Here is a 55479-nt window from a genome sequence, read left to right on the forward strand (position 1 = left end):
TCCCTGGAGGAGCACGGACAGGGCGCCGAGAGCCTGCTCGCCACCTTCGAGCAGCTGCGCCCCGCGGACCTCGCCAACGTGCTGCACCATCTGTCGGCCAAGCGCCGTGCCGAGGTCGCCGCGGCGCTGGACGACGACCGCCTGGCCGACGTGCTCGAAGAGCTGCCCGAGGACGACCAGATCGAGATCCTCGGCAAGCTGAAGGAGGAGCGCGCCGCCGACGTCCTGGAGGCCATGGACCCCGACGACGCGGCCGACCTGCTCGCCGAACTGCCCGAGGAGGACAAGGAGCGGCTGCTGAGCCTGATGCAGCCCTCAGACGCGGCCGACATGCGGCGTCTGATGGCGTACGAGGAGCACACGGCGGGCGGTCTGATGACCACCGAGCCGATCGTGCTGCGGCCGGACGCCACGGTCGCCGACGCGCTCGCCCGGGTCCGCAACCGCGACCTCTCCCCCGCCCTGGCCGCCCAGGTCTACGTGTGCCGCCCGCCGGACGAGACGCCGACCGGCAAGTACCTCGGCACGGTCCACTTCCAGCGGCTGCTGCGCGACCCGCCGTACACCCTGGTCAGCTCGATCATCGACGACGACCTGCAGACCCTGTCCCCCGATTCCGCACTGCCCGTCGTCGCCGGGTTCTTCGCGGCCTACGACATGGTGGCGGCGCCCGTGGTCGACGAGGCCGGGGCGCTGCTGGGCGCGGTGACCGTGGACGACGTACTGGACCACATGCTGCCCGACGACTGGCGGGAGACGGAGTTCCATCTGGAGGAGGGCGAGGGGGTGGGTGCTCATGACGCCTGAGCGGGAGGGCACGCGCGAGCGCACGCCCGCGGGGGCGACGGCCACCACGCGCCCGCGGGCCCGGCTCGACCAGCCGCGGGCGCCGCGCCGCCGGCTCATCCCCGAGTGGGACCCGGAGGCCTTCGGGCGGCTGTCGGAGCGCATCGCGCGCTTCCTCGGCACGGGGCGGTTCATTGTCTGGATGACGGTCGTCATCGTGATGTGGGTGGTGTGGAACGTCTTCGCGCCGAGCGTCCTGCGCTTCGACAACTACCCGTTCATCTTCCTGACCCTGATGCTGTCGCTGCAGGCCTCCTACGCGGCCCCGCTGATCCTGCTCGCGCAGAACCGGCAGGACGACCGCGACCGGGTCAACCTCGAACAGGACCGCAAGCAGAACGAGCGCTCCATCGCCGACACCGAGTATCTGACCCGCGAGATCGCCGCCCTGCGCATCGGCCTGGGCGAGGTCGCCACCCGTGACTGGATCCGCTCGGAGCTGCAGGATCTGGTGAAGGAGCTGGAGGAGCGGCAGGACGGTCACCACGGGCATGTCGTATTCCCGGCAGAACGGTCCCGCGGACGTGACGTAGACGACCGGTGACGGGCATGCCGGGGTCCCCGCCCGGCGCCGTACCATCGACCCTATGGCTAGCGAAGACGCGGTGCGCGAGGCACTGGCGACGGTGAACGACCCCGAGATCAACCGGCCCATCACCGAGCTGGGGATGGTCAAGTCGGTGGACATCGGCGCGGACGGGACGGTCGCGGTCACCGTGTACCTGACGGTCTCCGGCTGCCCGATGCGCGAGACGATCACGCAACGCGTGACGGACGCGGTCTCGGCGGTCGAGGGCGTCACCCGCGTCGACGTCACGCTCGACGTGATGAGCGACGAGCAGCGCAAGGAGCTGGCAACCGCCCTGCGCGGCGGCCAGACCGAGCGCGAGGTGCCCTTCGCCAAGCCCGGCTCGCTGACCCGGGTCTACGCGGTCGCGTCCGGCAAGGGCGGCGTCGGCAAGTCCTCGGTGACGGTGAACCTGGCGGCGGCGATGGCGGCCGACGGTCTGAAGGTCGGTGTCGTCGACGCCGACATCTACGGCCACTCCGTGCCGCGCATGCTGGGCGCCGACGGCCGTCCCACGCAGGTCGAGAACATGATCATGCCGCCTTCGGCCAACGGCGTGAAGGTCATCTCCATCGGCATGTTCACGCCGGGCAACGCCCCGGTGGTCTGGCGCGGCCCGATGCTCCACCGCGCCCTGCAGCAGTTCCTGGCGGACGTGTACTGGGGCGACCTGGACGTCCTGCTGCTCGACCTGCCGCCCGGCACCGGCGACATCGCCATCTCCGTCGCCCAGCTGGTCCCGAACGCCGAGATCCTGGTCGTCACCACCCCGCAGCAGGCGGCGGCCGAGGTCGCCGAGCGGGCCGGGTCCATCGCCGTGCAGACCCACCAGAAGATCGTGGGCGTCGTCGAGAACATGTCCGGCCTGCCCTGCCCGCACTGCGGCGAGATGGTCGACGTCTTCGGCACCGGCGGCGGCCAGTCCGTCGCCGACGGCCTGACCCGTACGACGGGTACGACGGTCCCCGTCCTCGGCTCCATCCCGATCGACGTCCGCCTCCGCGAGGGCGGCGACGAGGGCAAGCCGGTCGTGCTGAGCGACCCGGACTCCCCGGCGGGCGCGGCCCTGCGGGGCATCGCGGGCAAGCTCGGCGGACGCCAGCGCGGCCTGTCGGGCCTGTCCCTGGGGATCACGCCGAAGAACAAGTTCTGACCCGCCACACACCACGCAGCACGCATTACGCAGCTCCGCAGAGAAGGGGCGCCGCATCCGCGCGGCGCCCCTTCGTCATGCGTGTGCCGTGGCTTGTCTACGCGTACGCCTTGATCTCCTTGATCATGGCGAAGCCCAGCCCGTACGCGCTCATGCCTCTGCCGTACGCGCCCACGTGGACCCCCTCGGAGGTGGACCCGGCGAGCACCCAGCCGAACTCCGACTCCCGGTAGTGGAAGGGCGTGGGAACGCCGTCCACGGGCAGGGAGAGCGTCGACCACTCGGGGCCCGACAGGTCGTCCGCCAGCGCCCACGCGGTCTCCGTCTGCTGCTCCAGCCAGTCGTCGCGCAGGGAGTGGTCCATCTGTCCGGGCCAGGTGAAGGACAGCAGCCCCACACCGGCCAGCCAGGCCGCCGAGGAGACCGACGTGGCCTCCAGCAGCCCCGTGCCGTCGGCGCTGCGCCGTACGGGGCTCGCGGCGACGGTCACCACGACCGCGAACTTCTCCCGCGGCTCGTCGTTCGAGCCGACCGCGTACTCGTTCTTCACGGAGGGCTCGTCGCCGTGCCCGAGGGAACCGTGCTCGACGGCTCCGTCGGCCGCCGTCCCGACCTGCATCAGCCAGCGCGGCCCCGTGAAGGCCTCGTCGAGGCCGTACCACGGGAAGGGCGCCAGCAGGTAGCCGTCGACCGTGCGCCGGGCCGAGGGGAGCGGTCCGCCGCCCTCCGTGCCCGGCGCCTGCGCGACTGCCTGACTCGTCGTCTCCATGTGCCCGGACGCCTCCTCGTTCTCGTCGGACCGCAGCGGCCCGCCCCCCATCGGGCGGCGTTACTTTTTCGCATGCGGCCCGCACAACAACTCGGCAGCATAGCCACCCCGCTCCGGAGGGCAGGGAAATCGCCCGGCGCGTGGGTCGCGATGGAGGGCGGGATCAGGCCGTGCCTGAGCCTCCCGCCGTATGAAACGCGTCACGCCCGGCGCACGGAGGCGAGGCGGACGTACGACTCGGGTGGGATCGGCTCAGGTGATGTCGCTCACGTGATGTCGCTCAGGTGGCGTCCGCGTCGAAGGGCGGGCGGTCGTCCTCTTCCGGCTTCTTGGTCATGTCGACGCGGCCGCCGGAGGACGACGAGCCGGACGAGGACGACGGCGGATCGCTCTCGCGGCTGTGCACCGCGTCCGTGACCTCGGCCATCTCCTTCTTCAGGTCGAAGCCGTTGCGGATCTCCTTGAGCCCCAGGTCGTCGTTGTCCAGCTGCTTGCGGATGAACGTCCTGGGGTTGAGGTCCTCGAAGTCGAAGTCCTTGAACTCCGGGCCCAGCTCCTGCCGGATGTCGTCCTTGGCGCTCTCCGAGAACTCCCGGATCTTGCGGATGGTCCGCGTCACGTCCTGGATGACCTTCGGGAGCTTGTCCGGACCGAAGACGAGCACCGCAAGGACAACGAGCGTCACCAGCTCGAGCGGTCCTATGTCATTGAACACCTGAAGCTCCTCGCGAGTCCCTCGGTCCTCGGCCCTCGGTGGTCTGTGCGCGTCGTCCGTGGTCCGGGCCGGATCCACGGTACCCGCCCACCCCGTACGACCGGTACTGTCCCGGGCGTTCCGAGTGCGCTCGCGTGGGCGGTTTTGGTGGATGTTTGCCTGTGAGAGCGCCCACGGTCCTCAGCTTCCGTCCGCGGAGCCGAGCACGAGTGAGATACGCCGCTCCTTGCCGTCGCGCCGGACGGTCAGCTCCAGACGGTCGCCTGGGCGGTGGGCGCGGGTCCTGACGATCAGTTCCTCGCCGGAGTGCACGCGCCGGCCGTCCACCGCGGTGATGACGTCGCCCGACTTGAGCCCGGCCTTCGCGCCGGGACCGCCCACGGCGACCGCGGGGCCGCCGCCCTGGGCCTTGGTGCCCACACGGGCGCCGTCGCCGGTGTAGTCCATGTCGAGGGTGACGCCGATGACCGGGTGGGTCGCCTTACCGGTGTTGATCAGTTCCTCGGCGACGCGCTTGGCCTGGTTGACCGGGATGGCGAAGCCGAGCCCGATGGAGCCCGCCTGTCCGCCGGCGGAGTCCGAGCCGTCGTCGGCGGAACGGATGGCGGAGTTGATGCCGATGACCCGGGCCGCCGTGTCGAGCAGGGGGCCGCCGGAGTTGCCGGGGTTGATCGGCGCGTCGGTCTGCAGGGCGTCGACGTACGACACGTCGCTGCCGTCGGCACCGTCGCCGCCGGCCGTGATGGGCCGTTCCTTGGCGCTGATGATGCCGGAGGTGACGGTGCCCTCCAGGTCGAAGGGGGCGCCGATGGCGACGACGGGGTCGCCGACCTGGACGTTGTCGGAGTTGCCGAGCGGCATCGGCTTGAGGCCGCGGACATTGCCGACCTTCACCACGGCGAGGTCGTAGCCGCTGTCCCGGCCGACGACGCTCGCCTTCGCCGTGTCCCCGCTGTTGAAGGTCACCGATATCCGGCCCGTGGAGTCGGCGGCCGGTTCGACGACGTGGTTGTTGGTCAGGATGTGGCCCTGGGCGTCGAGGACGAAGCCCGTGCCGGTGCCGGACTCCTCCGCGCCGCTGACATGCAGCGTCACCACACTGGGCAGGGCCCGCGCGGCGATCCCGGCGACACTGTCCGGCGCCCGTCCCTTCGGCTCCCTGCCGGCCTGCGGAAGCGTTACGGCTCCCACGCCGCCGTTGCGCTCCAGATGGGCGCCGATGATCCCGCCGGCCCCACCGGACACCAGCGCCAGCGCCACGGCTCCCCCGACGAGGGCCCGCCGCACCCACCGTCGCCGCTTGTCCTTGCTCTCGACCGCGGCGCCGTTCTGCTGGAGGGGGGTGTGGAGCGGGGTGGAGGACCAGGGGTCGTAGTTCTGCCAGGGGGTGGTTGGGGGTGTGGTGGCGGGGCTGCCGGGCACGGGGGCCGGGGCTTGTGGGGCTGGGGCCTGAGGGGCTGGGGCTGGAGCTGGAGCCGGCATGGCCTGCGCCTGCGCCTGCGTCTGCGTCTGCGCGTTCGCCTGTTGCTGGACCGGAGCCGGGACCGGAGCCGACGCCGGGGCCGGTGGCTGCGTCGGTATCGCTGTGCCGTCGGGCGGTGTGGTCGCCGGGTGCTGTACGGGCGGGGCGGGTGCCCAGGGGCCGGGCTCGCCGTACGGCGGGGTGCTGTAGGGGTCGGGGTCGTGCAGGGGCTTGGGGCGCTCCGCGGTGGACTGCGGCGCGGGGGCCTCGTCGGAGTGCGTCACGGGCGCCGGCGCGGGGCGGTCCAGCACGAAGTCGCCCTCGCTGCCGTCCGGGTCCGGCTGGTCCGACTGGTCCGGCACCTCGGAGACCTCCGGAGCGGCGACGTCGTGCGGGCTGCGCAGCTCGAAGTCGCCGTCGGAGTCACCGTCGGAGCCGGGCTCACCGGAGTCGCCCTCACCGGAGCTCACGGGCCGCTCCAGTTCATAGTCCCCGTCCCCCGCCGAGCCCGGCCGATGTGGACGGTTCCACCACTTCGGCTTCGTGGGCTTCCCCTCGTTCATGCGCTCCCCACAGCTGGCCACGGCGCGCCACGGCCCGGCACGGCACGTCGGCGATGGCCTCAGTTGTCGACTCCGCGCGCGGCGTGCTGCCGTGGGCGCGGTCCCACCCCGGATTCAACCAGGTTCACCGGCCGTGGCGCAGAGGCGGTCAGCGGGTGGAGCCGGGTGAGGAGGATGCGGCGGTCGGGTCGGGGACGGGCGCGGCGAGCAGGCCCACGGACGGGGCCTCGGGGGCTGTGGACCACGAGGTCAGGGTGAACGGAGGGGTGGCGTCGAGCGGGCGTATCAACGGGGACATCGCTGCGGCGCCCGCCATCACGGGGGTGGTCAGCGTGTGCATGTTCTGCTGGCGGGCCTGCGCCGCGGTGGCCGGGCTCGGCACTCCGTGGAGTAGGGGCGCGGACACCGTGGTCGGGGCGACCGGGGCGTTGCCACCCAGCTGCTGCCGGCCCTGGGCGAGCAGGGGGCCCACGCCTCGGCGGCGCTGGGAGTCGGGGGCCGTGGCGGCACCCGTCCCCTGCGTACGCGCGGGGGTCACGTTGCTGCCCGCTCCGGAACCGCCGCGGGCGTCCGCGGTGTCGGTCGCCGTGCCCGCCGTGACACCGCCCAGCGCGATCGCGGCGATGGAGACCGCACCGGCGGCGGCGAACGCGAACCGCATCCCGCGCGAGGCCGACCGCTCGGACTCATGGCGGCTGACGTCATGGATACGGAAGCCGCGGTCCGCGGACGGCGACAGGACCGGCGCGTGCGAGGACGAGGCGGGGACGTAGCCGAACTCGAAGGACTCGTCGCGCTTCACGCCGAAGACTCCGGTGAGGGCATGCCTCCCGGGGAATCCGCCGGACAGTCCTCCCCCACCGAACGGCGAGCCACCGCCGTCCGGGTCACCTCCCCCGGGGAGCCCCTGGAGCCGTGCCAGGAAGCTTTCGGAGGGCGGCGGCGGAGCCACCTCCGCGAACACGTTCTTCAGCTCTCGCTGCGCGTCGGCCTCCGCCTTGCACTTGGCACAGGTGGCCAAATGGGCGAGGACCCGCTCGCGCGTCTCATGACCGAGCTCTCCGTCCACCAGGGCGGAGAGTCGGTCTCCCAGGTGCTGCTCGGCCAGCCGCCGCTCGGCGGGGGTGGGTCGGGATCCACTCACGCGGTCGCGCCCCCTCCCCCCAGAGCGGGCACACGGGCCGCGAGGGAGCGGCGCTCGGTCCGGGCCGGCGCACGGTGCGCAAGGGCCTTGCGCAGCTGCGAACGGCCGCGGTGGATCCGGGAGCGGACCGTGCCCAGCTTGACGCCGAGGGTCGCGGCGATCTCCTCGTACGACAGTCCTTCGATGTCGCACAGGACGACCGCGGCGCGGAACTCGGGCGCGAGGGTGTCGAGGGCCTGCTGGACGTCCGCGTCGAAGTGCGCGTCGTTGAAGACCTGCTGCGGTGACGGCTCGCGGCTGGGCAGCCGCTCGGCGGCGTCCTCGCCCAGCGCGTCGAAGCGGATGCGCTGCTTGCGGCGGACCATGTCCAGGAAGAGGTTGGTGGTGATGCGGTGCAGCCAGCCCTCGAAGGTGCCGGGCGTATAGGTCGACAGGGAGCGGAAGACGCGGACGAAGACCTCCTGTGTGAGGTCCTCGGCGTCGTGCTGGTTACCGGTCAGGCGATAGGCCAGGCGGTACACACGGCCGCTGTGGGTGCTGACGATCTCCTCCCAGGTGGGCGGAGTCCACGCCTGCCCGTCCGCGTCGGTGGAGAAAGTCGCGGTCTGGGCCTGGTCAGCGGCGTGGCTGTGGTCAGCAGCGGTGTCGTTCACGGATTTCGGCCTGCCCGCCGATCCGAGGAAGCGCCTGAGCGCTCCTCCCCGATCCCCGTTGGGCGCGGCCGCACCTCCCCTATCAACTCTGGTGGTGTCCAGTGGAGCCCCTACCATAGCCACCTCGCCCGTTAGGACCGGATAAGCGGTTTTACGAGAATTTGATCTGGGCTGATACCCCTCGGACCCCTGCGTCTGCAGTTGCTCGGGCACCTGCCCCACATCGTGATCCAACCGTGTCCCCCCGCCGTCGTTCCCACCCCTCTAAACGTCCGGTCCCATCTGCGGGTTCCCGGGCCCAACGGATACAGTCACGCCGAGGCAACCACGGGGACAGGAGAGGGCCATTACCGGCAACCGGCAGACGAGCTGGGCGTTCGCCGACGCCTACGTCGCCGAGGACGAGGTGCTGCTGTGGGCCCGCGACCGGGCCCGTGAGGCAGGGCTGCGCTCGGTGTCGTCCGGCACGGGCTCCGCGCTGCGGTTGCTGGCGGCCTCGGTGGATGCCAAGGCGGTCGCCGAGATCGGCACCGGCACCGGCGTCTCCGGTATCCATCTGCTGCACGGCATGCGCCCGGACGGCGTACTGACCACGGTGGACCCCGAACCCGAGCACCAGCAGTTCGCCCGGCAGGCCTTCCGCGCCTGCGGATTCGCCAGCAACCGCGCCCGTTTCATCCCCGGCCGCGCCCTGGACGTACTGCCCCGGCTCGCGGACGCCGGCTACGACCTCGTCTTCTGCGACGGCGACCGGCAGGAGGTCATGGAGTACCTCGCTGAATCGTTGCGCCTGTTGCGCCCGGGGGGCCTCGTCGTCTTCGAAGGGGTCTTCGCCAACGGCCGCACGGTGGGCTCGGGACCCCAGCCCACGGAGGTCCTGCGCCAGCGCGAGCTGCTGCGCACGGTGCGCGAGAGCCACGAGCTGGTGCCCTCGCTGCTGCCGGTGGGCGACGGCCTGCTGTGCGCGGTCAAACGCTGAGAAGAGGCCCGGGTCAAACGCTGAGAAGAAGCCCGCAAACAGCTGCCCCGGCACCGCTTGGATGCCGGGGCAGCTGAAAGGGTATGGTCGCGTTCCGCGTCAGCCGACGACCTTCTTGAGGGCGTCGCCGAGCGCGTCGGCCTCGTCAGGGGTCAGCTCGACGACGAGCCGACCGCCGCCTTCGAGCGGAACGCGCATGACGATGCCCCGCCCCTCCTTGGTCACCTCGAGCGGGCCATCGCCCGTCCGCGGCTTCATGGCCGCCATGCTCGTTCCCCTTCCTGAAACCAGCTCATCGTCAAAGCCGACGGCCCGGGAGGGCACGCGCGGGCCACAGCGTGGGACTGGGACACGCGACACCGGCATCGAACACATTGCTTCCAAGCCATTATCCCGCATCTCAGGACCCGATGACCAACATCAGTCGGCATCGCTTGGGCAACGCGCGCGAGCAAAACCACTCAATTCGCCGATGTGACTGCGATACTGCGCCACCGCCCCGACTTCCGGAGACCGGAAATCGCCGGGAATTCTTTGACGCAGGTCACACGTCCGCTCCGGTCCCTGCGCGGTGATCTCCGCCATGCTGTCCTACGGACAGGGGCGTACCGGCCGGTACGCCTGAACCGCGACAGCGGAGGGGACACACCATGGCCGACACCGTGCTCTACGAGGTGAGCGACGGACTCGCGACGATCACGCTGAACCGCCCCGAGGCGATGAACGCGCTGAACGTCGCGACGAAGGTCGCCCTGCGGGAGGCGGTCAGCTCCGCGGCCGGGGACGACGCGGTACGTGCGGTGCTGCTGACCGCCGCCGGTGACCGCGCGTTCTGTGTCGGCCAGGACCTCAAGGAGCACATCGGGCTGCTGATGCAGGACCGGGAGACGGGGTCCGGGCAGACGATGAGCACGGTGAAGGAGCACTACAACCCCATCGTGCGGGCGATCGCCGGAATGCCGAAGCCCGTGGTGGCCGGGGTGAACGGCGTCGCGGCGGGCGCCGGCTTCGGCTTCGCGCTGGCCGCGGACTACCGGGTCGTGGCAGACACCGCCGCGTTCAACACCTCGTTCGCGGGCGTCGCGCTGACCGCGGACTCCGGAATCTCCTGGACGCTGCCGCGTGTCGTGGGCCCCGGGCGCGCCACCGACCTGCTGCTCTTCCCGCGCAGCATCAAGGCCCAGGAGGCGTACGACCTGGGCATCGCGAGTCGTCTGGTGCCGGCCGGTGAGCTGCGCGCCGAGGCGGAGAAGGTGGCGCGCGCGCTCGCCGAGGGGCCGACGGTCGCCTACGCGGCGATCAAGGAGGCCGTCGCCCACGGGCTCTCGCACTCCCTGTCCGAGACGCTGGACAAGGAGGACGAGCTGCAGACGCGGGCGGGCTCGTCCGAGGACCACGCGATCGCGGTGCAGGCCTTCGTCAACAAGGAGAAGCCGAAGTACCTGGGCCGGTGACCCGCGCCGCGGCGCTCAGGACCGGCGTGCCACGCACGCTTCCAGGTGGTCGTCGACCAGGCCGCACGCCTGCATCAGGGCGTACGCCGTGGTCGGGCCGACGAAGCGCAGGCCCCGCTTCTTCAGGGCCTTGGACAGGGCCGTCGACTCCGGGGTGACCGCGGGGACGTCGCCGAGGGCCTTCGGGGCGGGGCGGCCGGGCGCGGGGGCATGGGACCAGATCAGCTCGTCCAGCTCGCCCGGCGCCCACTCGGCGAGCACGCGCGCGTTGGCCAGCGTCGCGTCGATCTTGGCGCGATTGCGGATGATGCCGGCGTCGAGGAGGAGGCGCTCGCGGTCCTCGTCGGTGAAGGCGGCCACCTTGGCGATCCTGAACTCGGCGAAGGCTGCACGGAATCCGGGGCGGCGGCGCAGGATCGTGATCCAGGACAGGCCGGACTGGAAGGCCTCCAGGCTCAGCCGCTCGAAGAGCGCGTCGTCGCCGTGGACCGGGCGGCCCCACTCCTCGTCGTGGTAGGCCACGTAGTCCTCGGTGGACAGGGCCCAGGGGCAGCGCAGGCCGCCGTCCGGGCCCGCGATGGCGGTGCCGTCGCTCACTGCCGGCCCTCCTCGCGGTGCTGCGACTTGTCCATGGAGACGTGGTGGGCGGCGGCCCGGGCGCCGGCCAGCGCCGACTCCAGGTCCGCGATCCGGGCGTCCCGCTCGTCCAGTTCGGCACCGAGGCGGTTGAGGGCGTCGTCGACGTCCGCCATGCGGTAGCCGCGGGCGGCCAGCGGGAAGCGCAGGGCGTTGACGTCGGCGCTGCCCACCGGGCGGTCCGGCGGCAGCGGGTCCCGCAGCCGCTCTGGGGCCGCCTCGGGCAGCGGGCCCCGGCCCTCGCCGCCGCCCACCACGGCGAGAGTCACCGCGGCGACCACGACGGCGAGTGCGACGACCAGGAACAAGAACATAACCATCGCTGTGGTCCCCACGCTCATGCTCGGAAGCGGAAAGTGTCAGGGTCCGATCGTGCCATGCGGCTACGACAGTTAGGGTCGCAGGCGGCCGAAAGGCCAGGACACCCAGGACGTACCAGGAGAGGTCACAGGGGATGCTCAGGCTGGGCAGGCGCGAGTTCGGGCCTCATGAACCGGTGATCATGGCGATTGTGAACCGGACCCCGGACTCCTTCTACGACCAGGGGGCGACCTTCCGCGACGAGCCCGCCCTCGCGCGCGTGGAACAGGCCGTCACCGAGGGTGCGGCGATCATCGACGTCGGCGGGGTCAAGGCCGGGCCGGGCGACGAGGTGAGTGCCGAGGAGGAGGCGCGGCGGACCGTCGGGTTCGTGGCGGAGGTGCGGCGGCGCTTCCCGGACGTCGTCATCAGCGTGGACACCTGGCGGGCCGAGGTCGGCGAGGCGGTGTGCGAGGCGGGGGCGGATCTGCTCAACGACGCGTGGGGCGGGGTCGACCCGCGCCTGGCGGAGGTCGCGGCGCGTCACGGCGCCGGACTGGTGTGCACGCACGCGGGCGGCGCCGAACCGCGCACCCGGCCGCACCGGGTGACGTACGACGACGTCGTGGCGGACATATTGAGGGTGACCCTGGGGCTGGCCGAGCGGGCGGTCGCGCTGGGGGTGCCGCGGGAGTCCGTGCTGATCGACCCGGGGCACGACTTCGGCAAGAACACCCGGCACAGCCTGGAGGCGACGCGGCGGCTCGGTGAGCTGGTCGGGACCGGGTGGCCCGTCCTCGTCTCGCTGTCCAACAAGGACTTCGTGGGCGAGACGCTGGACAAGCCCGTGAAGGAGCGGCTGCTGGGCACGCTCGCGACCACCGCCGTCTCGGCGTGGCTCGGGGCGCAGGTGTACCGCGTGCACGAGGTCGCCGAGACCCGGCAGGTGCTGGACATGGTGGCGACGATCGCGGGTCACCGGCCCCCGGCGGTCGCGCGCCGGGGGCTCGCATAGCCGCGCGCTAGCGGGCGGCCTCCTTGGACACCAGGGCGACCGCCTCGTCCACGTCGTCCGTGACGTGGAACAGCAGCAGGTCCTTCTCCGCCGCCTTGCCCTGGGCGATCAGCGTGTTCTTCAGCCAGTCGACCAGTCCGCCCCAGTACGCGCTGCCGAACAGGACGATCGGGAAGCGGGTGACCTTCTGGGTCTGGACGAGGGTCAGCGCCTCGAAGAGTTCGTCCAGGGTGCCGAGGCCGCCGGGCAGGACCACGAAGCCCTGCGCGTACTTGACGAACATCATCTTGCGGACGAAGAAGTAGCGGAAGTTCAGGCCGATGTCGACGTAGGGGTTCAGGCCCTGCTCGAAGGGCAGCTCGATGCCCAGGCCGACCGAGATCCCCTTGGCCTCCACGGCGCCCTTGTTGGCGGCCTCCATTGCGCCGGGGCCGCCGCCGGTGATCACCGCCCAGCCGGCCTCCACCAGGCCGCGGCCGAGCCGTACGCCCGCCTCGTACTCCGGCGAGTCCGCCTTGGTGCGCGCCGAGCCGAACACGCTGATGGCGGGCGGGAGTTCGGCGAGTGTGCCGAAGCCCTCGATGAACTCCGACTGGATGCGCAGCACCCGCCAGGGGTCGGTGTGCACCCAGTCCGACGGGCCGCCGGCGTCCAGCAGGCGCTGGTCCGTGGTGCTCGGCGTGACCTGTTCCCGCCTTCGGAGGACCGGTCCAAGGCGCTGCTCATCCGGCGGCTGCTTCTTGCCCTCGGGGTTTCCGGTGGCCATGCGCGCTCCCTCCGCTTGCGGGGTGTTTCCACCTCAGCGTAGATCCACGCGGGTTACGGACGAGGGACGTCAGCGTGTCAGCCAGCTGCGCAGCCGCTCCTCGGCCGCGAGGATCTTCGCGGTTTCGACCCGTTCGTCCCGCTTGTGTGCCAAATGCGGGTTTCCGGGGCCGTAGTTGACCGCCGGAATGCCGAGGGAGGAGAAGCGCGAGACGTCCGTCCAGCCGTACTTGGGCTGCGGGGTTCCGCCCACCGCCTCGATGAAGGCCGCGGCGGCGGGGTGGCTCAGGCCAGGCAGTGCCGCGCCGCTGTGGTCGTCCACCACGAACTCCGCCACCTGGCAGTCGGCGAAGACCTCGCGGACGTGGGCGAGCGCCTCCTCCTCGGTGCGGTCGGGCGCGTAGCGGAAGTTGACGGTCACGACGCACTCGTCGGGGATGACGTTGCCGGCCACGCCGCCCGTGATGCCCACCGCGTTCAGGCCCTCGCGGTACTCCAGGCCGTCGATCACCGGACAGCGGGGCTCGTAGGCCGCGAGGCGGGCCAGGATCGGCGCGGCCGCGTGGATCGCGTTCGAGCCCATCCAGCTGCGCGCGGAGTGGGCCCGCTCCCCCGTGGTCCGCAGCAGGACCCGCAGGGTGCCCTGGCAGCCGCCCTCGACCTCGCCGTCCGACGGTTCGAGCAGCACGGCGAAGTCGCCCCGGAGCCAGTCGGGGCGGGCCTCGGCGACGTGCTTGAGGCCGTTGAGCTCCGCCGCCACCTCCTCGTTGTCGTAGAAGACGAAGGTCAGGTCGCGGTTGGGGGCTACGACCGTGGCCGCGATGCGCAGCTGCACCGCCACGCCCGACTTCATGTCGCAGGTGCCGCAGCCCCACAGGACGCCGTCCTCGTCCAGGCGGGAGGGAACGTTGTCCGCGATCGGCACCGTGTCGATGTGACCGGCCAGGATCACCCGCTCCGGCCTGCCCAGTTCCGTCCGGGCGACCACGTTGTTGCCCAGCCGCTCGACCCTCAGGTGCGGCAGGGCCCGCAGGGCGGCCTCGATCGCGTCGGCGAGGGGCTTCTCGGTGCCGCTCTCGGAGGGGAAGTCGACGAGCCGGGCGGTGAGTTCCGCGGCGTCCAGGGTGAGGTCAAGCGGGGTGTCGGCCATGGCGTCGACCCTAACCCGCCGGCCCTCGCTCGCTCTGTCCACATCCGGCGCATGGGCCTCAGCGGCCTCCGCTACCTTGTACGGCGTGCCAGAGCCGTCTCCCACTCCCAAACGCCGTGGCCGCCTCTTCCGCTTCGGGGCGGCCCTCGTGGTCCTCCTCGCCCTCGCGGGCTATCTCGCGGTGCAGTACGTCACCGGCGGCAGAGGTGCTCCGGGCTGCAAGGTGGTCTCGGGCGAGGACGACAGGACGACGTACCAGTTCACCCCCGAGCAGGCGGTGAACGCGGCGACCATCGCCGCCGTGGGCACCGACCGTGGCATGCCCGAGCGGGCGGTGACCATCGCGCTGGCGACCTCGCTGCAGGAGTCGGGGCTGCGCAACATCGAGCACGGGGACCTGGACTCGCTCGGCCTGTTCCAGCAGCGGCCCTCGCAGGGCTGGGGCACCGCCAAGGAGATCCTGGACCCGACGTACGCGGCGGGCGTCTTCTACGAGCACCTGGCCAAGGTGCCCGACTACACGAAGCTCCCCCTCACCGTCGCCGCGCAGCGCGTGCAGCGCAGCGGCTATCCGGAGGCGTACGCCAAGCACGAGCCGGACGCCGCCCTGCTCTCCGCCGCCCTGACGGGGCACGCGGCCGCCACACTGACCTGCGACGGCCGCCCCGGCACGGCGCTGGCGGCCGGACCGGCCGGCGTCCGGGCCGCGCTGGTACGGGACTTCGGGCGCGACGTGCTGCAGCCGGCCGGCGCGGAGGTGGGCGCCGCCTCGACGCCGAAGCCGTCCGCGAGCCCCGGCGCGCGAACCGTCACCCTCCCCGTCGGCTCCGGCGACGGCCGCGCGGGGGGCCGCACCGCCGGGCAGCGCGGCTGGCAGCTGGCGCACTGGGCGGTCGCCAACTCCACGGCGCTGCACATCGAACGGGTCTCCTACGGCGGCCGGGAGTGGACCGCGGGGAACACCGACAGCGAGTGGCGCACGGCCGCCTCGACGGGGGCCGGCGGGGCGCAGCGGACGGCTGACGCGGTACGGATCGTCACTGCGCAGTAGTACGGCCGATCACTCGCACGGGTTACCCGGGGCATGCGCCGGGCGCCGTGGGCGCAGGTTTTCGCGCCGTCACCCTCGAATCCGTAAAAGCCCTTGGAAGCAAAGGGGTGTAAGGATTCCGCAGGCTTTCGGCCCCTGCACTTTTTGCCCGTTTTTATCCGCAGCCGATAATGCGACGCATTGCCAACTCTTTACCTCGGCGCGCCGCAACCTTCGGGGACTTCGAGCGGTAGTTACTGCGTCCGAGCCCGGACGATCAACCTCCATCGAAGGAGCATCATGTCCCTCCCCCTGACCCGTCGCATCGCCCAGGCCGCCCTGCTCGTCGCAGGCGCAGCGGCCGCCGGTGTCGGCGTGGCCGGCGCGGCGAGCGCGGCCCCCGAACTGCCCGCGACCCCGAACGTCGGCGGCCTGACCGCCCTGGACGGGGCCAGCGTCGGCAACACCGTCGACGGTGCCGCGCAGAACGTCACCGGGCTCGCGGGCGACGCCGGTGCCAACGCGGTCAAGAAGGCGGTTCCGAACGCGGGCAAGACCGGCGGCAGCGTGGCGAAGAAGGCGGCGCCCGCGGCGCAGAAGGCTGCGGGCACCGCGGCCGGCTCCGTCGGGGAGATCGTCGGCGTCACCACGCAGTCCGCGGCCAAGGGCGGCGGCCTGCCGACCGACTCCCTGACCAAGGGCGGCCTGCCGGCCACCGGCAACCTGCCGGTGAAGGGCCTGCCGATCGGCTGAACGATCCGCATGGCGAAGGGGCCCGGGGAGACTCTCCCGGGCCCCTTCGCCGTACGTACGGCCGTTTACAGGCGCTCGACGGCCGCCCGCACCCGTTCGTCCGTCGCCGTCAGCGCGACCCGGACGAAGCGGTCGCCCGCGGGGCCGTAGAAGTCGCCCGGCGCGACCAGGATGCCGAGCCCGGCGAGGTGGGCGACCGTGTCCCAGCAGGACTCGTCCCGTGTCGCCCACAGATAGAGGCTGGCCTCGCTGTGCTCGATGCGGAAGCCGTGCCTCTCCAGCGCCGCGCGCAGGGCCGTACGGCGGGCCGCGTACCGCTCACGCTGCTCGCGGACATGGCCGTCGTCGCTCAGGGCCGCCACGACGGCCGCCTGCGTGGGCGCCGGCGTCATCATGCCGCCGTGCTTGCGGATCTCCAGCAGGGGGCCGAGGACGGCCGGGTCGCCCGCGAGGAAGGCGGCGCGGTAGCCGGCCAGGTTGGAGCGCTTGGACAGGGAGTGCACCGCCACGATGCCCTCGTAGGAGCCGCCGTTGACGTCCGGGTGCAGCACCGAGACGGGGTCGGCCTCCCAGCCGAGTTCCAGGTAGCACTCGTCGGAGAAGACCAGGACGCCGTGCTCGCGCGCCCACGCGACGATCCGGGTCAGCTCCTGCTTCGGCAGGACCTCGCCGGTGGGGTTGGAGGGCGAGTTGAGCCAGAGGAGCTTCAGGCCCTCGGGGTCCAGTTCGGTCGGGTCGTCGTAGGCCTCGTACTCCGCGCGGGCCAGGCGGGCGCCGACCTCGTACGTCGGGTAGGCCAGGCGCGGGTAGGCGACCCGGTCGCCGGGGCCGAGGCCCAGCTGGGTGGGGAGCCAGGCGACCAGTTCCTTGGAGCCGACGACGGGCAGCACGTGCTTGTGGGTGACCTCGCGGGCGCCGAGCCTGCGCTCGACCCAGCCCGCGATCGCGTCGCGCAGCGCCGGGGTGCCCCAGACGGTCGGGTAGCCCGGGGAGTCCGCCGCGTCGATCAGGGCCTTCTGGACCAGCTCGGGGACCGGGTCGACCGGGGTGCCGACGGAGAGGTCGACGATGCCGTCCGGGTGCGCGGCGGCCGTCTTCTTGTACGGCTCCAGCTTGTCCCAGGGGAAGGTGGGCAGGCGGTCTGAGACTGCGGACACGGTTACTGGCTCACTTTCTGGTACGGCAAAGGCCCTGGCGCGGGGGGCAGGCCCCGGCACGGATGGGCCCTGACACGGCAACGCCTCGGCCCCGTACGGCGATCATGGTGATCCGGCCGTACGGGACCGAGGCGGCACGTCGGTGCGGGCCGCTCTTACTGGTTCTGCGGCGGCAGCGCGGCGACGAAGGGGTGGTCGCGCTCGATCAGGCCCAGCTTGCTGGCGCCGCCGGGGGAGCCGAGCTCGTCGAAGAACTCGACGTTCGCCTTGTAGTAGTCCTTCCACTCCTCCGGAGTGTCGTCCTCGTAGAAGATCGCCTCGACCGGGCAGACCGGCTCACAGGCACCGCAGTCGACGCATTCGTCCGGGTGGATGTACAAGGACCGCTGGCCCTCGTAGATGCAGTCGACCGGGCACTCCTCGATGCACGCCTTGTCCTTGACGTCGACACAAGGCTGCGCGATGACGTAGGTCACGCTGTCGTTCCTCCTCGATTGGGCGCTGGCGGGCCTCCTCAGGCTCCGCCGCCTGGCGCGCGGGAGCGCGGCGTCGTCGATGCCCGCCCCTAGTATCTCCGTTCCTGGGCATGATCCGAACAGGAGGGGTGAACTGACCTGTGGAAATCTCGGCAGGAGGCCGTCTCGAGGTCCGTGTCACCGCTGCTGACGTGGGTAAACGAGTCTCCGTACGGCGCTTGATCCAATCTGGAGTCCCGGAGGAGAAGTTCACCGACACGGTGGGCGTTCTCACATCATGGGACGACGGTGTGCTGCTGATCACACGGAAAGACGGCGAAACCGTCCGCATCCCGGAATCCTCGCTGGTGGCGGCGAAGGTCGTGCCCGCGGCCCCGGCCCGGCGCCGCGGCCCTGCCGCCTCCTACGAGGAACTCGCGCTCGTCTCCTCGCGCGCCTGGCGGCCGGTGGAGAGCGAGCGGCTCGGCGAGTGGGAGCTGCGTGCCGCCGCCGGGTTCACCCGGCGCGCCAACTCCGTGCTGCCGCTGGGCGACCCCGGCCTGCCGCTCGACGAGGCGCTGGCCGCCGTACGGCGCTGGTACGGCGCCCGGGGGCTTCCCGCGTACGTCCAGACCGCGACCGGCGCCGAGGGCACGCAGGAGCTGCTGTGCGCGGAGCTGGAGCGGCGCGGTTGGGTGCGCGAGGTGAGCGCCGAGTTGTGGACGGGCGCGCTCGCGCCGGTCGCCGACCGGGCGGAGGGCGCTGGCGTCGAGCTGTCCCGTACGGCCGACGAGGCGTGGCTCTCGCGCTATCAGCGCAAGGGCGTGAGCGAGGTGGCGCTGAAGGTGCTGGGGAGCGGTCCCTCGGTCTGGTTCGCGACCGTCCCCGGCGAGGGGTCGCCGGCCGCGATCGGGCGGTGCGTGGTGGACGGGCGGTGGGCGTCCTTCGCCGCCGTCGAAGTCGACCCGGCGCTGCGGCGGCGGGGCCTGGCCACCACCGTGATGGCGGCGCTGGCCCGGCGGGCCCTGGACGAGGGCGCCTCGGCGGCCTGGCTGCAGGTCGAGCAGGACAACACCGGAGCGCGCGGGCTGTACACCGGGATGGGCTTCGCCGCGCACCACGCGTACCACCACTACCGGGAACCGGCGGCTCCCGGCAGCGGACAGTAGTACCGATCGCCAGTAGTACCGATCGCCGTGAAAGGGCACGAGCCTGCTATGCGTCCCCCCTATCCCCCTCCTCCCGAACGGTCCGCCGAGCTGCGGCGGCGGTTCGCCGAGGAGGCGCGGTCCGAGCGGCCCGACCTGGCCGTGCTGTGCCTGCTGCTGGGCGCGGAAGCGGACGGGACGCTGGACGAGGCGGGCATGGACGCCGCGCAGATCGAGCTGGACCGGCTGGCCGGGCAGCTGCCGTTCCGGCCGGGCGGCCCGCAGTCCTGGGCGACGGCGCTGCACCATCTGCTGGGCGCACGAGAGGGTTTCGGCGGCTCCCCCGCCGACTACCAGCGCCTGGAGTCCTCACTGCTGCACGAGGTGCTGCGGCGGCGGCGCGGGCTGCCCATCCTGCTGTCCGTGGTGTGGATGGAGGTCGCGCGGCGGGCGGGGGCGCCGGTGTACGGGGTCGCCCTGCCGGGGCACTTCGTCGTCGGGTTCGGGCCCGAGGAGCAGCAGGTGCTCGTCGATCCGTTCGACGGGGGGCGGGTGCTCGACGGGGGCGACGCGGAGCTGCTGGTGGCGGGGGCGACGGGGGCGCCGTTGGACCCGTCGATGCTGGTGCCTGCGGCGCCTTTGGAGGTGGTGGTGCGGATTTTGAACAATGTGCGGGCGTGGGCTGCTGCTCGGCCTGAGCGGTCGGATGTGGCGTTGTGGGCGGTGGAGTTGTCGTTGTTGCTGCCTTCGCATCCGGCGCGGTTGCGGTATGAGCGGGCGCAGTTGTTGGTGCAGAGGGGGGAGTTTTCGCGGGGGGCTGTGGAGTTGGAGACGTATGCCGATGTGGTGGGGGAGGTTGACTCGGCGGCGGGGGAGCGGGTGCGGGGGCAGGCTCGGGCTGCGCGGGCGCGGCTCAACTGAGGGCGCCTTCTCGCCGTAGGGGTTCTGTGGGTGTGCGGCTTGCGGTGCGTTGTGGTTGATCGCGCAGTTCCCCGCGCCCCTAAAAGATAAAAACGCTTACAGCCAGCCCTTCTCCCGGGCGATCCGTACCGCTTCCGCTCTGTTGCGTACCGCCAGCTTTTGGATGGCCGTCGAGAGGTAGTTGCGGACCGTGCCCTGGGAGAGGTGGAGGGTCTTGGCGAGTTCTGCGTTGGTGGAGCCGTCGGAGGCGGCGCGGAGGATTTCGCGTTCGCGGTCGGTGAGGGGGTTGGCGCCCTCGGCGAGGGCGGCGGCGGCGAGGGTGGGGTCGATGACCCGTTCGCCTGCCAGCACCTTGCGTACGGCCTCGGCGAGTTGGGCGGCCGGGGCGTCCTTGACCAGGAAGGCGTCGGCGCCCGCCTCCATGGCGCTGCGCAGGTAGCCGGGGCGGCCGAAGGTGGTGAGGACGACCAGTTTCACCGCGGGCAGCGAGCGGTGGACCTGGGCGGCCGCCTCGATGCCGGTGCACCCCGGCATCTCGATGTCGAGCAGGGCCACGTCCACGGCGTGCTCGCGCACCGCCGCCAGTACCTCGTCGCCGCGCGCCACCTGGGCCACGACCTCGATGTCGTCCTCCAGCCCGAGCAGGGCCGCCAGGGCCTCACGGACCATCGACTGGTCCTCGGCGAGGAGGACCTTGATCGTAGGGCTCATGCCCCGGATCCTACGGCCGGCGGTGCACCCGCGGGCACGCGGGCGACCAGCCGGAATCCGCGCCTGGTACGGCCCGCCTCCAGGGTGCCGCCCGCCTTCTCCAGGCGCTCGCACAGCCCCGTCAGACCGTTGCCGGGGCCGTCGCCGGAGCCGCCGGAGCCGTTGTCCTCGACGGAGAGTTCGAGCATCTGCCCGTCCAGGGTCTGCCGTCTGAGCACCTCCACCGTGCAGCGTTCGGCGCCGCTGTGCCGTACGACGTTGGTGACCGCCTCGCGCAGCGCCCACGCGAGGGCCTCCTCGCTCTCCTCCGGGACGGCGGCCAGGTCCGGTTCGTGCGGCACCTCGGCGGTGATGCCGGCCGCCGTCAGGGCCACCTGCACGCCCGCGAGCTCCGCGCACAGCCGCGCGCGGCGGTAGCCGGTGACGGCCTCGCGGACGTCCACCAGGGCCTGGCGGCTGACCTGTTCGATGTCGGCGACCTGCTGGGCCGCCTTGTCGGGGTGGCCGGGGAGCATACGGCCCGCCAGCTCGCTCTTCAGCGTGATCAGCGACAGGGAGTGGCCGAGCAGGTCGTGCAGGTCGCGGGCGAGGCGCAACCGCTCCTCGTTGGCGGCCAGTTGCGCGACGGTGGCGCGGGCGCGCTGCAACTCGACGGTGGTGCGGACCAGTTGGCGTACGCCGGTCATGGAGTAGCCGACCAGCAGCACGATCAGGACCAGGTTCCAGGCGGTGTCCGGGTCCTCGTGCAGCCCGATGGCCAGGAAGGCCGCGGTGGTCAGCGGGACGGTCCAGTACGCGGCCCGCAGCGGGAGGGTCACGCCGCAGCTGACCGAGAGATACACGAACAGTCCGAGCCAGTGGCTGCCGAGGGTCAGGCACAGGGTGACCGCGAGGACGCCGAGCACGGCGAGCAGGACGGAGACGATGCGCAGGGGGAACGCCCGGCCCATATTGCGGAAGACCAGCGTCATGTACACCCCGACGAAGGTGAGCAGGCCCGCCCAGCCGGCGACGGTGGCACCGGTGGAGTGGTGGCCGCCGGTCAGGTCGCTCACCGGGGCGCCGAGGAACACCAGCCAGGGCAGGATCCACACCAGTTTGCGCATGGCCTCGCGCGCGTTGCGGGGCGGCTCTCCCATGCGGACCAGCCGCTCCGCCCTGGCCGCGTCCGCACGCGGGTCTTCGGTCATGACGCTCACGCCTTCAGCGTGTCCTTCCGGTACAGCCAGGCCGCGCCGCCCGCGAAGAGCAGGAAGAAGACGACGAGGTTGCCGACGTCCTGGGCGTGCGGGGCCTGGCTCTGTTCGATGGCCCGTCCCACCGCAGCGTACGCGTGCGTGGGCAGCCACTTCGCGATGTCCTGCAGCCACTGCGGGAAGCCGTCGGAGGGGAACCACAGGCCGCCGAGGATCGACAGGCCGAAGTAGATGATCATCGTGATCGGGCGGACCGCGTCGCCGGAGGCGAGGTAGCCGATGGCGACCCCGAGCGCGGCGAAGACCAGGCTGCCGGCCCAGATCGCGCCGGTGAGGGCGAGCCACTGCCAGGCGTCCAGGCGTACGTCCTTCACGGCGGCGGCGACCAGGAAGACGACCACGATGGACGGCAGGCTGACCACGGCGGCGCTGGCGGTCTTGGCGAGGACGTAGCCGCGTCCGGGCAGCGTGGTCAGCCGCAGCTGCCGTACCCAGCCGCTCTCGCGCTCCTTGGCGATGCGCTCGCTGTTGCCCATCAGCACGGCGGTCAGGGCGCCGAAGGAAGCCATGGAGACCATGACGTACGCCGCCACGCTCAGGCCGGTGCCGTCGACCGTGCCCGTCTGGCTGGAGGCGAGCAGGAAGATGACCGAGGGGTAGATCACGGAGAAGAAGAGGAACTTGCGGTTGCGCAGGGCGCGGGCGAGTTCCAGCTTGATCAGGCTGTTCATGACTGCTTGGCCTCCTCGGCGGCGGTGATGGCGACGAAGGCCTGCTCCAGGCCGAGCCCGGCGACTTCGAGGTTGCGGGGGTAGAGGCCGAGGCCGTAGACGGCGTGCACGGTCGCGTCGGCGTCGGAGGACTGCAGGCGCACGGTGTGCACGGAGTCCACGGCGGAGCCGCTGTTCGACACGGTGATCGAGGTCAGGAAGGGCAGCTCGCGCAGGGACGCCTCGTCGACCTGGCCCTCCAGGTCGAACGAGACCCGCCGGGCCCCGGCCTTCGCCTTGATCTCGGCGGCGGTGCCGTCGGCGAGGAGGCGGCCCCGGTGCAGGACGAGCACCCGGTCGGCGATGGCGTCGGCCTCCTCCAGGTAGTGCGTGGCGAACAGGACCGTACGGCCCTGGTCGGCCTGCTCGCGCATGGTGGCCCAGAAGGCCTGGCGGGCGGTGACGTCCATGCCGGTGGTGGGCTCGTCCAGGACGATCAGGTCGCTGTCGCCGGCCGTGGCGAGGGCGAAGCGGACGCGCTGGGCCTGGCCGCCGGAGAGCTTGTTGACCTTGCGGTCGGCGATCTGGCTGATGCCGGCCCGGGCGAGGACGTCATCGACCTTGTACGCCTTCGGGTGCAGCGCGCAGCCGAGCCCGACCAGCTCGGCGACGGTGACCTCGTCCATCAGCCCGCCGCTCTGCAGCATCGCGCCCACCCTCCCGGCGACGATCGCCTCGCGCGGGCTGGTGCCGAAGACGCGGACCGTGCCGCTGTCGGCGTGCTTCAGCCCGAGCAGCAGGTCGAGCGTGGTCGACTTCCCGGCCCCGTTGGGCCCGAGCAGGGCCACGGTCTCCCCCGGGTGCAGCGCGAGCGTCAGCCCGTCCACGGCCCGGACGTCCCCGTACACCTTGCTCACCTGGTCGAGGCCGACCACCGGGGCGGTGGTCTGTGTCGCTGTCGTCGTCATGTGAACCATCGTGGCCGCCGGGGGCCCCGGCCCGGCAGTGTCGGCGGTCCTGACTGCCGTATGACAGATGTCATGGCGACGGGCTCAGCAGTCCGGCCCGCCAGTCCGGCTCAGCGGAGGACTTCGTGCGCCTTTCGCAGGGCGTTCCGCCACACCTGCCGGACGGCTTCGAGCTCCTTCTTGTTGGCCGCGATGATCTTGTGCTGGTAGGTGGTCTCGACGGACTGCCAGACGGTCACGTAGTCCACCTGCCGCTTGCACCTCACATCGGCCACCGCGGTGGCGATCTCGCGCGCTCCGGCCTTGTTCCGGGCGCCGGGGTCCGCGCCCTTCGTCCACCAGGCCGGGTCGGCCGCGGCGAGGTGCGGGTTCGCGTAGCGGTAGCCGGCCTTCTTCATACAGGCACTCCACTGAGCGTTCGCGGCCTTGGCCCTGCTGTCGGCCTCCGTGCGCTTCCAGCTCTGCTGCTGGGCCAGGTCGACGGCGGTGAGCGCCTCGCCGCCCTGGGGCAGGCCGAGTTGCTTCAGAGCCTGTCCGCGGCAGCCGCCCGTGCGGCTCGTCGAGGCCGTCTTGCCGCTGCGGCCGGTGTAGGCCTCGGTGAGCGCGTCCGTCATGAGGGCCTTGCGCTTCTTCTCCTGCCGCGCCTCCTCGGCCAGTTGCGCCGGGGTCACGCCGACCGGCGGGGCCAGCTGATAGCCGTAGACCTTCACCGCTTCGGGGTCGGTGACGCCGTAGCGCCGCTCATTGGCCGAGCGCGGTACGCCGAGCTGCTTGAGGCGGGCGGGCCAGGTGTAACCCTTCGCCTTCATGCATGTCTCCGCCAGCTCGTCGACAGCCCGGTCGAGCACTTCCTGCTGCTGGGCGTCGACGGCGTAGGCGTCGAGAGGGAGGACCGGCACCCGGACGCCGGCAACGGTCTTGGTGGCCGGGGAGGCGGAGATCTCGGGCTCACTCGGCGTCCCGCCACCCGACGACTGGCATCCCGACAGCAGTACGGCACACAGGGCGGCGACGCCGATCGCCGGGCTCTTGCGCATCAGGTCAGACGCTTCCTTCGAGAAGGGCGGCCCGAACGGGATGCGCCCCGGTGAAGGGGCGCATCGTCGCGTTCAGTTCGGGCAGGCGGAGTTCGAGCCGAAGCAGTGCGAACTCGCCGTGTTGTCGTTGGGCACCTGATTGATCTGCTCGCCCGGGGGGATGCCGACGAGGGCGCCGGTGTAGCCGGAGTACTGGTAGAAGTACACCAGCGTGTCGGGGTCCATGTTCTTCACCGAGGACATGGTGTTGTCGATGGCCGTGCTGGTGCCGTAGTAGGTGCTGCCGCTGTAGGTGGTCTTGCTGTAGAGCGTGTCGTAGAGACCACCGCCGTAGTTGGCGAGCCGGTAGATACACACCTCGCCGCCGCCCGCGGACTCACACTTGCCGTTGTAGCTGCCCGCGGACGCGGTACCGGTGAAGCCGAGAACCAGTGCCGCACTCGCGAGGCCCACGAGGGCTTTCTTCCTTGCGCTCATCCACTCACCCATCCTGCACTCGGACCCTCCGGAGCCGGCAGGGGTGCCTGAACGAGCGCACGACGAACCCCCGACTCCATGGGGTGAACTTGGTTCGGCCCATGCGCCGCAGTGATCCTAGGTGGCCCGGGAGTGCGGAAAAAATGATTTTGTTCGACGGCGGCGGGAAGCCGCCACCACGCCGGAGGGGGCGCCCCGGCCGAAGCCAGGGCGCCCCCTCGAACGTCAACCGGCCTGCGGCTAGCCCGCGTTGGTCTCGATCACGCCGACGCGGTCCGCCGGTGTCTTGCCGAGGAGCGGCTTGCGCATGGCGCTGATGACGTCCTGGGGTGTCACGGGGGTCTTCTTGCCGTTGCCCCGGGTGATCAGCACGCCGTCCCAGGCGCCGCCGTACAGGTTCTTCAGCGCGGTCGTGTCGTAGTGCTCGACCAGCTTGCCGTCGACCGCCCGGACGCCGAGGAACTTCCACAGCGAGTTCTGGGGGCTGAACTTGACCTGCACCCCGCCCGCCTCGATGGTGACGATGCCCGACATCGCCGGCTTGGCGAACTCGTTCATCATCCGGTCGACCTCGGCGTCGGAGACCGTCGGCTTCTGGGTCGTCGTGGGGACGGCGACCGCGGGGGCCGAGCCGGTCTGCACCTGGGTGCGGTACGCCGACTCGACGGCCTCCGTGGACTTGGCGACGTCGATGCCCTTGCCCGCCTTGCCGTAGACGGCGACTGCCTTGCCCGACTTGAACTGGATCGTGCCCTCGGTCATCGAACCGGAGCCGCCGGAGGCGGAGGTGGACTTCAGGGCGGCGGTCAGTTTCTCCTCGTCGACGGGCATGACCGGGTCGACGACGCGGTGGTTGCCGAAGAGGGAACCGATCACGGAGACCGGGTTGTAGTCGCTCTTCGCGGCCGCGCCGACGGTGGCCTGCTCGTCCAGCTGGAGTCCGGCCTGGTCGGGCTTGAGCGTGACCGTCTTGCCGCCCACAGAGAGCTTCAGCGGCTTGTTCACGTTGCCGCCGAAGGCCTCGTCGAGCTTCTTGACGGCGTCGTCGCGGGTGCCGCCGCCGATGTCGACGCCGAGCACGGTGGTGCCCTTGGGCACGTCGGAGTGGTTCATCAGCAGCCCGGCGCCGTAGGCGAGAGCGGCCACGACGACCACGCCGGTGCCGAGGAGCACCAGCTTGTTGCTCCCCTTCTTCTGCTTCTTCTTGGAGGAGGAGGACGGCACGTTCTGCGCGACCGGCTCGGGGAGCCTCGGGGGCGTGTGCGGTACCGGGGCCTCGCCCGTGCCGCCGGGCCCGAACGGCGAGTTCGTGCCCGGGGTCACGACCGGGATGCCACTGGTGACGGTGTGCCCGGAGATGTTGTCGGGCGCGGGGTAGCCCTGCGCGCCCGGTTCGGGGGCGGGCTTCTGCGGGGTGAGGATCGCGGTGTCGTCGCTGAGGCCGCCGCCGGGTCCGAGGCCCGCGCCGTTCGGGCCGCCCATGCCGCCGGGGCCGCCGGGTCCACCGGGGCCGCCGTTGCCGGGGGGCGGGGCCAGCGGTCCTTCGCCGGTGATGCCGACCGTCGGGCCCGAGGGGCCGGGGCTCCCCGGACCGCCGGGCGCGTTGAAGTCGCTCACGCCGACGGGAGCGCCGTAGCCGCCCTGGCCGTTCGTGCCGTTCTGCGTGCCGGTGTCGGTCTCCGAGAAGTACGGCAGCTCGTCGCGGCGCGGTTCGTCGCCGGAGCGCGGGCCGTTGCCGAGCGGTCCCGCATTCAGCGCCTCGGTGACGTCGAAGGAACCGGTGCCGCCGCCGTGCCCGGGGGCCACGGGCCCGCCGGTCGCTCCGGGCAGTCCGGCGCCGTTGGTCCCGCCGGGACGGGATCCGGCGCCGTTCGCACCGCCGGGACGCGAGCCGCCCGGCACGCTCATGGAGCCGACCACGCCGCCGGGGCGTCCGGCGCCCGGACGCGGAGCGCCGGGAGCGGCGCCCGGGCCGGGAGCCCCGGCGCCCGTGCCGGGTGCGCCCGAACCGTTCGGAGCGGGCGAACCGCCCGGCGTACCGGCACCGTTGGTGGCGCCGCCGGTCTGACCGCCCTTGGGCGCGGCCGACTTGCGGGGCGCGAACCAGTCGCTGGTCTTCTCCTCGGCGGCGGGCTGGGCGGGCTCGGCCGGCGTCTCGACGGTGCTCATCGCCTGGGTCGCCGCGGGTGCGGGAGCCTCGGTCCGAGGAGTCTCGTCGGAGCGCTCGGTGTCCGCGACCGGCGTGCGCACGACGACCGGCGGGATGGGCCGCGACCCGGGGATGTTGATCCGGATCCGGGTCGTCAGCGTGGTCTCGGTCTTGCGGTCCTCCGGCTGCGCGGCCGAACGGCCCGCTTCCGCACCGGCGTCGGAAGCCGTGGGCGTCCCGTACGGCGGCGTACCCGACGGGTATGCGGCTCCGCCGTGCCCGTTGGGCCCGGAGGACGGAGTGTCAGTTTCACGACTCAAGGCAGGTTCTCCCGGTTGGCTCCGCCGCCCGACACAACCTCACGGGCGGCTCGGCGGCGCGCACCACCATACTGGCCACTTCTGGCGTGTATCCCATGACCGCCGGGGAAACCCACACGGGACTCGCACGCGCCTATACCGGCGAAGTGGTACGTCACTTGCCAAGTCGGACGCCACGGCCGCCCGGTTGCCGCCCCTGCCCGAGCGTGGCGCAGATCACAGCGACAGCCATGCCGCCGAGGAGGAAGAGGTAGGAGCCGGCTCCCGCGCCGAAGAGGAAGTCTCCTTCGGGCCTGGTGGCGGTGAGCAGGATGACGGCGATGATCCAGCCGGCGGCGGGCGCGATCGCACCGCCCCGGCCGCCGGTGGCGCGTCCGCCGCCCAGGCAGAGCCCCGCCTCGCCGGCCAGGGCGAGCAGCAGGCCGCCGGGGAACCAGGCGCCCTGCAGCAGCGCACCGGCCGCGCCGACGACCAGGCCGAGCACGAAGAGCCCCAGGTACAGGGCCGCGCGCCCGGCGGAGGGCGGCCGCAGGGGCTGGGTGAGCAGGGAGCCTTGCTCGTTCATGACGCCTCCCCGGCGGTGGTGCCGACACCGGACGCCGCCGGCCCGGCGAACAGGTCGTTCTCCGGCGACCCGTCGGCCTCCCCCTGCACCAACTCGTAGTACTCGGTGGTGAAGAGGGGTTGTGCGAGTTCATTGGAGAGCGCGAAGAAGCCTTCGCCTTCGGCGACCTCGATCTGCGTGGCGTGCGCCCGCATCGCTGCGGCCTTGGCGGCGGCGTACGCGGTGCCGTCGATGGTGGCGGTGATCCGCTCGTCCGCCACGACACCCGGTACGTCGTCGACGACGGCGGCCTTGGAGAAGGGCAGACGGGGCAGATCCTCCGCAAGCCGGGCGAAGGCCCTCTCGGCGACGGATCTGGGGACCCGGTTCCAGTAGACCTTGGGGATCCGCCAGCCGGCCTCGGCGGCGAGTTCGGCGGCGCGCATCGCGACGCGGTGGGCCTGGATGTGGTCCGGGTGGCCGTATCCGCCGTTCTCGTCATAGGTGACGAGGACCTGCGGGCGCACCTCCAGGATCACCTCGACGAGATACCGGGCCGCCTCGTCGACGTCCGCCTGCCAGAAGCAGTTGGGGTCGTCGTTGTCGGCCAGCCCCATCATCCCGGAGTCGCTGTACCGGCCCGGCCCGCCGAGCAGCCGGAAGTCCTCGACGCCGAGCGCGTCCATGGCGGCGGTCAGCTCACGCAACCGGTACTCGCCGAGCGCGGCACCGCTCAGATGCCGAAGCTCCGACGGAATCACCTCACCGCGCTCACCGAGCGTGCAGGTGACCAGAGTCACCCGCGCACCCCCAGCGACATACGCGGCCATGGTCGCGCCGTTGTTGATCGACTCGTCGTCCGGATGCGCGTGCACCAGCAGCAGACGCCGGGAGGGCTCTTCGGTCATGGGGCAACCCTACGAGGGTCGCGGGAGGAAGCGTGCGCGGGCTCGGGCGGGGATCTGCGCCCGGTGAAGGTGTCCGGTTCCGGTCCCTCGGTTTCCGGATCGTGCTTCTACCGGCCGCAAGGCCCTCAGCACCCTAGATACGTGATGTGGACGACGTAGACGCGCTCGCTACGCACGACGACTTGATAGCCAAACCAGCCACCCCGGACGATGATTTCGCCACCTTTCGGGTCGAATCCTTCATAGGCGCGGCCGTGAATGTGCAGCGCTTCGGCCGCTCTGACGAGTTCATCAGCTTTGTGTTCCACGGCTGCGAGAAAATCGGCGGGCACAGTTCGAGCGGCATCTTCGGCGCCGAAGGCGTACTCCCACTTCCAGCTCACTCGCGCACTGCTTTCAGGGCCTCGTCCATGACAGCGCTCAGTTCACGCAGGGCTTCTCGTGCGATGTCCGCATCCTCATGTTCGAGATCGCGCCGCGCTCGGGCGAGGCGAGTGGAGAGGTCTGGACGGCGAGCGATCTCGATCTCCTTGGCCCAGATCAGGACCCAGCTCTGCACAGGGCTGAGCGACTGCCACTCGACGGCCTTGGCGAAGGCATCCTCCTTCATGGCCTGCATCTCGGCCAGGCGCCCAGGAGCAACGACGGCGAGGGCGGCACGCAAGGCATCCGGCGTCAGCTCGGGTCGCGGGATCAGCTCGTGCCCGTGATCTGCCTGACTGCTCATGGTGTCCTCCAGGGGGTGCCCTGGCCAGGTTATCGGGACACCGAGCCGGGGGCGCGGTTCAGGCGGCAAGGGGTGTACGGCAGTCATAACAGCGTCCTGGGATGGGTGCGCGGAAAGCGCGGTCGCAGCCTTCGCAGTTTTGGAGGGGGTGCCGGGTGGGCGGGGGCGGGGTGGGGGCGCGGAATGGGGGCGGAGGGGGCAGCTGGGCGGTGAGGCGGTGTGCCAGGAGGGCGGCTGGGCGGCGGAGGGGCTCGTCCGGCAGGTCTGCTGTCAGGGCAAGGCGTACGGCGGTTGGGGTGACGTCTCGCTCCAGCCAGGCGGCGACGCCGGAGGCCAGGTGGGCCGTGTCGCAGGTCGACAGGAGCAGGCGGGGGTCGTGGCGGCGCAGGTCGGCGAGGAGGTCAACGGCCTGCTGGAGGAGGGCGGGGGCGGTGCACGCGGGCTGCGGGACGGCAGGGAGGGCCTTCCTGCGGGGCGCCGGCTTCGTCGTCGGCGTCTTGCTCGGGTGCGGCGGCCGTGCGGGCTCGCGGTCGGCGTGGCGGGCTCGCCCCGGCTGGTTGCAGGAGACGGTGCGGGTCACGATGCGGCCGCCGGCGCAGCGGATGCGCTCGCGGCGCAGGTAGCCGTGCGCCTCCAGTTCGCGCAGGGCTGCGGCGATGCGGGTGGCGCCCTCCGGGAAGCGGGCGGTCAGGGACTTGATGTCGACGCGGGCGCCCTTGGGCAGCGACTGGATGTGGCAGGCCAGACCGATCGCCAGGAGGGAGAGTTCCGCGTGCTGGGTGAGGTGGTTGCCGATCACCGTGAAGCGCGCGGTGTGGCGGGTGTTGTCGTGCCGGAGGCCGCCGCCCGTGTGGGGCTGCCCCTGGTTCGGGTGGTTGTTGGCGGCAAGCCGGGACCGGGTGCGCGAGGGCGCGCTAGGGTTCTGCGTATCCATCAGGAAGGGCCTAACTTCCTCGGTGGTCAGGCCCTCGCACTGGGATTGCAGTCCCGGCGAGGGCCGTCGCATGTCTGCGGTTGTGTTGCGGTGAGCGTAGAGCCCGCAAGGGGCCGAAGATCCAGCCGAGTTGGCAATGTTCACCCGGGCGAGTGAGCCCCGGCCGCGGGCGGGAGGGGTGGGGCTTGGCCGGGTTCTTTCACCATCGTGGTCCTTGAAAAAGATCCCCCCTGGCACCGGAGCGTGAGCAGTCGGGTTCCGGTGGCGATGCGCGCCGCCGCGTTCGGAGAGGCGGTGGAGGCCGGGGGGCTGCTCGCGTCCGCGACTCCCAGCACACCGCCGACCCACGCCTCCAGCTCACGCCGGAGGCATGGTCCGACTTCGTGTCGTACGCGTCCGAGGGCTGACGGCGCGGTCGACCGGTCGGCGCGGATCAGAACTTGATGCTTCCGATCATCCCCGCGATGTTCGTCGTCAGCTCGTTGATGGTCGGAGCGACGGTCGAGGAGGCGAGGTAGAAGCCGAGCAGGGCGCAGACGATCGCATGCCCGGCCTTCAGTCCTGACTTCCTGATGAGCAGGACGACGATGATCGCCAGCAGCACAACCGCCGAAATCGAGAGTGCCACGGCGGCTCACCTCCAAAGGTCCCAGGGGCGCGGGGGTCGGACTCAGGGGCCAGATAAATCCATGCAATAACCAGCAGGTTCATACCCACTATGCGGTAGTGATCATAACTATCCGGATGCGCGCATCGCTCGGCGCACGGCCGCACAAGGGGGCGCATGGCCAATATGGTCGGGGCATGACGACGAGGCCCGACTCCTTCCCCCGCAGGCACGCCCGCACCCAGCGGTTCACGCTCGGCGCGCCGCGTGCCTTCACCGTGGCGCCCGACGGCACGCGTGTCGTGTTCCTGCGCTCCACCTCCGGCACGGACAGGGCGAGTTCCCTGTGGGTTCTCGATACGGCGCAGGGCGAGGAGCGGGTCGCGGCCGATCCGCACGCCCTGCTGGGCGGCGCCGCCGAGAACCTCCCGCCCGAGGAGCGCGCACGCCGCGAGCGCAGCCGGGAGGGCGGCGGCGGCATCGTCGGCTACGCCACCGACGCGGCCGTCGAGTTGGCGTCCTTCGCCTTGTCGGGGCGGCTTTTCGCGGCCGAGCTGCGGGCCGGCACGGCACGTGAACTGCCCGCCGCCGGACCGGTGATCGACCCGCGCCCCTCCCCCGACGGACGGCACGTCGCCTATGTCGCGCACCGCGCGCTGCGCGTCGTGGACTGCGAGGGCAAGGACGAACGGGCCCTGGCGGAGCCGGAGTCCGACAACGTCACCTACGGCCTGGCCGAGTTCATCGCGGCCGAGGAGATGCAGCGTTCGCGGGGCTTTTGGTGGTCGCCGGACTCGCAGCAACTGCTGGTCGCGCGCGTGGACGACACGCCCGTGCGGCGCTGGTGGATCTCCGACCCGGCCCAACCCGGACGTGATCCACTGCACGTCCCGTACCCGGCGGCGGGCACCGACAACGCGGACGTACGGCTGTTCGTGATCGGCCTGGACGGGACGCGCACGGAGGTCGTCTGGGACCGGGCGCGCTATCCGTACCTGGCACATGTGCACTGGTCACAAGCGGGTGCGCCGCTGCTGCTCGTACAGGCGCGCGACCAGCGCAGCCAGCTGTTCCTGGCCGTGTCCCCGGAGACCGGGGCGACCCGGCTCGTGCACGTGGACGAAGATCCAGTTTGGCTTGATCTTTTCCCAGGGGTGCCCTGCTGGAGCCCGTCCGGGCAGCTCGTGCGGATCGTCGACGAGGGCGGTGCCCGGGTCCTCGCGGTCGGTGAACGCCCGCTGACCGGACCGCAGTTGCATCTGCGCGCGGTGCTGGACGTCGGACCGGACGACGTGCTGGTGGCAGCGTCCGCGGGTGCGGAGGCGGACGCCCCCGAGACCGGCGAGGTGCATGTCTACCGCGTCAACGAGCTCGGCGTGGAGCGCGTTTCGCAGGAGCCCGGCGTGCACTCGGCGGTGCGCGCCGGGGGCGTGACCGTGCTGGTGTCCGCCACTCCCGACCGGCCCGGCGCCCGTGCGCAGGTTCTTCGCGACGGCCGGCCCCTGACGACCATCACGTCGTATGCGGAAGATCCCGGTATGTCCCCGCGCGTGACCCTCACCGAGGGGAGCACGCGTCGCATCCCGTGCGCCGTCCTGCTCCCCCGCGATCACGACGGCGTGACTCCGCTCCCCGTACTCATGGATCCCTACGGCGGTCCGCACGGCCAGCGGGTGCTGGCCGCGCACAACCCGCATCTGACCTCGCAGTGGTTCGCCGACCAGGGGTTCGCGGTCGTGGTCGCCGACGGCCGCGGCACCCCCGGACGCTCCCCGGCCTGGGAGAAGGCGGTGCGCGACGACCTCGCGGCGGTCGTCCTCCAGGACCAGGTGGACGCGCTGCAGTCGCTCGCCGCCGACTTCCCGCTCGACCTGAACCGGGTCGCCATCAGGGGCTGGTCCTTCGGCGGCTACCTGGCCGCCCTCGCGGCCCTGCGCCGCCCGGACGTCTTCCACGCGGCCGTGGTGGGCGCCCCGGTCACCGACCTGCGCCTGTACGACACCCACTACCAGGAGCGCTACCTCGGGCACCCCGGCGAGCAGCCCGAGGTCTACCGGCGCAACTCGCTGATCGACGACGCGGGTCTGGTCGATCCCGCCGAGCAGCACCGCCCGATGATGATCATTCATGGCTTCGCCGACGACAATGTGGTGGTCGCCCACTCCCTGCGGCTGTCCTCGGCCCTGCTGGCCGCGGGCCGCCCGCACGAGGTGCTGCCGCTGTCCGGCGTCACGCACATGACCCCGCAGGAGTCGGTCGCCGAGAATCTGCTGCGGCTCCAACTGGACTTCCTGCGACGGTCGTTGGGCCTGGCCTAGCACGGCAGCGGGCCGGGACGACATCGCGCACCCCGGCCCGCTCACGGCACCCGCACGGCCGTACGCTCCAGAGCCTGACGCGTCCGTATCTCGGATGCGGGTCGGCGGAGTTGCCTGCGTGTTACTCCTCTTGCTCCGACGGCTCCTTCGGGGCCTCCTCCGGCGTCTCCTCGGGCGGCACCACCTGCTTCTCCTCCGCGAAGTGGCAGGCCGAGTCGTGCGCGGCGGGGCCGGTCGCGAACCGGAACTCGGCGGGCACCGCGAGCGCAGGCACCTCCAGCGCGCACCGCTCCTGCGCCTTCCAGCAGCGGGTGCGGAAGCGGCAGCCGGAGGGGATGTTCGTCGGGGACGGCACGTCGCCCGCCAGGATGATCCGCTCCCGGTGCTCGCGCGCCTCCGGATCGGGCACGGGGACGGCGGAGAGCAGCGCCTGGGTGTACGGATGCGTCGGATGCTCGTAGATCTCGCTGTCGCGGCCGGTCTCCACGATCCGCCCGAGGTACATCACCCCGACCCGGTCCGAGATGTGCCGGACGATCGACAGGTCGTGCGCGATGAAGATGTACGACAGCTCGAACTCGCTCTGCAGCCGGTCGAGAAGGTTGATCACCTGGGCCTGGACGGAGACGTCGAGCGCGGAGACCGGTTCGTCGGCGACGATGATCTCCGGGCGCAGCGCGAGCCCCCGCGCGATGCCGATGCGCTGGCGCTGGCCGCCGGAGAACTGGTGCGGATAGCGGTTGATGTACTCGGGGTTGAGCCCCACCACGTCCAGCAGTTCCTGGACCTTGGTGCGCCGGTCGCCCTTGGGGGCCACTTCTGGGTGGATCTCGTAGGGCTCCCCGATGATGTCGCCCACGGTCATCCGGGGGTTGAGGGAGGTGTACGGGTCCTGGAAGACCATCTGGATGTTGCGCCGCACCGAGCGCAGGGCCTTGCCGGACAGGCGCGCGATGTCCTCGCCCTTGTAGCGGATCTCGCCGGCCGTCGGCTTCTCCAGGTTGACCAGCATCTTGGCGACCGTCGACTTGCCGCAGCCGGACTCGCCGACGATGCCGAGGGTTTCGCCGCGGCCCAGCTCGAAGTCCACGCCGTCGACGGCCTTCACGGCGCCGACCTGTTTCCTGAAGACGATGCCCTGGGTCAGCGGGTAGTGCTTGACCAGCCCGCTGACCTGCAGAATCGGCTCAGCCATGCAGGCACTCCCTCCAGAAGTGGCAGGCGCTGCGCCGCACTTCGTCCACCTCGAACAGGGGTGGCACATCGGTGCGGCACACGTCCTGGGCCATCGGGCAGCGGGGGTTGAAGGCGCAGCCGGGCGGGATGTTCATGAGGTTGGGCGGCAGGCCCTTGATGGCGTAGAGCTCCTGGCCCTTCTGGTCCAGGCGCGGGATCGACTCCAGCAGGCCCCTGGTGTACGGGTGCGCGGGGGCCTTGTAGATGTCGTGCACCGGGGCCGACTCCACGATCCGGCCCGCGTACATGACGGCGATCTTGTCGGCGACGTCCGCGACCACGCCGAGGTCGTGAGTGATGAGGATGAGCCCCATGTTGTACTCGCGCTGCAACTCGGCGAGCAGATCCATCACCTGGGCCTGGACGGTGACGTCGAGGGCGGTGGTGGGCTCGTCGGCGATGATGAGCGCCGGTTCCAGGGCGAGCGCCATCGCGATCATGATGCGCTGGCGCATGCCGCCGGAGAACTGGTGCGGATAGTCCTTGACCCGCTCCTTGGCGGCCGGGATGCGCACCCGGTCCATCAGCTCGACGGCCTTGGCCCGTGCGTCCTTCTTCGACATCCCCCGGTGCACGAGGAACATCTCGCCGAGCTGGTCGCCCACGGAGAGCACGGGGTTGAGGGAGGACAGCGCGTCCTGGAAGATCATCGCCATCTCGGCCCCGCGCACCTTGCGCCGCTCGTCCTCCTTGAACTTCAGCAGGTCCTGGCCGCGGAAGAGGATCTCGCCGCCGGTGATCTTCCCCGGCGGAATGTCGAGGATGCCCATGACCGCCTGCGCGGTGACGGACTTGCCGGACCCGGACTCCCCGAGCACGGCGAGCGTCTCCCCCGCGTCCACGCTGTACGAGACCCCGTTGACGGCCTTGGCGATTCCGTCCCGGGTCCGGAACTCCACCTGCAGATCCCGCACTTCGAGCAGCATCGCGTCATGACCTCAGCTTCGGATCGAGGGCGTCGCGCACCGCGTCGCCGAGCATGATGAAGGCCAGCACCGTGACGGCCAGGGCGCCGGCCGGCCACAGCAGCATGTGGGGGGCGTTGCGGATGTAGGGGGAGGCGGCCGAGATGTCGATGCCCCAGCTGACCGTGGGGGGTTTGAGGCCCACGCCGAGGTACGACAGGGTCGCCTCCAGGGCGATGTACGTGCCGAGCGCGATGGTCGCCACCACGATCACCGGCGCGATCGCGTTGGGCGCGATGTGCCGCAGCAGGATGCGGGAGTTGGAGGCGCCGAGGGCGCGCGCGGCCTGCACGTAGTCGTTCTGCTTCGCGGTGATCACCGAGCCGCGGGCGATGCGCGAGATCTGCGGCCAGCCCAGCAGCACCATGAAGCCGATCACCGGCCAGACGGTGTTGCTGGTGACGACGGAGAGCAGGACCAGACCGCCGAGGACGACCGGGATCGCGAAGAAGATGTCGGTGATGCGGGACAGCAGCGAGTCCCAGAACCCGCCGAAGAAGCCCGCGAGCCCGCCCAGCACCGAGCCGAGGAGCGCGACGCCGAGCGTGGCGCAGACGCCGACCGTGACGGACTTGCGGGCCCCGTACACGGTCCGCGTGTAGACGTCGCAGCCCTGGCCGTCGTAGCCGAAGGGATGGCCCGGCTGGGAGCCCTCCTGGGCCTTGGCGAGGTCGCACTTGAGCGGGTTGCCGGAGGCGATCAGCGAGGGCCACAGGGAGATGACGACCAGGAAGAGGATCACCAGGGCCGAGATGATGAAGACGGGGTTGCGGCGCAGGTCCCGCCAGGCGTCCGACCACAGGGAGCGGGGTCTGCCCGCCGGGCCGGTGCCGTCCGGCCCGCCGGGTGCCGTCTCCAGCGTCTGCCCCTCGGCCACCGCGAGGTCCATCGCCCCGCCCATGCCCGCGCCGGAGATGGCGCCCTCGGACTCGAACGGCTCAGGCATAGCGGATCCTCGGGTCGAGTACGGCGTACAGGAGGTCGACGAGGAGGTTGGCGACCAGGAAGACCAGCACCAGCACGGTCACGAAGCCGACCACGGTCTGGGTGTTCTGGCGCAGGATGCCCTGGTAGAGCTGAAAGCCGACGCCGTGGATGTTGAAGATCCGCTCGGTGACGATCGCGCCGCCCATCAGGGCCCCGATGTCCGTGCCGATGAAGGTGATCACGGGGATCAGCGAGTTGCGCAGCAGATGCCGGACGATCACTCGCCGGCGGGGCAGCCCCTTGGCGATGGCCGTGCGGACGTAGTCGGAGCGCCGGTTCTCCGCGATGGAGGTGCGGGTCAGCCGGGTGACGTAGGCGAGGGAGACGGAGGCCAGGACCAGGCCCGGCACGATCAGTTCGCCGAAGTTCGCGTCCGGCGAGACGGACGGTTTGATCCAGCCCCACTCGACACCGAGCAGCAGTTGCAGCAGCAGGCCGGTGACGAAGGTGGGGACGGAGATGACGACGAGGGTGAGCAGCAGGACCGAGGTGTCGACCGGGCGCCCGCGCTTGAGTCCCGTGATCACGCCGAGGGTGATGCCGATGACGATCTCGAAGATGATCGCGACGATCGTGAGCCGGATGGTCACCGGGAACGCCGTCGACATCAGCTCGGTGACCTTCTGGCCGTTGAAGGCGGTGCCGAAGTCGCCGGTGAAGACGTTGCCCATGTAGGTCAGGTATTGCTGCCACACGGGCTTGTCGAGGCCGAACTCCTTCTTCAGCTGGGCGGCCGTGGCCGGGTCGCACTGCCGCTCGCCGCACAGTCCCGCGATGGGGTCGCCCATCACGTTCACCATCAGGAAGATCAGCAGCGTGGCCCCGATGAACACGGGGATCATCTGGAGCAGACGCCGGACCACGTATCTGCCCATGGGCGCTCAACCCACCTTGATCTCGTCGTAGACCGGGACGCTGAACGGGTTGAGGGCGACGTTGGAGAGCCGCTCGGACCAGCCGGCGCTGCCGTTCTGGTACCAGAGCGGGATGGCGGCCATGTTGTCCCGTACGACCTTCTCGGCGTCCTGGAAGAGCGAGATCGCCTTGGCGGTGTCGGTCTCGCTGTTGGCCTGGTTCACCAGCTTGTCGAAGTCCTTGTTGGACCAGTGGCCGTCGTTGGAGGAGGCGTTGGTGTAGTAGAGCGGCTGCAGGAAGTTCTGGATGAGCGGGTAGTCCATCTGCCAGCCGGCCCGGAACGGACCCGACATCTTCTTCGCGGTGATCTTGTTGCGGAAGTCGGCGAAGGTGCCGACCGGGTTGCCGACGCAGGCCTTGTCGTTGCCGAGCGAGTTGTTGATGGAGTTGCAGACGGCGTCGACCCACTCCTTGTGCGAGCCGGTGTCCGCGTTGTAGCTGATCTTGACCTGGCCGCCGGGCAGCCCGCCGCCCTCCTTGACCAGCTTCTTGGCCTCGGAGGGGTTGTACTCGCAGGCGCCCCCGCACAGCCCGTCCTGGAAGCCGCCCTTCTCGCCGAGGACCGGGGAGGTCCAGTCGGTGGCCGGGGTACGGGTCTTCTGGAAGATCGTGTCGGTGATCTGCTTGCGGTTGATCGCCATGGACAGGCCCTTGCGGACCTTCTCCGAGCCGCTCTTGTTCCAGTTCTTGTCGTAGAAGGGGAACGCGAGCGTCTGGATGATGCCGGCCGGGGTGTTCAGATACCGGCCCTGGAGGTCGGCCTTGACGTTCTTGAGCTGGGCGGCGGGGACGTCGTCGACGAGGTCGAGGTTGCCGGCCATCAGGTCGGTGTAGGCGGTGTTGTTGTCCGTGTAGACCTTGAGGTCCACACCGCCGTTCTTGGCCTTGTCGGTGCCGGGGTAGGCGTCCCACTTGCGCAGGGACATCTTCGAACCCTTGGTGTACGACTGGATCTCGTACGGCCCGTTGCCGACCGGCTTCTTGATCCACCCGGCGTGGTCGCTGAAGAAGACCTTGGGCAGCGGCGCGAACGCCGGGTAGCCGAGGGTGTCGGGGAAGGTCGAGAACTTCTGGGACAGCTTGACGGTGAAGGTGCGGTCGCCGGTGACCTTCAGGCCGGAGAGCGTGTCGGCGGTCTGCTTGCCGCTGTCGGGGTGGACCTTGTCGTAGCCCTCGATGTAGCCGAAGAAGTACGCGTTCTTCTGGTTGTTCTTCAGGCTGGCGCCGTAGTTCCAGGCGTCCACGAAGGACTTGGCGGTGACCGGCTCGCCGTTGCTGAACTTCCAGCCGCTCTTGACGGTGACGGTGAAGTTCTTCGAGTCCGAGGTGTCGATCTTCTCGGCGAGCATGTCCTTGGCGGCACCGGTCTTCGGGTCGTACCGCTTCAGCCCCCGGAAGATCATGTCGAGGACCTTGCCGCCCTGCACCTCGTTGGTGTTGGCCGGCTCCAACGGGTTCTGCGGGTCCCCCCAGGAGGAGCTGAGCACCGCACCGCTGTCACCACTGCCACCGCCGTTGTCGCTGCCGCCGCCCCCGCAGGCCGTCGCGGCGAGTGCGACCGCCGCCGCGCCTGCGGCCCATTTGGCGTGCGTGGCTCCACGCATGGAGTGCCTCCTCATGACTGCCAGTCCATTACCGGCAAATATCAACTCAGAGGCGACATAGCGCACACGGACCGAGGCCATTGGGGGATCTTGAACGGGGTATGCCATCCGGATGGGCGCACGACGGCGGCGCAGCGCTCGTGGATCTTCGGTGAAGAGCGCAATGGATCTTCGCGATCCGATGCCGAACCGTTGGATTGTTACGCCAAGATGTACGGATTCCGATACGGAGGCATCCGCATATCGAACTCGTTGCCCGTTTCGCGTAGTTGGCCCGAATCCGGACACGGGTTGATTACGGCGCGCTACACGCGTAGCTACAGATCGACCAAGTAAAGGCAAAGAAGGTAAATAGAACGCCAAGCCGAGTGAGAATTTATTGACCTTGAACGAATTGCGTTGAAAAAGTCCGGCGTAGCCCGTAGGGAGCGCCCTGCGGAGTCACCAGACCTCCTTGGGCCAGGAGCACCATGACCCCCCCTACTCCATCGGCGGCTGCCCCGCTCGAGGTGACCGACGCAAGCGTCGAGACGTCACCTCTGCCCTCCACCCCCAAGGGCAGCGACAGCCGTTCACCCGGGCGACTGGCCTGGACTCGCTTCAAACGCGACCGCACAGGCGTTATATCCGCCTACATCGTGATCTTCTTCATCGTGATCGCGGTCGCCGCGCCGCTGATCGCCAAGCTGTACGGCAAGGACCCGTACACGACGTACGCCAGCCAGAACCCGGACCTGCTGAACGCGTTCTCGTACCCGGCGGGCCCCAACGGCGGCATGAGTTCGCAGTTCTGGTTCGGCATCGAGCCCCAGCTCGGGCGGGACGTCTTCACGTTCCTGCTGTACGCGATCCGCAACTCCCTGGGCATCGCGGCGGCCGCCGCCATCCTCACCACCGTCCTGGGCGTCCTCATCGGCGTCACGGCGGGCTATCTGGGCGGCAAGGTCGACTACCTCGTCGGCCGGGTCATCGACATCCTGCTGTCGTTCCCCTCGACGCTGTTCTTCATCGCTTTCATGCCCGTCGTCTTCGGGTTCTTCGTCGCCCCCGACGACGACATCCCGACCTCGTTGCGGGCCATCTCGCTGATCATCGTCCTGTCCTTCTTCGGCTGGTCGAGCATCGCCCGGCTGCTGCGCGGTCAGGTTCTCGGCCTGCGCGAGCGGGAGTTCATCGAGGCGGCGAAGATCACGGGCGCATCCCCCATGCGCATCGTGTTCAAGGAGCTGCTCCCCAACCTGTGGACGCCGATCATCATCCAGTTCACGCTGCTCCTTCCCCTCTTCGTGACCTCGGAGGCGGGTCTGTCCTTCCTCGGCGTCGGCATGATCGACCCGACGCCGGACTGGGGCGTCATGATCGCTCGTGGCGCCCAGTTCTACACCGAGGACTTCACCTTCATGCTCTTCCCGGGCCTGTCGATGGTGATCTTCGTCCTCGCCTTCAACCTGCTCGGTGACTCGGTGCGAGACGCGCTCGACCCGAAATCCAAGCGGTAACCAAAGCTCCCCGTCCCGGCCGGATCGCCGCCCGGCCGGTCCCGTTCGTCACGACTCACACAAAGAGGCAGGCTCAGCATGTCCTTTTCCCGCAGAAACTTCCTGATAGCCACCGGTGTGGCCGCGGCCGGCACCACCGTGCTGAGCGCCTGCGGCGGCAGCGGCGGAGGCGGCGGCTCGTCGAAGGACAACGTCCCCTCGGTCTCCGGCGCCAAGACCATGAACATCCCGGTCGGCTCCAAGTCCGACTCCACCGGCCCCGCGCCGGAGGTCCCGGGTGCGGTCAAGGGCGGCACGATCTACTCCCTCGACCAGTTCGACATGGACCACCTGGACCCGGCCCAGATCTACGTCTCCACCGAGGGCGCCATCACCCGCCCGATCCTGCGCGGCCTGACCGGCTACAAGATCGACAACAAGGGTGGCGCCACGCTGGTCGGCGACGTCGCCACCGACGCCGGCACCATGAAGGACGGCGGCAAGACCTGGTCGTTCACGATCAAGGACGGCATCAAGTGGGAGGACGGCTCCGAGCTGTCCATGGACGACGTCCGCCACACCTTCGAGCGCCTCTTCGCCTCCTGGGTCACCGAGGGCCCCCGCTACGTCCAGCAGTGGATGGTCGGCGGCGACAAGTACAAGGGCCCCTACGAGGGCAAGAGCCTCGACTCCATCGAGATCGACGGCAAGACCATCACCTTCCGCCTCACCGAGGCCCGCGCCGACTTCAACTACACGCTCGCCATGCCGGGCTACAACCTGGTGTCGAAGAAGAAGGACACCAAGCAGAAGTACGACAAGCGTCCGTTCGCCCTCGGCCCGTACAAGATCTCCGACCGCCAGATCGGCAAGTCGCTGACGTACGTGCGCAACGAGCACTGGGACCCGAAGACGGACTCGATCCGCAACGCGTACCCGGACAAGTTCGTCTTCCAGTTCGGCTTCGAGTCGGTGGCCTCCACGGACCGCTACATCGCGGACCGCGGCAACGACCAGTACACGATGTCGATCTTCAACGAGGTGGCCCCGGAGCGCACCGCCCAGGTCCTCACCAACGCCAAGCTGAAGAAGCGCGTCCTCACCCAGGTCGACACGGTCACCTACTACTGGCCGATCAACACCACCCGGATCAAGGACGTCAAGGTCCGTCAGGCCATCAACTGGGCCTGGCCGCACCAGCAGCTGCAGACCATCCGCGGCGGCAAGGCCACCAGCGAGCTGGCCAGCACCATCCTCAGCCCGGTCACGCCCGGCTACCAGCACTTCGACCTCTACGGCGTCGAGAAGAAGCCCGGTGGCGACCCGGCGAAGGCCAAGGCCCTGCTGAAGGAGGCCGGCAAGGTCGGCCAGAAGGTGGTCATCGCCTACCAGCAGTCGGACAACGCGGTGAAGCAGGCCGTCGCCATCAAGAACGCCCTGGAGGCGGCCGGCTTCAAGGTCGTCAACAAGCAGGTGGACAAGTCGACCTTCTACACCCAGATCGGCAAGATCGACAACGGCTACGACCTGTTCGCGGCCGGCTGGAGCCCGGACTGGCCGAACGGCTACTCGGTCTTCTACCCCTGCTGGAGCGGCAAGAACATCGGCGACGGCCGCAGCAACTACGCCCAGCTGAACGACCCGAGCGTGAACAAGGCCATCGACCAGGCCTCCACGATTGCGGACACGGACCAGGCCAACAAGGCCTGGGGTGCCATCGACCGGCAGATCATGGAGCTCGCCCCGGTCGTCCCGGACTACCACTCCATCCGTAACTGGATGTACGGGTCCAAGGTCGGCAACGTCATCTACGACGCCGGCAACACCTGCGTCGCGCTCTGCAAGCTGTACGCCAAGAAGTAAGCCGACCGGGGGGCGGCCGTTGCGACGGCCGCCCCCCGCGGCGGCCCCACCCCCCTCCTTTCAACTCCCCGGCGACGGCGCCCCGTCCGGAAAGTCACGCCCTCATGCCCCGCTTCCTCGTCCGCCGAGTGCTCGGCGCGCTGGTCATCCTGCTGATCATCAGCGCTGTCACCTTCTGGCTCTTCTACGCCGTTCCGCGTGACCCCGCCACAATGTCCTGCGGCAAGAACTGCACGCCCGACATGCTCGCGAAGATCCGGCACAACCTGGGCATCGACCATCCGATCCCGGTCCAGTACTGGGACTGGCTCAAGGGCATCTTCGTCGGTCGGGACTACTCCGGCTTCGGGCACTGCAACGCCCCGTGCCTGGGCTACTCCTTCGCCAACAACCAGCCCGTGCTCGGCACCATCCTGGACCGGCTGCCGCTGACCCTCTCGCTCGCCTTCGGCTCGGCCGTTGTCTTCCTGATCTTCGGCATCGGCACGGGCATGATGGCCGCCGTCAAGCAGGGCAAGTGGCAGGACAAGGTGGCCAGTTCGGCCTCGCTGGTGGCGTCCTCCATGCAGATCTACTTCGTCGGCTACCTCGCGATGTACCTGCTGGTCGCCAAGTTGAACATCCTGGACAACCCGTCCTACACGCCGCTGACGGAGAACCCGGTCTCCTGGGCCTCCGGCCTGCTGCTGCCCTGGCTGGTGCTCTCCCTGATCTGGACCGCGAACTACACCCGTATGACGCGCTCCCAGCTGGTCGAGACGCTCAGCGAGGACTACGTGCGCACGGCCCGGGCCAAGGGCCTCTCCAGCCGCAACGTCTTCTTCCGGTTCGCCTGGCGCGGCGCCATGGGTCCGATCGTCACCATCTTCGGCATCGACCTCGCCACCCTCATCGGTGGCGCGATCATCACGGAGTCCGTCTTCAGCCTCCAGGGCGTCGGCCGCCTCGCGCTGTCGTCCGTGAACCGCAGCGACCTGCCGATGCTGCTCGGCGTCACCGTGCTGTCGGCCGGCGCGATCGTGTTCTTCAACATCATCGTCGACGCCGTCTACGCCCTCATCGACCCGCGGATCCGGCTCTCCTGACCTCCGCCGCCCTGCCCCCGACTCCCCCGCATCACCCCTGGAGCGTCCCCGTGACGAGCACCGATCAGCAGACCTTCCTCTCCGTCAGGGACCTGAAGGTCCACTTCTCCACCGAGGACGGCGTCGTCAAGGCCGTCGACGGCCTCTCCTTCGACCTGGCCAAGGGCAAGACCCTCGGCATCGTGGGCGAGTCGGGGTCCGGCAAGTCCGTCACCAACCTGACGATCCTGGGCCTGCACGACCGCGACCGCACGGCGATCGACGGCGAGATCCTGCTCGACGGCAAGGACCTGCTCACGTCCACCGAGCGGGAACTCGAGCGGCTGCGCGGCAACAAGATGTCGATGATCTTCCAGGACGCGCTGGCGTCGCTGTCGCCGTACCACACCATCGGCACGCAGATCGGTGAGACGTACCGCAAGCACACCGGCGCCTCCAAGAAGGAGGCCCGGGCGCGGGCGATCGAGATGCTCCGGCGCGTCGGGATCCCCCAGCCGGACATGCGGGTGGACGACTACCCGCACCAGTTCTCGGGCGGTATGCGCCAGCGCGCGATGATCGCCATGGCGCTGGTCTGCGACCCCGAACTGCTGATCGCCGACGAGCCCACGACGGCCCTCGACGTGACCGTGCAGGCCCAGATCATGGACCTGCTCAAGGATCTCCAGCAGGAGTTCGGCACCGCGATCATCTTCATCACCCACGACCTCGGTGTCATCGCCGACATCGCGGACGACGTGCTGGTGATGTACGGCGGCCGGTGCGTGGAGCGCGGGACGAAGGAGGAGGTGCTGCGCACCCCGCAGCACCCCTACACGCTCGGCCTGCTGAGTTCGATGCCGAGCCTGGAGGGCCCGGTCGACGTACCGCTGAACCCGATCCCGGGTTCGCCGCCCTCGCTGCTCAACCCTCCGTCCGGCTGCCGCTTCCACCCGCGCTGCACGTTCACCGAGAAGGTCGCGGGCGGGCTGTGCTCCACCGAGCAACCGCTGCTCGACCTGATCGACGGGCGGGGTTCGGCCTGCCACCTCTCGCTCGAACAGCGCGCGGAGTTCTTCGCCGACGTGGCCGCGTCGCGGCACAACTGACGGACACGAGACGGGATTTCACCATCATGAGCGACACCACCCCCCTCCTGGACGTCTCCGGGCTGACCAAGCACTTCCCGATCAGGGGCGGCTTCCCGTTCCCGCGCACCATCGGCGCCGTGCAGGCCGTCGACGGCCTGGACTTCCAGGTGGCCACGGGCGAGAGCCTGGGCCTGGTCGGTGAGTCCGGCTGCGGCAAGTCGACGACGGGCCGGCTGATCACGCGCCTCCTTGAGCCGACGGCGGGCAAGATCTCCTACCGCGGCCAGGACATCACCCACGCAGGGCGCAAGCGCCTGGCGCCGATCCGCTCCGAGATCCAGATGATCTTCCAGGACCCGTACGCGTCGTTGAACCCGCGCCAGACGGTCGGCAAGATCATCGCCGGTCCGATGGAGATCAACGACATCAACCCGGCGGGCGGCCGCGAGAAGCGCGTGCGCGAGCTGCTGGAGATCGTCGGTCTCAACCCCGAGCACTACAACCGCTTCCCGCACGAGTTCTCCGGCGGCCAGCGTCAACGTATCGGTGTGGCACGGGCGTTGGCCCTCGAGCCGAAGCTGATCGTGGCGGACGAGCCGGTCTCGGCCCTCGACGTCTCCATCCAGGCACAGGTCGTCAACCTGCTCCAGAAGGTGCAGCAGGAGCTGGGCATCGCCTTCGTCTTCATCGCCCACGACCTGGCGGTGGTACGCCACTTCTCGCAGCGCGTCGCCGTGATGTACCTCGGCAAGATCGTCGAGATCGCCGACCGCGACGACCTGTACGGCAACCCGCGCCACCCCTACACCCGCGCCCTGCTGTCGGCCGTACCGGAGGCCACGGCGGACGAGACACCGGCCCGCGAGCGCATCCGCCTCGTCGGCGACGTCCCGTCCCCCATCTCCCCGCCCTCCGGCTGCCGCTTCCGTACCCGCTGCTGGAAGGCGACGGACAAGTGCGCGAGCGAGGCACCGCCGCTGGTCCAGGTCGAGGGCAACAAGCCCGGCCACCTGACGGCCTGCCACTACCCGGAGACGGCGGAGACCGTACCGTCCCCCCGTCTCGCCAAGGACCCCGAGGCAGCGGCCTGACACACCCCTTTCCGTCGGCCGCCCCCTCGGCGGAGCGGACCTCCTCGGCCCGTTGACCCGAGCCCGCGAAGGTCTTGCCTCCAGAAAGGGAGGCCCGTGTTGCGCATCGCGCGGCACGGGCCTTCTTCGCTTGTCGCGCCTCAGTAGGCTGGTGCACCGATCAAGGGAGCGTGGCGCATGAGCCTTCGCCTGGCGGCGATCACTCGCGAGCAGCATCTGGCCTTCGTCCAGGACCGGCCCTCGGTGAGCCATATGCAGGTTCCCTCGTGGGGAGATGTGAAGCCGGACTGGCGGGCGGAGAGTCTGGGCTGGTTCGACGAGGGCGACCGGCTCGTCGGTGTGGGGCTGGTGCTGTTCAGGCCGCTGCCGAAGATGAAGCGGTATCTCGCGTATCTGCCCGACGGGCCCGTCATCGACTGGGCGGCGCCCGATCTGGACCGCTGGCTCCGGCCGATGCTCACTCATCTGAAGGAGCGGGGGGCTTTCTCGGTCAAGATGGGGCCGCCCGTCGCCGCCCGGCGCTGGAGTGCCGAAGCGGTCAAGGCCGCGATCGCGGACCCGCGGGCCGCACGGCTGCGCGACGTGGAGGCCACCGCACACGAACCCGCGGCCTTCGACATCGCCGACCGGCTGCGCCGGGCGGGGTGGCAGCAGACGGAGCCGTCCGGTGAAGAGGGATTCGCGGCGGGACAGCCGCGTTACGTGTTCCAGGTTCCCTTTGCCGGCAGGTCCCTCGAAGAGGTGCAGCGGGGCTTCAACCAGCAGTGGCGGCGCAACATCAAGAAGGCGGAGAAAGCCGGCGTCAAGGTCGTCCAGGGCGGCTACGAGGACCTGCCCGCCTTCTACGGGATCTACCTCGAGACGGCCGAGCGGGACCGCTTCATTCCGCGCCCACTCGCCTACTTCCAGCAGATGTGGAACGCCCTCCGGGCGGAGGACCCGGACCGTATGCGCCTCTACCTGGCCCACCACGAGGGCGACGTCCTCGCCGCCGCCACGATGCTGACGGTGGGCGAGCACGTCTGGTACTCCTACGGCGCCTCCACCAGCCGTAAGCGCGAGACCCAGCCGAACAACGCCATCCAGTGGCGGATGATGTCCGACGCCCACCGGCTCGGGGCGCGCGTCTACGACCTGCGCGGCATCACCGACACCCTGGAGGAGAGCAACCATCTGCTCGGCCTGCTCCGGTTCAAGGTCGGCACCGGCGGTGAGGCGATCGAATACCTCGGCGAGTGGGACTATCCGCTCAACAAGGTGCTGCACAAGGCCCTGGGCATCTACATGTCCCGCCGCTGAGGCGGTTGCGGGTCGTACGAGCCCTCAAGTGGCCGTCGTCGGTGACGGCACGTCAAGGGACGGTGGGACTTCCGAGGTGCGCAGAGAGCGCACCTGTGGCGAGAACAGGGTCAGCGTGGTCGCGAGGACGATCAGGGCCGCGCAGGCGGCCAGGGCGCGGCTCGTGCCGACGGCTGCTGCGACGGGGCCGGCCACCAGCAGGCCGAGCGGGGCGAACGCCAGGGAGCCGAACCAGTCGTAGGAACTGACGCGGGACAGGGCCTGTTCGGGGACGCGCCGTTGGATGGTGGTGGCCCAGAGAACTCCGAAGACGTCGCTCGCGATGCCGCCGCCGAACATGACGATTGCGATGAGCCATACCGGGGCGTGCACACTGAGCAGGGCGACCGGCACGGCGGCCGGGAACGTACAGAGCACGGCGACCAGAATGGGGCGGCTCACCCGTACTCGGGCGGCCAGTCCCGCGCCGACGATGGTGCCGAGGGCCTGCGCGGCCACGATGACCGACCACGCCCGTGACCCACCGAGGAACTGGTCGGCCGCCAGCGGCCCCAGGACGCCGACGTAGGCGTTGTTCGCGGCGACGACGACCGCGTACTGGGCCACCACGGCCCACAGCCACTGCCGGGAGGCGAACTCCTGCCAGCCCTCGCGCAGGTCCGCCCAGCCCGACGCCTTCCCGCGGGCCGGCGTCAGCACCCGCAACCGGGCCGTCAGCACCGCGCTGACGACGAACGACGCGGCGTTGAGGGCGAGAGCCCATCCGGCACCGACCAGCGCCACGGTCACCCCCGAGAGGGCGAGGCCCAGCAGCATCGAGCCGTTTCTCCCCACCCGCAGCAGCCCGTTGGCCCGCTGCAGGCGGTCGGTGGGCACGATCAGAGGCACCAGACCGTCCATCGCGGGGGCGAACAGGGCCGTGGCCGTACCGGCCGCCATCGCGAACAGGCACATGGCCACCACCGGGGCGTGACCGCTCAGCACCATGACGGCCAGAGCGGTGTACGCGCCGGCTCCCAGTGCGTCCGAAAGGGCCATCAGCCTCGACCGGGACATCCGGTCCGCGACGACCCCGCCCACCAGGATCAGGACGAGCTGCGGAAGCGCCTGACAGGCCAGCACCAACGAGAGCAGGCCCCCGTTCCCTTGGGGCAGCGCCAGCACGGCGAACGCCAACGCCACACGCGCGAAGCCGTTGCCCAGCACGGAAATCACCCGCGCACTCAGAAGCAGCACGAACTGCCGGTCACGCCACAGCGGCAACCCAAAGCCGTTCGGAGAACTCGTCACGGCGAGGCACCCTACGGCCCGCTGCCGGCCACAGGCTCGGATCCAGCCGCCCCGGAATCCGTCTCAGGACCGGGAACCCGGCCGTCCCCCACCACCAGCTCCACCTCAAAGCCGTCCACGTCCTCCAGATACGCGGCACAGTGCTCCGGGCCGCCCGCATAGGGATGCCGGTCCGGAAAGAGCACCACCCACCCGTGCGCGGGCGCCTCCGCAACGAGGCCGTCCAACTCGCCGCGCCCACCGGGAACATGGAACGCCAGATGGTTCAGCCCCGGCCGCATCCGATCGTGCTCCGCACCGCCACGGAGCGCCGGAGACTGTTCCACGACGATGTACGTCGCCCCGCACCGCCAACTGCGCCCCTCGGCCCAACTCTGGTACGTCGTATACCCGAGCCTCGTCAGCAGCCAGCCCCACGCCCCGGCCGCCCGCTCCAGATCGGGCACCCACAGCTCGACATGATGCAGCAACTCCCGCTCCTGTTCCGCCCCAAGAACCAGGGCCGCGCCGCCCCCGGCGGCCCCTCGCTGCATCCTCCCGTACGAACGGCAAAGGCCCACACGGCACACGAGGTGCCGCATGAGCCTTTGCTGTTTCTGGCCGGGCGGAGCCCTACGGCTGCAGCACGATCGAGTTGATCGGGGTCAGGTTCTTGTCCATGTAGTCGCCCGCCGGCAGGTAGCCGGAGTCGCACTGGGTGCCGCCGGAGCCCTTGCAGGTGTGCATCTTCGCGCCGCCGGTCTGGTTGTTGAAGATGCGGTGGACGCCGTACTGGTTGCTGAGGTTGTGCGCGCCGTACGTGTAGTACTTCAGCGACGGGTGGCCGCCGTTCCAGCCCGCGTCCTGCGGGTAGATGCACACGTACCCCGACGGACACCCCTCGACGGTACCGGCGGCGGTCGCGGCGGAGGCCGTGCCGGTGGCGCCGAGGACGGAGACGGTCACGAGCGCGCCCGCACCGAGCATCGACGCGGCCAGCTTGCGAATCGACATCAGGTTTCCCCCTGAACTTGCGGTTGGATCGGTCCTGTTCAGAGTGACGCCAGGGGGTCACGGGGGCCCACGACTTTCACAGCTGCCTGAAAACCTCAGCTCAGGCGGTCAGTTGAGGCCGCCGCCGAGCAGCAGCGCCTCGCCGAGCCGGGTGAGGACGTGCAGGACCTGGTTGCCGGTGCGGCAGCTGATCACCAGGTGTGCGGCGACCAGTGCGTGCACGTGCTGGCTGGCGCAGGACGGGGAGACGCCGAGGCGCCGGGCCAGTTCCCCGGTGGTGGAGGCGTCCCGCAGGGCGGCGAGGACCGCGGCCCGGGTACGGCCCAGCAGCGCGGCCAGCGGCTGCGGCGCAGCGGTCGCCGTGCCGCAGCGCTCCACGGGGTGCACCAGGACCGGTGCGAGTGCCTCGTCGGCCAGCGTGACCGGAGTGCGCCAGCAGAAGGCCGACGGGACCAGACGCAGGCCGCGCCCCGCGAGACGTACGTCCTTCTCGACCGGGTAGTCGGCGTACAGCACCGGCGGCTCCCACCGGATGCCGGGACCGAGCGCGCCGAGCAGCCCGTGCACACCGCCGTCGCGCAGGGCCCGGGTGTGCAGGGCGCGTGCGCCCTCGACGGCCGCCGCGGTACCGGTCCAGTCCGGCCCGATGACCGTGTCGTGCACGACCCGCAGCGCCGCCGTCAGATCGGCCATGCGCTCCTCGTCCCCGCGCGCGAGGTCCCGCAGCCAGGGCAGTACGGTCCGCTCGACCGCCCTGCTGCACGCCAGCTCCTTCACGTCGCGCGCGAGTCGCCCGCGCGCCGTGGCCCGTACGGCGTCCAGCCCGGCGCGCAGCCCGCCGGCCGCCTCGGCGGGCGTCAGGAAGTCCGGGAAGTAGGCGCTGTTCGGGGCGATGGTGCCGAGCAGCCGCGCGGGTCCGGTCAGCCGGCGCTCGACCAGCACCTGCCGGGCGCGCTGCCGCCAGCCCCGGAAGACGGCGGGACCCCTGCTGCCCATGAGCAGTTGCTGAGCGCCGAGAACCGTCTCCCACAGGGGATCGGGTTCCCTGGCGACCCGGACCCGTGCGAGGTCGTCGGCGGTGAAGTGGATACGCAGCACAGCGGTGCCCCCCGAGAATGTGCGATGTCCGTCCCTTCGCGCGACGCCCCGGGGGCAGGGGCATACGACGCCACTCCCCCGAGGACGGTCCGACGATAGGGACGGGGGCGGGGCGTGCGGTACCTCGGACGTAACAGGGTCGGCCGGACCGAAGGCCCGCGTCTGGCTGGACGGGGGCCCTTGCCTACTGGGTCACTCGGTCACTCGTCGACGAACAGCTCCGCCGCGTCAGCCGCATGCACGGCCCGCTGCGCCCACTCCTCCAACTTGTCCAGGTCGGTGCAGGCCTCCACCCGCTCGCGAACGTCATCGGGCACAGGGATGCTGCGCCACTCCAGAATGCGCAGAATCATTTCGCCCTTGGCCTGAGCCCGCCCCTGCTCCCGCCCCTCCTCACGCACCTGCTCAGCCAGAGGATGCCGCCAGAAGTACTGCATCGCCGTCATCAGGGCCCTCCACATGTGCTTGACCTGGGCACGCCCAGGCATGGGCCAACGAGCTACGCGACGGCCAGGTCGCACCAGATGTACTTGCCCCGGTCGCCGAACCGCGCCGACGGCTGCCAGCCCCAGTGGTCGGCGCAGGCCATGACGAGGCCCAGGCCTCGTCCCTCCTCCAGCTCGTCCACCCGCTCCAGCGGTCGCGGCGGTTCCGGTGGTTCCGGGTCGGTGTCCCAGGCCCCGATCCAGATCACCCATCGCGTTCGTGGCCCCGGCGAATCCCTCCGATGTACGTGGGCGGTGCCGTACCCAAGCTCGACACAGCCGTGCGCGACGCACCGCAGGGCGCGGCGTTCATCGACTCGGAGGCCCAACTCGGCGCTTTCCGCACGCTCTTTCGTAAAGTGGAGGCTGCGTCACTCGATCCCGAGCGGTCGCGTGACTTCATCCACACGCTGGTGAACGAACTGTGAGGTGCGCCGTGACCACCCTCGACAACTGGCGGAAGTCGTCCTACTCGGGCAGCGGCGACGGCAACAACTGCCTGGAGATAGCCGCGCGCCCGGCTCACATATCCATCCGCGACTCCAAGGCCCCGGCCCAAGGCACCCTCACCTTCCCCGCCGAAGCCTTCGCATCCTTCCTCAACTCCCTGAAGTCACCGACCTCCGAGAACCCCTAACCCTCGTCGACAACATCCTCCTCCAGCGCCGCCAACGCCGGATCCAGCACGATGTCCTCCTCCCGCGCCTCCGTCGACGGCTCCTCCGGGAAGTGGCATGCCGTCAGGTGCCCCTCGTGGTTCCCGGACAACTGCACCAGCGGAGGCTCCTCCGTCGCGCACTTGTCCTGCGCCTTCCAGCAGCGCGTGCGGAAGCGGCAGCCGGAGGGTGGGGCGATGGGGGACGGGACGTCGCCGGCGAGGCGGATGCGTTCGCGGGGGCCCGCGTCCTCGGCCTCGGAGAGGTTGACCTCGGGGACGGCGGACAGCAGGGCGTGGGTGTAGGGGTGGCGGGGGCGGGCGTAGATGGACGCCCGGTCGCCGACCTCGATGATCTTGCCGAGGTACATGACCGCCACGCGGTGCGAGAAGTGGCGTACCACCGCCAGGTCGTGGGCGATGAACAGGAACGCGATGCCCAGTTCCCTCTGGACCTCCTGCAGGAGGTTCACGACCTGCGCCTGGATCGACACGTCCAGGGCCGAGACCGGCTCGTCGGCCACGATCAGCTTGGGCTCCAGGGCCAACGCCCTTGCCACACCGATACGTTGACGCTGGCCACCGGAGAACTCGTGCGGGAAGCGGTTGTAGTGCTCGGGGTTGAGGCCGACGATTTCCAGCAGCTCCCGTACGCGCTTCTCGCGGCCCCCCTCCGGATTGATCCCGTTGATCTCCATCGGGCCCGAGATGATCTTGCCGACCGTCTGCCGCGGATTCAGCGACGAGTACGGGTCCTGGAAGATCATCTGGATCTCGGAGCGGATGGGCGCGAGATCCTTGCGGCCTGCGTGAGTGATGTCCTGGCCGCGGTACGAGATCTTGCCCGCCGTCGGCTCCAGGAGGCGGGTGATCAGCCGGCCCGTGGTCGACTTGCCACAGCCCGACTCGCCGACCAGGCCGAAGCTCTCCCCGACGTGCACCGTCAGGTCGATGCCGTCGACCGCCTGAACGGCGCCGATCGTACGCCGGATCGGGAAACCGCCCTTGACCGGGAAGTGCTTGGTGAGCCCGCTGACTTCGAGCAGCGGCTCCCCCGCGGGGACGTCCGTGTCCCTGGGGGCGGGGAGGACGAGGTCCTCTGTCATTGGGTCTCCTCCTAGCCCAGCCGGGGCCTGATCTCTTCCACGAAAATGGTGTGCTTCTGCTCCGCGGTGAGATGGCACGCGGACGCGCGGTCCGGGGCCAGCAGCGGGCGTTCGGTGACACAGCGGTTGCCGTCGACCCGGTCCTGGAAGGTGCAGCGCGGGTGGAAACGGCAGCCCGAGGGCGGGTTGAGCAGCGAGGGCGGCGTGCCCGGGATGGGTGCGAGGGGCGCGGAGAGGTCCGAGTCCAGCCGCGGCATGGAGTTCAACAGGCCCCAGGTGTACGGGTGTTGAGGCGACCGCAGCACCTCCGCCGTCGTACCCCGCTCCACCGCCCCGCCCGCATACATGACCATGATGTCGTCGGCCATGTCGGCGATGACCCCGAGGTCGTGCGTGATGAAGATGATCGCCGAGCCGAACTCCTGCTGCAGGTCCTTGAGCAGGTCGAGGATCTGCGCCTGCACCGTTACGTCCAGGGCCGTCGTCGGTTCGTCGGCGATCAGCAGGTCGGGGTCGCAGACCAGCGCCATGGCGATCATCGCGCGCTGGCGCATGCCGCCGGAGAACTGGTGCGGATAGTCGCTCGCCCGCTCCTTGGGGTTGGGGATGCCGACCTTGCCGAGCATCTCCACCGCCCGGGCCCAGGCGGCCTTCTTGGAGGCGCCGGTGTGCTTCATGAAGGGTTCGGCGATCTGCCGACCCACCGTGTAGTACGGCGACAGGGCGGTCAGCGGGTCCTGGAAGATCATCGCGACCTTGTTGCCGCGCAGCCGCTCCAGCTGCGACTCCCGGGCCGTCGTCAACTCCTGGCCCTCCAGGAGGATTTCGCCCTCGACGGTGGTGAACTGCGGGTTGTGCAGACCGAGGATGGTCAGATTGGTGACGGACTTGCCCGAACCCGACTCGCCCACGATGCCGAGCGTCCTGCCGCGCTCCAGGTCGAAGGAGAGCCCGTCGACGGCCTTCACCACGCCGTCTTCGGTCTTGAAGCTGACATGCAGGTCCCGCACCGAGAGGAAGGCACCCGCGTCGGCCGGTACGGGAGCCCCTGCTTCCTTGGTCACAGTGGTCACGACAGTCTCCTCATACCCGGCCTAGGCGAGCCGCACGCGCGGGTCGATGAAGGCGTACGCGGCGTCTACGACGATGTTGCAGAGCAGGATCATGGTGGCGGAGAACAGCATCACGCCCAGCAGCAGCGGCAGATCGCTGAAGGACACCGCGTCCACCGCGAGCCGGCCGAGCCCCGGCAGGCCGAAGGTGTACTCGGTGATGATGGCGCCGCCCAGCAGCGAGCCCAGGTCGATGCCGAAGATGGTGATGATGGGGATGAGCGAGCCGCGCCAGGCGTAGCGGAAGAAGACGTAGCGGCTGGACATGCCCTTCGCGCGGGCGGTGCGCACATGCTCTTCCTGGAGCTGTTCGATCATCGACGAGCGCGACATACGGGTGTACTGCGAGGCGAAGATCGTGGACAGCACCACCCAGGGGACGATCAGCCCCGTGAACCAGCCGACAGGGTCGTTGGAGATGGGGTTGTACGCCGGTTTGTCGAAGATGTGGGTCTGGTAGACGAGGATCGCCAGGGCGAGCGGGCCGAGGAAGTAGATCTGCATCGAGCTGATCACCATCGCCCCGGCCGTGAAGGTCTTGTCGACCAGGGTGCCGCGCTTCCAGGCGGCGATCAGGCCGGTGCCGAGGCCCAGGATCAGGAAGCAGACGGCGCCGCCCAGGGTGAGCGAGAGGGTGGTGGGCAGCCGGTCCATCAACGTGGCCCAGACCTGCTCGTTGGTGTGGTACGAGTACCCGAAGCAGGGTGCGGGACACGGCCCCTGGGCGAAGTCGTTGCTGCCAAGGACGAGGTTGTGCAGGAAGATCCAATACTGCTCGGGGATCGACTTGTCGAGTCCGAGCACATGGTGGATGTTCGCGATGTTGGCCGGCGTGCATCCCTTGCCGCACATCAGGAGCGCCGGGTCCCGCGGCATGCCGAAGAACAGCAGGAACGCGACGATACTCAGCAGGATGAGGATGACGAGGGCGCCGAGCGACCGGCGGACGAGGAAGCGCAGCATGGCAGTGGCAGCTCTCAGGCGTCAGCGGACCGGGAGGTGCCCGGCGCGCGCCGCACGAGGCGGGACGGCGCGCCGGACACCGGGTCGGGCGGGGGTTACTTGATGTACACGCGACGCGGGTCGATACCGGCGAGGATGTCGTCGTAGGCCAGGCCGCCGATCTTGGAACCGGCGATCTGGACCTGCTTGAAGTAGCCGGTCGGGACGATGCTGATGATGTCCTTCACGATGTGCTTGTCGAGCTTCTCCCACTCCTTCGCGGCCTTGACCGGGTCGGTGATCTTGTTGATGCGGTCGATCTCGCTGTTCACCTTGGGGTCGTTGAGCTGCGAGTAGTTCGAGGCACCGTCGGCGATCTGCCGGCCGTCGAAGCTCGGCGGGATCACGGTGGAGGCGGAGGGCCAGTCGGCGCCCCAGTTGCTGTTGAAGATGTCGTAGTTGTTCTTGATCTTGCTGACCTGGTCGTAGTACGACTCGGCGGGAATCTCCTGGCGCTGGACGTCGAAGCCCGCGCGCTTGAGTCCGGCCGCCATGGCGGTCGAGTAGGCCTGGCCCTCCTGGGAGTTGATGTAGCCGAAGGTCAGCTTCATGCCGACCTTTCCGGCCTCCTTGAGGAGCTTCTTGGCCTTGGCCGGGTCACCCGCGGGCTTCTCCTTCTTGCCCCACGGGTCGAAGCTCGGGTCGTAGCCGCTGACGGTCGGGCTGATGATGCCGCCCGGGATGTCCATCGCGTCGGAGCCGCCGTAGGCGCGCTGGAACGGCGAGACGGGCAGGGCGTACGCGATGGCCTCGCGGACCTTCTTGTCCTGCATCGCCGGGTGGCTCAGGTTGATGTTCATCTGGCCCACGAACGGCTGGTAGCCCTTGACCGTACGGGACTTCATCTTCGGGTCGCTGAGCACCTTGGAGAGGTTGCCCGCGTCGACCGAGTTCTGGAAGCTG

At 70.2% G+C, this 55479-nt stretch carries 58 protein-coding genes and 2 pseudogenes (2 of these 60 running past the window's edge); 20 read left to right on the forward strand and 40 right to left on the reverse strand.

Annotated features, from left to right (window positions below):
• The 3 genes in view from JYK17_RS15000 to JYK17_RS15010 are tightly spaced (at most 43 nt apart) and all read left to right on the forward strand, a layout consistent with a single transcriptional unit that may run on beyond the window.
• Nucleotides 1-807 carry the 3' portion of a magnesium transporter MgtE N-terminal domain-containing protein gene (locus JYK17_RS15000; RefSeq protein WP_108013985.1) on the forward strand. 483 nt of this gene lie to the left of the window's left edge, so the window shows 807 of its 1290 coding nt (coding positions 484-1290); the start codon falls outside the window, past its left edge; the stop codon is at nt 805-807.
• The gene (locus tag JYK17_RS15005; RefSeq protein WP_108013984.1) at nt 797-1390 is read left to right on the forward strand and encodes a DUF1003 domain-containing protein; all 594 of its coding nucleotides are present in this window, start codon (nt 797-799) and stop codon (nt 1388-1390) included. The genes JYK17_RS15000 and JYK17_RS15005 overlap by 11 nt, the downstream gene beginning before the upstream one ends.
• A gap of 43 nt (nt 1391-1433) precedes the next feature.
• Complete coding sequence (locus JYK17_RS15010; RefSeq protein WP_108013983.1) at nt 1434-2567, forward strand: Mrp/NBP35 family ATP-binding protein; 1134 nt, start codon at nt 1434-1436, stop codon at nt 2565-2567.
• 97 nt (nt 2568-2664) lie between these two features.
• Here JYK17_RS15010 and JYK17_RS15015 read toward each other — a convergent pair whose 3' ends face one another.
• From JYK17_RS15015 to sigE, 5 genes are all read right to left on the reverse strand, one after another.
• Nucleotides 2665-3336: a hypothetical protein gene (locus JYK17_RS15015; RefSeq protein ID WP_234548136.1), complete on the reverse strand. Its 672-nt coding sequence runs from the start codon at nt 3334-3336 to the stop codon at nt 2665-2667.
• Between the two features lie 280 nt (nt 3337-3616).
• Nucleotides 3617-4051: a sec-independent translocase gene (locus tag JYK17_RS15020; RefSeq protein WP_108013981.1), complete on the reverse strand. Its 435-nt coding sequence runs from the start codon at nt 4049-4051 to the stop codon at nt 3617-3619.
• Nucleotides 4052-4231: 180 nt separating this feature from the next.
• Nucleotides 4232-6076, reverse strand: a complete 1845-nt coding sequence (locus tag JYK17_RS15025; protein ID WP_222810539.1) for a S1C family serine protease — start codon at nt 6074-6076, stop codon at nt 4232-4234.
• A gap of 148 nt (nt 6077-6224) precedes the next feature.
• Nucleotides 6225-7220, reverse strand: a complete 996-nt coding sequence (locus tag JYK17_RS15030; RefSeq protein ID WP_222810540.1) for an anti-sigma factor family protein — start codon at nt 7218-7220, stop codon at nt 6225-6227.
• A complete protein-coding gene (gene sigE / locus JYK17_RS15035; protein WP_181362548.1) occupies nt 7217-7990 on the reverse strand; it encodes an RNA polymerase sigma factor SigE in 774 nt (257 codons plus the stop codon). Before sigE ends, JYK17_RS15030 begins: the two co-directional genes overlap by 4 nt.
• A gap of 229 nt (nt 7991-8219) precedes the next feature.
• Between sigE and JYK17_RS15040 the strand changes: the two genes are divergently transcribed.
• Nucleotides 8220-8852 (forward strand): O-methyltransferase, encoded by a 633-nt coding sequence (locus JYK17_RS15040; protein WP_108013978.1) that lies wholly within the window; start codon nt 8220-8222, stop codon nt 8850-8852.
• A gap of 99 nt (nt 8853-8951) precedes the next feature.
• On the opposite strand, the gene JYK17_RS15045 is transcribed toward JYK17_RS15040, so the two are convergent.
• On the reverse strand, nt 8952-9119 hold the full coding sequence (locus tag JYK17_RS15045; RefSeq protein WP_003966491.1) for a DUF3117 domain-containing protein: 168 nt from the start codon (nt 9117-9119) through the stop codon (nt 8952-8954).
• Nucleotides 9120-9502: 383 nt separating this feature from the next.
• Between JYK17_RS15045 and chcB the strand changes: the two genes are divergently transcribed.
• On the forward strand, nt 9503-10306 hold the full coding sequence (chcB, locus tag JYK17_RS15050) for a 2-cyclohexenylcarbonyl CoA isomerase (RefSeq protein WP_108013977.1): 804 nt from the start codon (nt 9503-9505) through the stop codon (nt 10304-10306).
• Nucleotides 10307-10321: 15 nt separating this feature from the next.
• Here the strand turns inward: chcB and JYK17_RS15055 are convergent, their stop codons facing one another.
• Complete coding sequence (locus tag JYK17_RS15055; RefSeq protein WP_128801984.1) at nt 10322-10903, reverse strand: DNA-3-methyladenine glycosylase I; 582 nt, start codon at nt 10901-10903, stop codon at nt 10322-10324.
• On the reverse strand, nt 10900-11256 hold the full coding sequence (locus JYK17_RS15060; protein ID WP_222810565.1) for a DivIVA domain-containing protein: 357 nt from the start codon (nt 11254-11256) through the stop codon (nt 10900-10902). The genes JYK17_RS15055 and JYK17_RS15060 overlap by 4 nt, the downstream gene beginning before the upstream one ends.
• A gap of 140 nt (nt 11257-11396) precedes the next feature.
• Between JYK17_RS15060 and folP the strand changes: the two genes are divergently transcribed.
• Nucleotides 11397-12257: a dihydropteroate synthase gene (gene folP, locus JYK17_RS15065; RefSeq protein ID WP_108013974.1), complete on the forward strand. Its 861-nt coding sequence runs from the start codon at nt 11397-11399 to the stop codon at nt 12255-12257.
• Between the two features lie 7 nt (nt 12258-12264).
• On the opposite strand, the gene JYK17_RS15070 is transcribed toward folP, so the two are convergent.
• Together JYK17_RS15070 and dapE are read right to left on the reverse strand one after the other, a co-directional pair.
• Nucleotides 12265-13023: an LOG family protein gene (locus JYK17_RS15070; RefSeq protein WP_108013973.1), complete on the reverse strand. Its 759-nt coding sequence runs from the start codon at nt 13021-13023 to the stop codon at nt 12265-12267.
• 69 nt (nt 13024-13092) lie between these two features.
• A complete protein-coding gene (gene dapE, locus JYK17_RS15075; protein WP_108013972.1) occupies nt 13093-14172 on the reverse strand; it encodes a succinyl-diaminopimelate desuccinylase in 1080 nt (359 codons plus the stop codon).
• A gap of 85 nt (nt 14173-14257) precedes the next feature.
• Here dapE and JYK17_RS15080 point away from each other — a divergent pair, with 85 nt between their 5' ends.
• Nucleotides 14258-15223, forward strand: coding sequence for a heavy metal transporter (locus tag JYK17_RS15080; RefSeq protein WP_222810541.1), 966 nt, complete (start codon nt 14258-14260; stop codon nt 15221-15223).
• 279 nt (nt 15224-15502) lie between these two features.
• A complete protein-coding gene (locus JYK17_RS15085) occupies nt 15503-15955 on the forward strand; it encodes an ATP-binding protein (protein ID WP_108013970.1) in 453 nt (150 codons plus the stop codon).
• A gap of 65 nt (nt 15956-16020) precedes the next feature.
• Here JYK17_RS15085 and JYK17_RS15090 read toward each other — a convergent pair whose 3' ends face one another.
• Both JYK17_RS15090 and fdxA read right to left on the reverse strand, forming a co-directional pair.
• The gene (locus JYK17_RS15090; protein WP_222810542.1) at nt 16021-17112 is read right to left on the reverse strand and encodes a bifunctional succinyldiaminopimelate transaminase/glutamate-prephenate aminotransferase; all 1092 of its coding nucleotides are present in this window, start codon (nt 17110-17112) and stop codon (nt 16021-16023) included.
• Nucleotides 17113-17267: 155 nt separating this feature from the next.
• Complete coding sequence (fdxA, locus tag JYK17_RS15095) at nt 17268-17588, reverse strand: ferredoxin (protein WP_003973842.1); 321 nt, start codon at nt 17586-17588, stop codon at nt 17268-17270.
• Between the two features lie 140 nt (nt 17589-17728).
• On the opposite strand from fdxA, the gene JYK17_RS15100 reads away from it, so the two are divergent.
• A complete protein-coding gene (locus JYK17_RS15100; protein ID WP_108013968.1) occupies nt 17729-18736 on the forward strand; it encodes a GNAT family N-acetyltransferase in 1008 nt (335 codons plus the stop codon).
• 48 nt (nt 18737-18784) lie between these two features.
• Entirely contained in the window at nt 18785-19636 is an 852-nt protein-coding gene (locus JYK17_RS15105; protein WP_108013967.1) for a transglutaminase family protein, read from the forward strand.
• A 96-nt stretch (nt 19637-19732) separates the two neighbouring features.
• Here the strand turns inward: JYK17_RS15105 and JYK17_RS15110 are convergent, their stop codons facing one another.
• The 12 genes from JYK17_RS15110 to JYK17_RS15165 form a co-directional block, all read right to left on the reverse strand.
• Nucleotides 19733-20347, reverse strand: a complete 615-nt coding sequence (locus JYK17_RS15110; protein WP_108013966.1) for a response regulator transcription factor — start codon at nt 20345-20347, stop codon at nt 19733-19735.
• Nucleotides 20344-21537 carry a sensor histidine kinase gene (locus JYK17_RS15115; RefSeq protein ID WP_108014078.1) on the reverse strand — a complete coding sequence of 398 codons (1194 nt, stop codon included), beginning with the start codon at nt 21535-21537 and terminating at the stop codon, nt 20344-20346. The genes JYK17_RS15110 and JYK17_RS15115 overlap by 4 nt, the downstream gene beginning before the upstream one ends.
• A gap of 5 nt (nt 21538-21542) precedes the next feature.
• The gene (locus JYK17_RS15120) at nt 21543-22274 is read right to left on the reverse strand and encodes an ABC transporter permease (protein WP_108013965.1); all 732 of its coding nucleotides are present in this window, start codon (nt 22272-22274) and stop codon (nt 21543-21545) included.
• The gene (locus JYK17_RS15125) at nt 22271-23221 is read right to left on the reverse strand and encodes an ABC transporter ATP-binding protein (protein WP_222810543.1); all 951 of its coding nucleotides are present in this window, start codon (nt 23219-23221) and stop codon (nt 22271-22273) included. Before JYK17_RS15125 ends, JYK17_RS15120 begins: the two co-directional genes overlap by 4 nt.
• 110 nt (nt 23222-23331) lie before the next feature.
• Complete coding sequence (locus JYK17_RS15130) at nt 23332-24258, reverse strand: hypothetical protein (RefSeq protein WP_128801990.1); 927 nt, start codon at nt 24256-24258, stop codon at nt 23332-23334.
• Between the two features lie 72 nt (nt 24259-24330).
• Nucleotides 24331-24735 carry a peptidase inhibitor family I36 protein gene (locus tag JYK17_RS15135; RefSeq protein WP_164932168.1) on the reverse strand — a complete coding sequence of 135 codons (405 nt, stop codon included), beginning with the start codon at nt 24733-24735 and terminating at the stop codon, nt 24331-24333.
• A 240-nt stretch (nt 24736-24975) separates the two neighbouring features.
• Complete coding sequence (locus JYK17_RS15140; RefSeq protein ID WP_222810544.1) at nt 24976-27204, reverse strand: hypothetical protein; 2229 nt, start codon at nt 27202-27204, stop codon at nt 24976-24978.
• A 154-nt stretch (nt 27205-27358) separates the two neighbouring features.
• Nucleotides 27359-27769 (reverse strand): DUF6113 family protein, encoded by a 411-nt coding sequence (locus JYK17_RS15145; protein WP_108013958.1) that lies wholly within the window; start codon nt 27767-27769, stop codon nt 27359-27361.
• The gene (gene mshB / locus JYK17_RS15150; RefSeq protein ID WP_128801992.1) at nt 27766-28656 is read right to left on the reverse strand and encodes an N-acetyl-1-D-myo-inositol-2-amino-2-deoxy-alpha-D-glucopyranoside deacetylase; all 891 of its coding nucleotides are present in this window, start codon (nt 28654-28656) and stop codon (nt 27766-27768) included. The genes JYK17_RS15145 and mshB overlap by 4 nt, the downstream gene beginning before the upstream one ends.
• Before the next feature lie 125 nt (nt 28657-28781).
• Nucleotides 28782-29039 carry a hypothetical protein gene (locus tag JYK17_RS15155; RefSeq protein ID WP_108013956.1) on the reverse strand — a complete coding sequence of 86 codons (258 nt, stop codon included), beginning with the start codon at nt 29037-29039 and terminating at the stop codon, nt 28782-28784.
• Nucleotides 29036-29383 carry a hypothetical protein gene (locus JYK17_RS15160; protein ID WP_108013955.1) on the reverse strand — a complete coding sequence of 116 codons (348 nt, stop codon included), beginning with the start codon at nt 29381-29383 and terminating at the stop codon, nt 29036-29038. Before JYK17_RS15160 ends, JYK17_RS15155 begins: the two co-directional genes overlap by 4 nt.
• 58 nt (nt 29384-29441) lie before the next feature.
• Nucleotides 29442-30317, reverse strand: coding sequence for a helix-turn-helix domain-containing protein (locus tag JYK17_RS15165; protein WP_108013954.1), 876 nt, complete (start codon nt 30315-30317; stop codon nt 29442-29444).
• 230 nt (nt 30318-30547) lie between these two features.
• Between JYK17_RS15165 and JYK17_RS15170 the strand changes: the two genes are divergently transcribed.
• Nucleotides 30548-30724 carry a DUF397 domain-containing protein gene (locus tag JYK17_RS15170; protein ID WP_108014077.1) on the forward strand — a complete coding sequence of 59 codons (177 nt, stop codon included), beginning with the start codon at nt 30548-30550 and terminating at the stop codon, nt 30722-30724.
• A gap of 26 nt (nt 30725-30750) precedes the next feature.
• On the opposite strand, the gene JYK17_RS15175 is transcribed toward JYK17_RS15170, so the two are convergent.
• On the reverse strand, nt 30751-30945 hold the full coding sequence (locus tag JYK17_RS15175) for a hypothetical protein (RefSeq protein ID WP_108013953.1): 195 nt from the start codon (nt 30943-30945) through the stop codon (nt 30751-30753).
• A 176-nt stretch (nt 30946-31121) separates the two neighbouring features.
• On the opposite strand from JYK17_RS15175, the gene JYK17_RS15180 reads away from it, so the two are divergent.
• Nucleotides 31122-33242, forward strand: coding sequence for a prolyl oligopeptidase family serine peptidase (locus tag JYK17_RS15180; protein WP_128801993.1), 2121 nt, complete (start codon nt 31122-31124; stop codon nt 33240-33242).
• 121 nt (nt 33243-33363) lie between these two features.
• Here the strand turns inward: JYK17_RS15180 and JYK17_RS15185 are convergent, their stop codons facing one another.
• The 5 genes from JYK17_RS15185 to JYK17_RS15205 are packed head-to-tail and all read right to left on the reverse strand — an operon-like array spanning nt 33364 to nt 38949.
• Nucleotides 33364-34437, reverse strand: coding sequence for an ABC transporter ATP-binding protein (locus JYK17_RS15185; RefSeq protein ID WP_108013951.1), 1074 nt, complete (start codon nt 34435-34437; stop codon nt 33364-33366).
• Nucleotides 34430-35404 carry an ABC transporter ATP-binding protein gene (locus tag JYK17_RS15190; protein ID WP_108013950.1) on the reverse strand — a complete coding sequence of 325 codons (975 nt, stop codon included), beginning with the start codon at nt 35402-35404 and terminating at the stop codon, nt 34430-34432. Before JYK17_RS15190 ends, JYK17_RS15185 begins: the two co-directional genes overlap by 8 nt.
• A 4-nt stretch (nt 35405-35408) precedes the next feature.
• Nucleotides 35409-36389, reverse strand: coding sequence for an ABC transporter permease (locus JYK17_RS15195; protein WP_108013949.1), 981 nt, complete (start codon nt 36387-36389; stop codon nt 35409-35411).
• Complete coding sequence (locus JYK17_RS15200; RefSeq protein ID WP_128801994.1) at nt 36382-37305, reverse strand: ABC transporter permease; 924 nt, start codon at nt 37303-37305, stop codon at nt 36382-36384. The genes JYK17_RS15195 and JYK17_RS15200 overlap by 8 nt, the downstream gene beginning before the upstream one ends.
• 6 nt (nt 37306-37311) lie before the next feature.
• Nucleotides 37312-38949: a peptide ABC transporter substrate-binding protein gene (locus JYK17_RS15205; RefSeq protein WP_108013947.1), complete on the reverse strand. Its 1638-nt coding sequence runs from the start codon at nt 38947-38949 to the stop codon at nt 37312-37314.
• 470 nt (nt 38950-39419) lie between these two features.
• On the opposite strand from JYK17_RS15205, the gene JYK17_RS15210 reads away from it, so the two are divergent.
• The 6 genes from JYK17_RS15210 (at nt 39420) to JYK17_RS15235 (ending at nt 46835) form a co-directional block, all read left to right on the forward strand.
• The gene (locus JYK17_RS15210) at nt 39420-40448 is read left to right on the forward strand and encodes an ABC transporter permease (protein ID WP_181362545.1); all 1029 of its coding nucleotides are present in this window, start codon (nt 39420-39422) and stop codon (nt 40446-40448) included.
• 78 nt (nt 40449-40526) lie between these two features.
• Nucleotides 40527-42290, forward strand: coding sequence for an ABC transporter substrate-binding protein (locus JYK17_RS15215; RefSeq protein WP_108013945.1), 1764 nt, complete (start codon nt 40527-40529; stop codon nt 42288-42290).
• A 104-nt stretch (nt 42291-42394) separates the two neighbouring features.
• A complete protein-coding gene (locus JYK17_RS15220) occupies nt 42395-43375 on the forward strand; it encodes an ABC transporter permease (RefSeq protein WP_108013944.1) in 981 nt (326 codons plus the stop codon).
• 50 nt (nt 43376-43425) lie between these two features.
• Complete coding sequence (locus tag JYK17_RS15225; protein ID WP_108013943.1) at nt 43426-44463, forward strand: ABC transporter ATP-binding protein; 1038 nt, start codon at nt 43426-43428, stop codon at nt 44461-44463.
• Between the two features lie 26 nt (nt 44464-44489).
• Nucleotides 44490-45536, forward strand: a complete 1047-nt coding sequence (locus JYK17_RS15230; protein ID WP_108013942.1) for an ABC transporter ATP-binding protein — start codon at nt 44490-44492, stop codon at nt 45534-45536.
• 177 nt (nt 45537-45713) lie between these two features.
• Complete coding sequence (locus JYK17_RS15235; protein WP_108013941.1) at nt 45714-46835, forward strand: lipid II:glycine glycyltransferase FemX; 1122 nt, start codon at nt 45714-45716, stop codon at nt 46833-46835.
• Between the two features lie 24 nt (nt 46836-46859).
• Here the strand turns inward: JYK17_RS15235 and JYK17_RS15240 are convergent, their stop codons facing one another.
• The 6 genes and pseudogenes from JYK17_RS15240 to JYK17_RS15265 all read right to left on the reverse strand — a co-directional run bounded on the left by JYK17_RS15240 (nt 46860) and on the right by JYK17_RS15265 (nt 51000).
• A complete protein-coding gene (locus JYK17_RS15240) occupies nt 46860-48125 on the reverse strand; it encodes an MFS transporter (protein WP_308011685.1) in 1266 nt (421 codons plus the stop codon).
• Between the two features lie 11 nt (nt 48126-48136).
• Entirely contained in the window at nt 48137-48595 is a 459-nt protein-coding gene (locus JYK17_RS15245) for a VOC family protein (RefSeq protein WP_108013939.1), read from the reverse strand.
• A gap of 142 nt (nt 48596-48737) precedes the next feature.
• Nucleotides 48738-49118, reverse strand: coding sequence for a hypothetical protein (locus JYK17_RS15250; RefSeq protein WP_181362544.1), 381 nt, complete (start codon nt 49116-49118; stop codon nt 48738-48740).
• 108 nt (nt 49119-49226) lie between these two features.
• A complete protein-coding gene (locus tag JYK17_RS15255) occupies nt 49227-50216 on the reverse strand; it encodes a winged helix-turn-helix domain-containing protein (RefSeq protein ID WP_128801998.1) in 990 nt (329 codons plus the stop codon).
• 200 nt (nt 50217-50416) lie between these two features.
• A pseudogene (locus tag JYK17_RS15260) lies at nt 50417-50689 on the reverse strand (hypothetical protein); the annotation flags it as partial.
• A gap of 26 nt (nt 50690-50715) precedes the next feature.
• Entirely contained in the window at nt 50716-51000 is a 285-nt protein-coding gene (locus JYK17_RS15265) for an ATP-binding protein (protein WP_372465125.1), read from the reverse strand.
• Here JYK17_RS15265 and JYK17_RS15270 point away from each other — a divergent pair.
• Together JYK17_RS15270 and JYK17_RS15275 are read left to right on the forward strand one after the other, a co-directional pair.
• Nucleotides 50944-51129: pseudogene (locus tag JYK17_RS15270) on the forward strand (Scr1 family TA system antitoxin-like transcriptional regulator); the annotation flags it as partial. The gene JYK17_RS15265 and the pseudogene JYK17_RS15270 sit on opposite strands and share 57 nt — an antisense overlap.
• A gap of 8 nt (nt 51130-51137) precedes the next feature.
• Complete coding sequence (locus JYK17_RS15275) at nt 51138-51338, forward strand: DUF397 domain-containing protein (protein WP_222810546.1); 201 nt, start codon at nt 51138-51140, stop codon at nt 51336-51338.
• On the opposite strand, the gene JYK17_RS15280 is transcribed toward JYK17_RS15275, so the two are convergent.
• The 4 genes from JYK17_RS15280 to JYK17_RS15295 form a co-directional block, all read right to left on the reverse strand.
• Nucleotides 51335-52462, reverse strand: a complete 1128-nt coding sequence (locus JYK17_RS15280) for an ABC transporter ATP-binding protein (protein WP_108013935.1) — start codon at nt 52460-52462, stop codon at nt 51335-51337. The two genes, JYK17_RS15275 and JYK17_RS15280, sit on opposite strands and share 4 nt — an antisense overlap.
• An 11-nt stretch (nt 52463-52473) precedes the next feature.
• Nucleotides 52474-53535, reverse strand: coding sequence for an ABC transporter ATP-binding protein (locus tag JYK17_RS15285; RefSeq protein ID WP_108013934.1), 1062 nt, complete (start codon nt 53533-53535; stop codon nt 52474-52476).
• A 21-nt stretch (nt 53536-53556) separates the two neighbouring features.
• The gene (locus JYK17_RS15290; RefSeq protein WP_108013933.1) at nt 53557-54537 is read right to left on the reverse strand and encodes an ABC transporter permease; all 981 of its coding nucleotides are present in this window, start codon (nt 54535-54537) and stop codon (nt 53557-53559) included.
• Between the two features lie 95 nt (nt 54538-54632).
• Nucleotides 54633-55479: the final stretch of an ABC transporter substrate-binding protein gene (locus tag JYK17_RS15295; protein ID WP_108013932.1), read on the reverse strand. Its footprint extends 962 nt past the window's final position; only the last 847 of its 1809 coding nucleotides appear in the window; its start codon lies off the right edge, out of view; it ends in the stop codon at nt 54633-54635.

It is taken from the genome of Streptomyces plumbidurans, assembly GCF_019857225.1.
GTDB classification, from domain to species: domain Bacteria; phylum Actinomycetota; class Actinomycetes; order Streptomycetales; family Streptomycetaceae; genus Streptomyces; species Streptomyces plumbidurans.

Excerpts from the sequence above, each read along its gene's own strand:
- JYK17_RS15005 (WP_108013984.1), top strand. The coding sequence starts at position 797 with ATGACGCCTGAGCGGGAGGGCACGCGCGAGCGCACGCCCGCGGGGGCG.
- JYK17_RS15010 (WP_108013983.1), top strand. The coding sequence starts at position 1,434 with ATGGCTAGCGAAGACGCGGTGCGCGAGGCACTGGCGACGGTGAACGAC.
- JYK17_RS15015 (WP_234548136.1), bottom strand. The coding sequence starts at position 3,336 with ATGGAGACGACGAGTCAGGCAGTCGCGCAGGCGCCGGGCACGGAGGGC.
- JYK17_RS15025 (WP_222810539.1), bottom strand. The coding sequence starts at position 6,076 with ATGAACGAGGGGAAGCCCACGAAGCCGAAGTGGTGGAACCGTCCACAT.
- sigE (WP_181362548.1), bottom strand. The coding sequence starts at position 7,990 with ATGGTAGGGGCTCCACTGGACACCACCAGAGTTGATAGGGGAGGTGCG.
- JYK17_RS15045 (WP_003966491.1), bottom strand. The coding sequence starts at position 9,119 with ATGGCGGCCATGAAGCCGCGGACGGGCGATGGCCCGCTCGAGGTGACC.
- chcB (WP_108013977.1), top strand. The coding sequence starts at position 9,503 with ATGGCCGACACCGTGCTCTACGAGGTGAGCGACGGACTCGCGACGATC.
- JYK17_RS15060 (WP_222810565.1), bottom strand. The coding sequence starts at position 11,256 with ATGTTCTTGTTCCTGGTCGTCGCACTCGCCGTCGTGGTCGCCGCGGTG.
- folP (WP_108013974.1), top strand. The coding sequence starts at position 11,397 with ATGCTCAGGCTGGGCAGGCGCGAGTTCGGGCCTCATGAACCGGTGATC.
- JYK17_RS15070 (WP_108013973.1), bottom strand. The coding sequence starts at position 13,023 with ATGGCCACCGGAAACCCCGAGGGCAAGAAGCAGCCGCCGGATGAGCAG.
- dapE (WP_108013972.1), bottom strand. The coding sequence starts at position 14,172 with ATGGCCGACACCCCGCTTGACCTCACCCTGGACGCCGCGGAACTCACC.
- JYK17_RS15085 (WP_108013970.1), top strand. The coding sequence starts at position 15,503 with ATGTCCCTCCCCCTGACCCGTCGCATCGCCCAGGCCGCCCTGCTCGTC.
- JYK17_RS15105 (WP_108013967.1), top strand. The coding sequence starts at position 18,785 with ATGCGTCCCCCCTATCCCCCTCCTCCCGAACGGTCCGCCGAGCTGCGG.
- JYK17_RS15110 (WP_108013966.1), bottom strand. The coding sequence starts at position 20,347 with ATGAGCCCTACGATCAAGGTCCTCCTCGCCGAGGACCAGTCGATGGTC.
- JYK17_RS15115 (WP_108014078.1), bottom strand. The coding sequence starts at position 21,537 with ATGACCGAAGACCCGCGTGCGGACGCGGCCAGGGCGGAGCGGCTGGTC.
- JYK17_RS15120 (WP_108013965.1), bottom strand. The coding sequence starts at position 22,274 with ATGAACAGCCTGATCAAGCTGGAACTCGCCCGCGCCCTGCGCAACCGC.
- JYK17_RS15125 (WP_222810543.1), bottom strand. The coding sequence starts at position 23,221 with ATGACGACGACAGCGACACAGACCACCGCCCCGGTGGTCGGCCTCGAC.
- JYK17_RS15130 (WP_128801990.1), bottom strand. The coding sequence starts at position 24,258 with ATGCGCAAGAGCCCGGCGATCGGCGTCGCCGCCCTGTGTGCCGTACTG.
- JYK17_RS15135 (WP_164932168.1), bottom strand. The coding sequence starts at position 24,735 with ATGAGCGCAAGGAAGAAAGCCCTCGTGGGCCTCGCGAGTGCGGCACTG.
- JYK17_RS15145 (WP_108013958.1), bottom strand. The coding sequence starts at position 27,769 with ATGAACGAGCAAGGCTCCCTGCTCACCCAGCCCCTGCGGCCGCCCTCC.
- mshB (WP_128801992.1), bottom strand. The coding sequence starts at position 28,656 with ATGACCGAAGAGCCCTCCCGGCGTCTGCTGCTGGTGCACGCGCATCCG.
- JYK17_RS15160 (WP_108013955.1), bottom strand. The coding sequence starts at position 29,383 with ATGAGCAGTCAGGCAGATCACGGGCACGAGCTGATCCCGCGACCCGAG.
- JYK17_RS15165 (WP_108013954.1), bottom strand. The coding sequence starts at position 30,317 with ATGGATACGCAGAACCCTAGCGCGCCCTCGCGCACCCGGTCCCGGCTT.
- JYK17_RS15180 (WP_128801993.1), top strand. The coding sequence starts at position 31,122 with ATGACGACGAGGCCCGACTCCTTCCCCCGCAGGCACGCCCGCACCCAG.
- JYK17_RS15185 (WP_108013951.1), bottom strand. The coding sequence starts at position 34,437 with ATGGCTGAGCCGATTCTGCAGGTCAGCGGGCTGGTCAAGCACTACCCG.
- JYK17_RS15190 (WP_108013950.1), bottom strand. The coding sequence starts at position 35,404 with ATGCTGCTCGAAGTGCGGGATCTGCAGGTGGAGTTCCGGACCCGGGAC.
- JYK17_RS15195 (WP_108013949.1), bottom strand. The coding sequence starts at position 36,389 with ATGCCTGAGCCGTTCGAGTCCGAGGGCGCCATCTCCGGCGCGGGCATG.
- JYK17_RS15200 (WP_128801994.1), bottom strand. The coding sequence starts at position 37,305 with ATGGGCAGATACGTGGTCCGGCGTCTGCTCCAGATGATCCCCGTGTTC.
- JYK17_RS15205 (WP_108013947.1), bottom strand. The coding sequence starts at position 38,949 with ATGCGTGGAGCCACGCACGCCAAATGGGCCGCAGGCGCGGCGGCGGTC.
- JYK17_RS15210 (WP_181362545.1), top strand. The coding sequence starts at position 39,420 with ATGACCCCCCCTACTCCATCGGCGGCTGCCCCGCTCGAGGTGACCGAC.
- JYK17_RS15215 (WP_108013945.1), top strand. The coding sequence starts at position 40,527 with ATGTCCTTTTCCCGCAGAAACTTCCTGATAGCCACCGGTGTGGCCGCG.
- JYK17_RS15220 (WP_108013944.1), top strand. The coding sequence starts at position 42,395 with ATGCCCCGCTTCCTCGTCCGCCGAGTGCTCGGCGCGCTGGTCATCCTG.
- JYK17_RS15230 (WP_108013942.1), top strand. The coding sequence starts at position 44,490 with ATGAGCGACACCACCCCCCTCCTGGACGTCTCCGGGCTGACCAAGCAC.
- JYK17_RS15235 (WP_108013941.1), top strand. The coding sequence starts at position 45,714 with ATGAGCCTTCGCCTGGCGGCGATCACTCGCGAGCAGCATCTGGCCTTC.
- JYK17_RS15250 (WP_181362544.1), bottom strand. The coding sequence starts at position 49,118 with ATGTCGATTCGCAAGCTGGCCGCGTCGATGCTCGGTGCGGGCGCGCTC.
- JYK17_RS15280 (WP_108013935.1), bottom strand. The coding sequence starts at position 52,462 with ATGACAGAGGACCTCGTCCTCCCCGCCCCCAGGGACACGGACGTCCCC.
- JYK17_RS15290 (WP_108013933.1), bottom strand. The coding sequence starts at position 54,537 with ATGCTGCGCTTCCTCGTCCGCCGGTCGCTCGGCGCCCTCGTCATCCTC.